The following is a 57671-nucleotide window of genomic DNA, read 5'->3' on the forward strand; positions in this document are numbered from 1 at the left end:
CGACAGAAACAACTTAGTACGGACGCATTCTCAATTCATTATTGACCGCTTCTAAAATTTCTATCGTGACATCTTCGGGAATTCTGGTGTACTCTAACTGCTCGTTTAATTCTTGTCCCTCAGTCAAAATCCATGTCAATAAATTTTTAGTCGCTATCAGTGTATCTTCGTTAACATAGCGTTTATAAATCAGCAGCCAGGTTAAACTGACCAAGGGATAACCCTCTTTTGGGTCCTTGACATCATCGGTGGTAAAGTCATCATTAAACTTGACATTTAATAATGCTTTTTGAGTTTCTTCTAAGGTCGGTTTAACGTAGCGACCTTCCCCATTTTCTAGGTTCGCAATTGAAAGATTCTGCTCCCGAGCCAAACGGGTTGGAACGTAACCAATGGCACCATCAATTCTTCGGACTTCGCCGGCAATTCCGCCGCCTTCAGATTGCGAAGAAAAGAATCTAAATCCCCAATTAGGCTCGCGACTGCCTGGTATCTTTCCGCCGCTAATTTGATTGAGATATTTGGTCAGAATAAAGCTCGTCGCACAACTTCCCGAACAAACGATCACTTCAATTTTTTGATTGGGAAAGTTTGGGTTAATTTGCTTCCAATTGCTGACTTCTCCCGTAAAAATTTGAACCAGTTTTTCTCGGGATAATTTAACATCGGTTGTCAGATCTCGGGTGATATTTTTGAGGTTGTAAACAATGCTTAACGAACCGCCACCAATTGGCACCATGAGCAAACCATCTTCGATTTGATTCCGTTCTATCGGAGTGGGAATTAAGCTCGTACCCGCAAAGTCAACAGTCTGACTCGCCAACAACCGAATGCCACCCCCACTGCCCAGAGTGCTATATTTAAACTGTTGTCCTGTTTGCTGTTCGTATTCTTGGCTATAACGCTGGAGAAGGGGTTCCGCAAAAGAATCACCCCCTCCGCGAAGCAATAAAGCCGCAACGCTCGTCGGAAAAGAAATCGCTGTTAGCGTTAGAAAACTAACAAAAAAAAGCCGGAAATTCTTGAGGGTAAATGTTTTCATGGATTGAGGTAAATGCGTTAGTTTTAAAACGGATTTGATTAGCGTAGTCTTCGATAAATGGTGACTTTACTGGCGTCTTCGGTGACTTCTAGCCAAAAATCTTCGATAACAAATTGATAAACAAATTCTCCCAGACGGGTACTCCGCCACGTACTGATAACCGGCGCGTCTTCTATCCATTTTTCCAGCGCTTTTATAACGGGTTCTGGAACCGCACTGGAATCGATTTGTTCGTCAAGTTGAAGAATATTTCCGGTAGAAGTCACCTGAACTTCTACTTCAAAACCCTGTTGGTTTTCTCCTCGGATTTTATAGATTAGAGAACCATCGGCTCTCAGTTCCGTTCTAGCCAGATTAAACTGGGCGCCCGAAACGGTTTCTGCGGATGTCATCACTGAAATTGGGACTTCTTCTAGGGGGATTTCTCGCTCTATTCCCGCCAGATTTTGGGCAATTAATAGATGGTCTTTTTCAATCGAAACTTGACTCCGAACCTCGCCAGGATAAAGGATAGAGGCAAAACCGACCATTCCTGTAATTGCCAAGATTTTGAGCAAGCTTTTGGAGTTAAGCATCATGTTTTTGAGTTGGATTTTGCTAGGTGAACAATGAATGAACTGGAAAATTAACGGTTTTCAAGAGCAAGCTGTGTTTATAAATTTTCTCGAATTCGCTCGAACACCCAAGAGGGAATGGCGTGTTCTTTGTCGTAAACTGAATTATATTTTTGTTCTATAGTTTGCCAATCAATAGAACGATCTGATAAAATTTCTTCGGAAAACATTTCTAAAGTTTTGCCGGATAACCCTTTTTCTAAACATTTTTTCATTAGCAAACGGCTTTCGTCAATTTCGCCGATACATTCAAAGGGAGTGTGTACCGATAAACCGACCATTTCTCGAAACGTCGGGAGCAAATTTTCATCGTCAAACAAATTGGTTTTAAACACCGCATCGACCAAATTTGAGGAAAAAAAAGCCGTCAATCCCAACCAAACATAGGCGCATTTCGGGCATTTTTTGCACCAAGGTTTTTGAAGATTGCAGGAGTTAATTTTCGGGATAACTTCCGAATATTTGCTCAAGTTATGAAAGATGCGGAAGTCGTAAATGGGTTGTAAAATGCTGAAATATTTAAAATCCGATAGCAAATGTTCGCGAACGAATTGATCTAAAATCTGTTCGGCTTCCAGACTTTTACCCCACTGGTGGTTAACTTCTTTTCCGATTTCCTCCCAAATTAAATTTCCGGTGTTGGCGCTTTTTTCGTGGGCTAAACATAAATAATTATACCCTCCGGCTAACATCAAAAATAAGGATTCAAAAATAGAAACTGGGGTTTCTGGGATGGTGATTCCTGAATTTTCTGGAAAATATAACTGGAGAAAGGGAAAGTCTATAAAATCATCGAAAATTGATATTTTATGCTTTTTAATTGGCTGGACATTTTCTATTACTTGAGCAATTAATTTGTGTTGCAAGTCTGCTTTGCCATAAACACTATGAGAATATTGCATAGAAGCAAAAGGAATATCCGCTTCTTGCAAAATTTTCATGGCTACAATACTATCTTTGCCACCCCCACAACCTGTGAGAATTGTCTGATTATCTCCAAAAATTTGCTCTGGATGACTTTTTCCTAAGTCTGCGGAATAGATAATTTCTGGCTGTTGGTAATCTGTGACATTATTTTCATACCAATGTTGCCCAAATACTCCTTGGTAAATTTTGACAAATAAATCTAAAACTGGTTTTTCCAGATGTGAGGCAATGTTTGAGATATCGTAATATTTGGGAAATAAGGAACATAGTTTCATGCCTTCAAATAAGGCAATATGGGCAGCAATGCGATCGATTAATTGTTGAGAATATTTTTCTATCAGTGCCGAGAATGAGAGATCGTGATAAAAAACTTTCGTGGCAAATTTGAATTTATCTGCACTATAGATGATGTCTAGATGATGTTCATGAATAGCTAAACTTTCTATTTTGATTGCTTCAATTTTCATTTTTGATTGTGTTATTAACCATTGTTTGTTATTTTAAGGGCTAATGGTTTAGTTATTTATTAAAATTTATTTGATTTATAAAATTAGTAATTTTCTTCCATCCCACCAACCAGATCGTGCCAAATTAGAAGTAGGAAAGCTACTTCGATTTGTTAGTTTGATCGAATTCATCTCCCGTTCCAATTACAGCTTGAACGGGAGATAAATTACTCCTTTGCGAATTTAAATAATTAACTGGATTAACTGATCGACAAAATACTTTACTTCCGCAAAATCAGTAGCTCGTGGTTGCAGCTTTTTAACACACTCATTCTTTCCTTGAAAACTTCTTGCCACATCTTTATAGCACAATAGTTTTTGATGGGATTGTAATACAAGTCATTATCTTCGACTCTGAGAACTACAGCAAAAATACCACCTGGTTTAAGAATCCGAATCAGTTCCTCAAAGCTTTCTAAAGGAACTTGATTGCGAGTAAAAACGCCAGTTGATACTAAAGCGTTAAACGTATTATCTGCAAAAGAAAGAGTGTTACCCAACTCTTCTAGATGCAAAGCATTGTATATCCCCTGGTCTTTTAATAGGTCTAAAGACTTTTGGCTAATATCCAGTCCTTGGAGATTTTTAAAGCCGTAAGAATTGAGTTCTCGACCTAATAATCCTGTACCACACCCTATATCTAAAATTAAAGCATCTTTCTTTAAATAGGATCTGAGGGTGTAACCAATATGGTTAAGTAAAACCGTCCAGCCGTTATCGTAATGTTCCTGGTCGTAAAATAATACCCAATTATCATATTTTCCCCTCACTTCTTCGAGGTTTTCAAAGTAATCTGTTAATCCATTTCGATAATCTTGCTCATCATCTTTTTTCAAGATTTTATACAGAACATCTTTGATAATATAGCCGATTAAATTGAGGTCATCGAAATCAAAAGATGATGGCAATCTCAGATCGCAAGCAGAAGAAATAATCGATTCTGTTTTTTCTAGGCTGGGTATTTCGGTAAATGAGTATTGCCAGTTTTTGTAATAACGAGAATTATCGTCTCTGCCAAAAATCTGGATCGCCACACCCCTCTCGCTAGTTTGTTGCACAAATTGATCTACCTGTTCTGAAGTTAATCCCAAAAGATTAAATTGCAAACTGTCAGGCGCACGTTTCACTTTTTCCAAAGGAGAGGGAATATAAATATTTCTGACAGAACTGAGAATTTCTGCTAACCGATCGTACTTTTGTATACCTTGAAATATCTTGTCTTCTAAAAATTTTATTTGAGGTCTTAAGACAGCAGCAGTTAAGTTACTCATTCGCAAACTAAAATTAGGAACATGAGGCTTAAGTTTTTCAAAACCTGCTTGAGGAATTGGATCGGGAGTTTTGAAACTTTTATTAAATTTAATCAATGATTTTTGTTCTTTTTTTGATGCGATCAGGTTAAATTTCATTTTTGATCGTCCCCAGGTCGATAATTTTCCAACGAATTAAAAACAGTATGATGCTATTTCCGCAAAAGGAACATTCCAGAATTCCAACTTTTTCATGTCTGCATAATCGACAAAATAGAGTATATTTGGGGAACTATCGTCGATAATCTGATCATGTATGTCGATCTCTACGATCTGTAAAAGCCAACCTGACTCTGCTCCTGTTGTCGTCATGGGCCAGTTCGACGATATTGATGTTTGCGCCCAAGCTATCAAACACTTGAAGATCACAGCCACCCAGTTAACCTCCGGTCAGTTTGTGGGCAGAGTTAATTTGGCCGACTTGGGGAGCCTGAAGTTTACTGACGTTACCTATAATCAAGCGATGAGAATAAAGGGGGTAAAAAATCCTCATCGCCTGGGATTTACGCTTCCACTTCAAGGCAATCAGACACAAGTGCTGGCTCATGGTTGCTCGATCAAAAAACACGATCTATTTGGGTTCGATCCCACCAGAGAAAACGATATGACGACGGGGAAAGATGCTCACCTAGTCGTCGCCAACCTTGATTTGACCGTTTTCCAGTCCCTCGCCGAGCAAATGGGATACCATGACTTAGGGCAAAAGTTTCTCCAGCAAAATTCAATCCATTTCCATCCCGCTTCATTACGCCATCTAAGAGCTTATTATCAGCAAGTCTCTCAAATGTTGATTAATCAACCATCATTATTAATGGAGTCGCCAGCCCAATCCCACATTGTCGAAAATTTCTTGCCGTTGCTGATGGATACGATCGGAGCAGCTATCCGACAAAAAAAGCCGATAATCAAAACTTTACGCCGTTACCCGATCGTGAAAAAAGCCGAAGAAATTGCCCAATCCTACATTGACAAACCCTTAACTCTTAAACAATTGTGTGACGCATTGGAAACTAGCAGTAGCGCCTTATGTTATGGATTTCAAGACATTTTTGGCATGAGTCCAATGGCCTATATCAAGATTCAACGACTCAATGGAGTACGTCGCGCTTTGAAAAATGCTAACCCTCAGACAGTAATGGTGATGCAGGTAGCTCATAACTGGGGATTTTGGAGTTCAGGGCATTTTGCCAGAGATTACCAACAAATGTTCGGTGAATTGCCATCAGAAACGCTGCGACAACAGTCTCAAATCAGAACAAACTTGAAATTCTAAGTCTGGATTAATTTCTCTGATTGAGAAATTTCGCCAATGCAATCTCTGAGTCGTTGGAGGAAGCTGTACTCACCATCCCTGAATATTCCCCGTTATAGTTGGTAAATTCAGACGCTGCTCTGCGAATATTAGATAGACGAATTTGCCAATCGGAAACCTGCTCGTAGTTAAGGTTATGAGTATTTGAAGTAGTTGTCCATACCCCCCAAAGACAGGGGTCTTCAAACTGTAGCAGTCCTAACTTGCGTAAGTTTTGGGATTGGGGAGTTCCGGGCAAGGGGATAATGCTGTAGCAGGAAGTCTGAAATTCCAGATTGGGATTAATCTCTACCAATTCATCCACGAGATCTGCGATCGCTTCCTCAAGACGTAACAAGTCTTCATGGTCATCATCGGGTAGCCCGATAATGATGCCATAACCAATCACAGGTACACCAGTTCTGACTACAGATTTCATCAACTCACAATGCTCTTGCCAAGGCAGGAGTTTCTTGTAGGCTTCTCGTCCAAAAACGGGACGTTCGGCAGGGATATAAGCCAAAGGACAACCGACTTTGCCATCCCAGCCAAACAGTGCTTCAATCAGTTCTTCGTCAGGTCTGAGGTCGGTGCTTTCGTAGTTACGCCCAGCACCGAGAGTTGTCTTTCTCAGTTCTAAACCATTAGGCCACATGAGAGTTATTCCCATCTCCCGTGCGCCATTGGTAATTTCGATGATCTCTTGTCGCCCTTCGGGAAAGAGTCCACGGGCGAGGAATTGATCGGACCCGATATTGATCGATCGAGCCCCCGCTTCTTTCTGGATCTCCAACCATTTGAGGGCTGTTTGTGGGGACATTCGCCGAAAGCCTGTGCCGTAGGTAGGTGTCATACAAAAGTCACAGGTGCGATCGCAACCAATATCCGCTACTACCGAACCGACTGGCACAAATCCTTGGACATTGGGAAGTGTGCCTAAACAATCTCGTGCCACCTCTACTGAAGGTAGTGCCCACTCATCTGGAGTTTTGGCTTTAGTCTTCCTGGGATATTGTTTACCATCTGGGAGAATCACACCCGTGAGTTCTTCTCTAGGGGTTCTTCCCAACACATAGTCAAAAATAGCCCAATTTGCTGCCCCTGATTTATCCTGAACAACTGCTGCTGCACCAGCCTTCAAGTAGTGGTGCGGTTCAGCGAAAGCATCCGATCCCCCAACAACAACGGGACGACCCCCCTTAGCCAGATGCTCAATCAGCATACAGCTAACTTGACGATCTTGGGAGAAATTAATTGTAACTCCCCAAGCATCGAATGCGTGAGGATCGAGAGCCGAAATGCTACCTCCTACATAAGTTTTCCGTAGAGTCATCCCTTTCCAGAAAACTTGCCCAAATTCTTCACTATAATCACCATCTCTGAGGTTGACCAATTGTGCATCAAATCCCCCTGCTTGCAAGTCAGGTATCAAAACTTGCTTGCTAATTAAAGAACGATTTCTGTACAAAGAAGTCCAATTTTTGCCTTCAGAATCGAATAGTCCTGTTGCTGGAACTTCAACTAATCCAATTGTGGGAGATTTTTTCGTTTCCATAGTTCAGGGTAGGTAATTGTAGATTACAGTTAAAACTTTTTAAGGAGCCACACTCCCAATCTTTGGGGCGGAAAGATAAATCGGATAACCAACTTTCTATAAATTCAAAGGATAGGTGAAGAAATATGTAAGATGAAAAAGTTTCATATTTTTTTAATATTTTCCTTGCAAAATGATAATGCTAAACCAGGGTTAGTTACCCTCTTTATCTGCTTTTCCTTTCTTCGTATGCTAAAACGCTATCGTCCCCTTTTGCTAATTAATCAACTGATATGGCAAATTAATCTTCGCTACTTTCCCTAGAAGCCGGAACTAGAATTCCTTTTTGCAGCAATACTTTTATAAACATCTTTCGCAGAATACGTTGAATCTGAAGATGCTTTCCGGGCTTAACTTTTGTCAAGGTTCGCAGCATCAAGTTCGACTCACCTAAAGTTTCTATGCCATCAACTTGGGTCGGTTCGAGGACATCCAAATAGTTGGCTTTTAAATGTTGTCCGATCTTCTCAATAATTTGATAGACATGACCCAAATTAGCATCGTAAGGTACAACCACTTCTACCAGTGCAAAAATGTACTCTTTGGAGTAATTGGTAATTGATCCCATCTCGCCATTGCGAATAATCTGTAATTGACCATTGGGATGTCGGATGCGGGTGGTTCTCAGTTCGATCGCTTCTACAACACCCTCTACTACTTTCTCTTCAGCTTTTCCTGCTTCAACATAGTCACCCACTAAATAGTAGTTTTCAAACAGAATAAAAAAGCCGCTAACTATATCGTTAATTAGTGCTTGTGCGCCTAAACCCACCGCTATACCAACAATACCGGCACCAGCTAGTATGGGAGCTGGATTAATGTCGAGAGTATAAAGGATGGAAATCCCGACGGTGAAATAAATTAAGTATTGCAATAAACTGCGAAACAACGGAATCAAAGTTAAGCGTCTGCTTCTTTGGATGTCCGTCAAATTTTGTTCTTTAAATACTATTTCTTCAACAACTAAATAAATAACTTCAAAAATAACCTGACTTAAGAATATCATGGCAATGATTTTGATGATTCGCAGACCAAAATCGGACATTTTGGCAATGGACTCAATCTGTTGAGTGACCAATGTTGCCATACAAACGTAGAGAACAAACTCCAGACACCGCTTTAAAAACGGGATCAAATGTTGTAGGCGATCATAAAATCTTAATAAGTTATCAGGACTCGAATATCTAACGCTAAGAGCATCGAGAGTATCAACAATTGCTGCAATGGCTTTCAGGATGAGCAATCCCACCCCAATAATCAAATAAATTCTGAGTCCGATATAGAGATATTCTGAAACAATTACCGGGAGTTTAAGAAACTGACTACAGTTAATAATTACCCAAATCCAAGTCCCGCCTTTGATTCTTTGATAAAGCGCATTAAAAAAAGCATCAATACTTTCATCATCGGCGGTGCTTTTGTCTATATTCTTGGCGCGAGTGCTGGCGATCTTCTGGCAATATTGAATAACTTTCAAGCCCAGTGCTGCTACAATAATGATGCCCACACATTTGGCGATTCCGATTCCCAACGTTACCCAAAATCCTGACGGAATACGGCGAATCAGATCCAGGGTATATTGTTGCAGATCTTCGCCCCGATAGATCAAGAAAACATTGCCAGCCACCAGAAAAATACACAGCAAAAAGCCAACAAGCAACACCAATCCTATCAGGTTACGACGCAAAATCCTGATGCGGTTATTCTCAAAATTCAGGATTGAGAATTTAGCCAGGATCTTTAATAAATTGGCAATCAGCCAAGCGATAAACAAAAAAATTACAATAACTAAGCCGACTTCAGCCAAGATAATTAAGAGGTTGTTCATAGTTTCAGTTAATTATTCAAATCAATCGGATTGATCGATGAACTTCTGCATTTTCCCCATTCCTGTTTTTCGTTGAATGGGGAAACATACCAAAACCTAAGAATTATCTCGATTGACTGGCGGCGGCCATCTTAGTTAATCCCCCGTGATAGTTGATCAATTTAGATTCGGCTTTGCCAATTTTTGTGAGCCGAAATTGCCACTCGGAAATATCTTCATAACTGAGGTGGTGCGTGTCGCAACTCGGAGTCCACAACCCGCCAATAATCGAGGGATCGTCAAAGCGCACCAAACCCGATTTCCGAATCGTTTCCCCCTGGGGCGTTCCCGGTATCGGAGAAATCGAATAGGAAGCCACTTGAAATTCCAGGTTTGGATTAATTTCTCGGAGTTGTTGATGGAGTTCTAAAATTGCTTCTTCAAGACGAAGTAAACTGTCGTGATTATCATCGGGTAAGCCAATAATTAAACCATAAACAATAACCGGAAGACCGACTCGAACGATCGCCCGCATCATCTCACAATGCTGTTGCCAAGGAAGAAGTTTGGCGTAAGATTCTCGACCAAAAACCGGACGTTCGGCGGGAATATAACCCAGAAAACCCCCCGCTTTGCCATCCCATCCCCAAAGCGCCTCGATTAATTCCTCATCGGGCGTCAGGTCAGTATGATCGTAGTTGCGTCCTCGTCCCAAAGTTGCTTTTCTCAGTTCCAAACCATTGGGCCACAAAAGCGGCATTTCCATTTCTCTCGCGCCTTGGGTAATTTCGAGAACTTCTTCTCGTCCCCCCGGAAACAAAACCCGACCGAGAAATTGATCCGAACCCATAACCGTACATTTAGCGCCGGCTTCTTTCTGACGAGCAACCCATTTTAGGGTTGTTTCCGGCGACATTCGACGAAAACCCGTCCCATAGGTTGGGGTTTGGCAAAAGTCACATTTGCGATCGCATCCAATATCAGGAAATACCGAACCAATGGGTACTAATTCTTTAATAAAAGGTTCTTCGGAGTATTCTTGACCCAAACATTGTTTCGCCACTTCCACCGACGGTAGCGCCCATTCATCGGGACTCATCGCTTTAGTGCGGTTGGGATAATAACCACCATCAGCGAAAATCACACCTGTCAAATTTTCTCGGGGCGTTTTTCCTAATACAGAGTCAAAAATAGGCCGATTGGCTGCGCCGGATTTATCCATTACAACTGCTGCTGCACCCGCTTTTAAATAATGGTCCGGCTCGGCGATCCCATCGGAACCGCCCACAACAACGGGTTTTCCTTTGCTGGCTAAATGTGCGATCGCCAAACAAGTAACTTCCCGTTCTTGGGTGTAGTTAACAGTTATTCCCCAAGCATCGTAAGCTTCTGGATCGACATCAAAAATCCGTCGCCCAACATAAGCTTTGGTGAGATTCATGCCTTTCCAAGTTACTTCTCCGAAGGGTTCTCGACAATCGCCATCTTTGAGATTAACCAATTGTGCATCAAAACCCCCCGCTTGCAAATCGGCCATCAAAACTTGCTTGCTGAGTAGGGTGTTTTTTCTGTACAAAGCGGTCCAATTATTGCCCTCTTCGTCATATAATCCAAGGGCAGGAACTTCAACCAATCCAATCGTTGAGACTTTCTCAGATGTGAACGTCATAACAATCCCCCGTAAATTTATACTTTGAACAATCTTAAGTCTTGTTGAGAAAGTTAAGCAGGATCGACATGAATGTTTGAAGTTTGACAGAGAATCAACCCAAACCACCGTTTGGGATCTGTCCAAATTTTTACCGTTTTCAGGCTCTGCTCCTGGAGTTGTTTTTGCAAGCTTTCCAAATCAAACTTGCGAGAAATTTCAGTGAGAATCGATTCTCCCTCGGGAAAGAAAACGTTTAAATCTAGGATTTCTAGGGATACCCAGTGACTCTTTTGACAGCGCAAATACATTTCGATTTCAGCATCCGCTTGATTGTAAATGGCTTGATGGGCGAACAGATTCAAATCAAAATTGCCTTGAAAACGCCAGTTCAAATGAGAAAGGATATTCAAATTAAAAGCTGCCGTGACTCCCCGACTGTCGTTATAAGCCGGCTCTAATATCTCTTTTGGTTTTTGTAAGTCAACTCCCAAAAGAAAGTAATCTCCTGGTTGTAAAGTTCGGGAAATTTGACTTAAGAAAACCTCGCATTCTTCGGGATTAAAGTTGCCGAGAGAACTTCCCAAGAAAAAAATCATGCGCGATGCGACTGGGGTTGATTCCAACTTGGCCAAGGCTTGCTCGTAGGTTCCAATTAATCCCTCAATTGATAAAGTTGGATATTTTTCTTGGAGCTTGACAACGGTAGATTTGAGAATCCCCCCGCTAACATCAATCGGAATATATTTGCAGCGATCTGTAATTTTTTGGTAAGCCTCTAGCAGAAAAAGCGTCTTTGTAGAACTGCCGCTTCCCAATTCTACCAGTTCACAATTCCCCGTAATCTGAGCAATTTCATTTGCATATTGCTGCAAAATCCAGGCTTCTGTTCGAGTAGGATAATATTCTGGTAACTCACAAATCTGTTCAAATAATTCTGAGCCGTGATCGTCGTAAAAATATTTTGCGGGCAAACTCTTAAACTCTTTTGATAATCCTTGGATAACATCTTCACCCTGCCGGATTATCGATGGATTAGAGTCTTCAAGACTGTGCAGATAAGTTGTGAATTTCATGCCCCTTTTTGTTCTTCAAATTTTAGGTACATCCACATTATTTCCTGCTAGAATTTTTGCGTCAATACGGTTTCAAAAAAATTCACATTTCCCCAAAACTAGCGCGGTAATAATCCCAGAAAAATTTAGCAGAAAAATTTTGAAGTTGGACTTCATGGCGATCGCAACTTCTCTGAGATCGGGCCGCGCCGGTTGATTCAGAAAATTAAGACAACTTAATTAATTGTTGGCAGCTTTCTCGCTTTGTTGTTTGAACTTTTCCGGTTCGGTTCGCAAATCCACATAGAGAAAATCGATTCCCTCGTTTTCCAGGATTTCCAGGATAGCTAAGTTCAAGTTTTTCTCCACATCAAAGTAGAGATTTTCATTGTTAACAAAGACGACGATTTTAATCACCCTAGCATTATTTTCAATATTGCTAAACCGAACGATTACTTCTTTTGACAATCCCTCGATTGACTGGGTAGCCTCTTTTATAGTGTCGCAGATTCTTGCGGTTTTCTTCGATGAAATCCCGTCAATTTTTAGCTGTAAATTTATCCCCCATTTCAACTCACTGCCCGGATTTTGTGACCAGTTTTCTACAATTCCCCCAATCATTTTAGAGTTGGGCATTTTCAGGATAGAACCCCACTGATAAACATGAAGCGTCGTCGTTCTAAATCCAATTTTCATAATCTGCACAAAACCGGGAACCCCAACTATCCCTACCCAATCCCCTTCCCGATAAAGGTTATCCGAGTAGACAATAACCGTACAAAACCAGTCATATACAATATCTTTGAGCAGCAAACCCAAAGTAATACCTGCACCTCCGAGTAAACCCACCAACGCCGCCGCCGACTGTCCTAAAAAGATTTCGCTCGCCTTAATTGCAATCACAATAATTGCTGTGGATTGAAAAATCTTCGGCATTAAAGGTCGGAGCAACTCGTCTAGCTCGGTTTCGGTATGTAGGGCAACATTAGCAATAATTTGACCGAAGATAGAAGAGGCTCGGTAGACAACGTAAGCCACAATAAAAACAACAATCAGGTTGAGGGTTCTATTAATGGTTTGGATCAGATTTGGGCCTATTTCCGCCGCCAAAATTTCCTTAACAATCCAAAAGCCAGCAATCAGAATTAACCAACTTAAAGCGGGTTTGATAATCGCAATTAACTCATCATCAAGTGTCGTTTCCGTTTTACTTGTAAAGCGTTCGATCGTTTTAATGACCACTGAAATCAAGAACCGCCTTAAGGTCTGTGTCAGCGTCAAGATAATGATAACTGTAACTATTTTACCGATGGGTATGCCGGAATAGTTGATATTGATATTTGATAGCGAATTCCAAAGAGCTTCCATAGTTGGGTGAATAAAAAAGAATGAAATGTTGATTTGTTATGTCTATGTCTAACTAATAGACTGATTTTGCTGGAGTTCCACTAAGTAGATCTGCTTGGCGACAAATATATTGGATATAGCGCTACTTGAATCGGGAACAGGGAACGGGGAACAGGGAACAGCAGACTATGAAAGGGTTTCAGAATCTAAAAATGTCCTAACCAATTTGCGTAGTGCTATACTGCTCCGGGTGAGGAAGGCTCACGCTGATGTGCCAGTAAGCGAGCAGCCTAGAAAACGGCTCTATGTATTTAACGCTACATAATCATAAGGCAATTTCAGAAAAACGCTGATACCAAAATTCCAAGTTTTTCATCCGCCTTTAGATGGAAAAATCGCTTAAACTTCAGCAAAAATCGACGAAAATCTTATTAAAGCTTGGGTTTACATTGAGTTTTTGTTACTTTTTTCAGTCCCCGAGGCTGATCCACGAAACAGGAAGCCCACACCATAAGCGTGCATCGTTGGTGTTGGGTACTTCACCACCTTCCCGGGATGGAAGCTTACCAATCAACAGTTATCGATCCAGCAAGGGGAGAAAGGTGGTTTTGTACGGAGTCAGAAGCGATCGCATCAGGTTGGCGCAAAGCACCGAGGTAGGCGCAGCAGTCCAACAAGGTTTTGAATCAAGCAAGTATAAAATTCATTAAAGTTAACAAATCCCTGAGATGATGTGATTTTTCTGGGGTTTAGACGCTCAAAACCAGATTTTTCAGGACTTTGACAAACTGCGATCGCCTTCAGTTGCGATTACAGACTCTACTGATTCTGACTATTTTGCCTTTTTTTGTTTATTGTAACTCTTTTTATAAAAAAAATATAGCAAAATAATTAAAAATTAAATATAAAGCGACTACAGTCGATTTGAAGGCATAGAAAGCATTTATAAATTTCAGGAAAGCGATAGCATCGATTTAGACTCCTATTGAGCATTTGAACGGCTTTCTTTTGTGCAAGAGTTAGACAATAATGAGAGCAATCGAGAAAAGAACTTAATCAAACGTCCAGTTCTCAGAAATGCGATATCCGTTTGAACGAATTTGATAAACACTCTTTGAAGGAGAACCCGCGTGAAACTGTCAGTTTACGGTAAAGGTGGAATTGGAAAATCAACAACAAGCTGTAATATTTCTGTTGCGCTTGCCAAACGGGGTAAGAAAGTGTTGCAAATTGGCTGTGATCCCAAACACGACAGCACCTTCACCCTCACAGGTTTTCTGATTCCGACCATTATTGATACCCTGCAAGAAAAGGACTATCATTATGAAGACGTCTGGCCAGAAGATGTGATTTACAAAGGTTATGGGGGTGTGGACTGCGTAGAAGCAGGTGGCCCACCCGCAGGTGCAGGCTGTGGCGGTTATGTTGTTGGTGAAACCGTTAAACTGCTGAAAGAACTCAACGCCTTTGACGAATACGATGTAATTCTGTTTGATGTTCTCGGTGACGTGGTTTGTGGCGGTTTTGCGGCACCCTTGAACTATTCAGATTATTGTATGATTGTTACAGATAACGGCTTTGATGCCTTATTTGCAGCCAACCGGATCGCCGCTTCGGTACGAGAAAAAGCACGGACTCACCCTCTGCGTCTAGCTGGACTGATTGGCAACCGTACCTCCAAACGAGATCTGATTGACAAGTATATTGACTCGGTTCCGATGCCTGTATTAGAAATACTGCCGCTCATTGAAGATATTCGCGTTTCTCGCGTTAAGGGAAAAACCCTATTTGAAATGGCAGAAACCGATCCTTCTCTGAACTATGTTTGCGATTATTACCTGAATATCGCCGATCAAATTCTCTCTCAACCCGAGGGCGTTGTTCCCCAAGATACTCCGGATCGCGAATTATTTTCTTTACTTTCTGATTTTTACCTGAATCCGAGTCAACCCCCTGTGCAAAATAAGGAATTGGAGCTAGACCTTATGATGGTTTAATATGTCTAGCGGCTCAGGATGAGGAATAGAGGTTATGGCTTTCTTCAAAGACTTTACTGCTAATCTCCGAGATAAATGGTTACATTATTACCAAGCCAATCGGGATTGGCTACTGTTGCAAATGCAACTCAGTTCAGTGAAAACTCCAGATGGTGGTCGAAGACCTCCCTCTAGCCTCATCTTAGGAGTAATCAACGCGCTTGATCCAGAAGCATCACAGTTGATGCTCCCCTTTTCAACACTCAACCCTGATCCGGAGAAGTTAGTCGAAGTTTTGGGGTTAAATTTCGATCCCGATATCGCTTTGGGTTCCCCACCCCCAGCCGGACAAACACCCGTACAAGCGGCACCAAGTTATCAACAACCTCCCGTACAATCAGCTCCCGGATATTATCCGCCACCGGAAGTCCAAGTTCCAACTGATTCTCAAACCGCCCCAGAAATTGTTTCTCCCCCTCCGGAAAAGTCCCCATCGAATCTCGGGGGAATGGCTGTCGCAGCCGTAGGTACAGCCGCAGCAATCGGCGCTGGAATGGCGATCGCTGATGCTTGGAATGACACAGAAGCTGTCTCCGACATGGATATGGATACCGAATTCGACTCTGATGAACCTCTCGATTTTGATATGGGAGACGATGAAGAGATCAACCTAGATATGGGGAGTGATGAAGATCTCGGCTTAGATGACGAGATGGATGAAGATCTCGAGTCTGACGAAGATCTCGGTATGGAGATGGACATGGATCTCGACTCCGATACAGATAATGCAACGGATGACGATTTCGGGTTAGACATGGAGACTGATGAAGGACTCGGCTTAGATGACGAGATGGATGTCAGTCTAGAGTCTGATGAAGATCTCGGTATGGAGATGGACATGGATCTCGACTCCGATACCGAATTAGGTTCTGAGGACGATTTTGGGTTGGATTTGGGGACTGATAATGGACTGGGTTTAGAAGAAGAAGTCTCCCTAGACTCGGAGTCGGAGATGGGGGATCTGGGACTCGATGATTTTGGAGAGGAGAATATTCAGATCGATACCTCAGACGATATAGGAGATCTAGATCTCGGGGATTTCGGATCGGATAACGATTTAGACGAGGGTGATTTTTCTTCTGATGACATGGATGATTTGGGACTTGATGATCTCGGAGATGATGAGTTTGGAAGTTTGTCAGACTCCGATGATTTAGATGATCTCAGTCTCGATGAGTTGGGAGAAGTGACTTCGGGTGATGGGGATTTTGATGATCTCGATCTAGAAGGACTCACGGAGTCGGATGAAGATGATGATATTGCTTTATCGGATTTTAAATAATCCCAACGTCTAGATGTAGAGATGCGCTATGATGGCGTGTCTCTAGCAGAAACCCAAAAGAGATTGAAATTAGAATTGGAGATTTTGGATCGAGTTTGTCATTCAAAATCAGGGGAGGGTTTTTGCAAAATTATCCTGAGTTAACCGAGTTAGACAAACGATTAAGTGCTATAGCACTACGCAAATTGGTTAGGACATTTTTAGATTCTGAAACCCTTTCATAGTCTGCTGTTCCCTGTTCCCCGTTCCCTGTTCCCGATTCAAGTAGCGCTATACATGAATCGTTGAATATCTGACTTTTAGACTGACAAAAGATTTCTGCAAAATCGTTAAAAATTAAGAGGATAAATTGATGACTGTTGCTCAAGAACCTGAAGCTTTAACCTTTGAATGTGAAACCGGAAATTATCACACCTTTTGTCCGATTAGTTGTGTGGCGTGGTTGTATCAAAAAATAGAAGATAGTTTCTTCTTAGTTATTGGTACGAAAACCTGCGGTTATTTTCTGCAAAATGCGATGGGAGTAATGATTTTTGCAGAACCTCGTTATGCAATGGCAGAATTAGAAGAAGGGGATATTTCCGCTCAACTGAATGACTATGAAGAATTGAAGCGATTATGCTTACAAATTAAACGCGATCGCAACCCGAGTGTGATTGTTTGGATCGGGACTTGTACCACTGAAATTATTAAAATGGATTTGGAAGGGTTAGCCCCTAAATTAGAAGCAGAAATCGGTATTCCGATTGTTGTGGCTCGCGCAAATGGCTTAGATTATGCCTTTACTCAAGGAGAAGATACGGTACTCGCAGCGATGGCGGCTCGTTGTCCTAATAAAGTGATCGAATCTGAAAAAAATGAACGCAACGCCATTCAAAAACTGCTCAATTTTGGTCAGAAAAAAGAGGAAACTGCTCAAACTGAGTCGGAATATGTTGATCATCCGCCTTTAGTTTTATTTGGTTCTCTCCCTGATCCAGTTGTTACAAACCTAACCCTAGAATTGAAAAAACAAGGAATTAAAGTATCCGGTTGGCTTCCCGCTAAACGTTATACTGAACTTCCCGTTTTAGAAGAAGGATATTATGTTAGTGGTGTTAATCCTTTTCTGTCTCGCACCGCGACAACGTTAATGCGGCGTCGCAAGTGTAAATTAATAGGCGCTCCGTTCCCGATTGGCCCAGATGGAACTCGCGCTTGGATTGAAAAAATTTGCTCTGTATTCGGAATTGAACCTCAAGGTTTAGATGAACGGGAAGCGCAAATTTGGCAAAATCTCGAAGATTATATTCAGCTTATTCGCGGTAAGTCTGTGTTCTTCATGGGAGATAATTTACTCGAAATTTCTCTGGCGCGTTTCCTGATTCGCTGTGGAATGACTTGTCCGGAAATTGGCATTCCTTACATGGATAAACGCTATCAAAAAGCAGAGTTGGATCTGTTAGAAACAACTTGCCATGAAATGGGGGTTGCTGTTCCGAGAATTATTGAAAAACCGGATAATTACAACCAGCTTCAACGCATCCATGAAATTAAACCGGATTTAGTGATTACGGGAATGGCTCATGCGAACCCGTTAGAAGCGCGAGGAATTAATACAAAATGGTCAGTTGAGTTTACCTTTGCTCAAATTCATGGCTTTACCAATGCGCGGGATATTCTAGAGTTAGTTACCCGTCCTCTACGCCGCAATAATAATCTAAAAGATTTGGGTTGGGATAAGTTAGTCAAGGAAGAAGCGCAGATTTAAAGTTTTTAAAAGTTTGTCTCTATGAGTCAAAATTAGGCTTGGTGGGGCGATCAAATGCGATCGCCCTTTCCTTATTAGGGAAGATTAAAAACCCGGTTTCTCAGAGAAACCGGGTTTTTGGGATGTACTTCTGAGATAATTAAACTAAATTTTTAGACGGGGATAAATTTAGGAATTCATAACAATTATTGAGCGTTTTTACTATTAATGTACAGAAACAAGGATAAATTAAACGGGTTGTTAACCGAATTGGAGTTTCCAGTCAACTTAAAGTGCTGTATAATAAATCAGTCTCCTAAATCTCACCTTCTCAATGCGCTCTGTATATTGTAAATTTTAACTGTTTACTGATTTTGCTGCCCATGACTGAGCCACAGGATACTAATACCCCCTCCCCCAATTCTAAAGAGTCCAGCGAATCCACCGAAGGGAAGATGACTGAGGCGGGAAAAAATGTTAGGAAAAATCCCATTGCGGATATTTGGAATAATGCAGCAACAGGAATCGAACAAATTAAAAAGACACTGTTCGGATGGTTGACGGTTCCTGAAGAAGAAATCGCTAAAATTTTAGAACAAGTTCGCGCCGAACTTCCAACAACCGAAGCTTTACTCATTGGGAAACCGCAAGCGGGAAAAAGTTCAATTGTTCGGGGATTAACCGGGGTTTCAGCCGAAATTATCGGACAAGGATTTCGTCCCCATACGCAACATACACAACGTTACGCCTATCCGTCTGAGGATTTACCGTTACTGATTTTTACGGATACGGTTGGTTTAGGGGATGTTAACCAGGAAACTGAGGTTATTATTAAAGAATTAGTCGGTGATTTAAAAGAAGATAATAATCGGGCAAGAGTTTTAATTTGGACTATAAAAATTAATGACTTTGCGACAGATACCCTCAAAACAATTGCGACTCAACTCCGCAAAGAATATCCGAATCTTCCTTGTTTATTAGTGGTGACTTGTCTGCATGAAGTTTATCCATCTGATGTTCAAGATCATCCTGACTATCCCCCAGCGTTTGAGGCTGTAAATCGGGCTTTTGCAGCAATTAAAGACGGGTTTAAAGAGTTGTATGATCGCGCAGTGATGATTGATTTAACCTTAGAAGAAGATGGTTATCATCCGGTATTTTATGGCTTAGAAGCGTTTAGAGATACGTTAGCAGATTTGCTTCCCGAAGCCGAAGCCCGTACTATTAATCAACTCCTCGATGAACAAGCCAGTCAACAACTGGGAAATCTGTATCGAGATGTGGGGCGGCGTTATATTTTGGCGTTTACGGTGATTACAGCGACGGTAGCGGCGGTTCCCCTTCCCTTTGCCACGATGCCTGTTTTAACGACGTTACAAGTGTCGATGGTGGGGTTGTTGGGGCAGCTTTACGGGCAAACCCTTAATCCTTCTCAGGCGGGGGGCGTTGTCAGTGCGATCGCAGGCGGTTTTCTCGCCCAAGCCGTCGGGCGGGAGTTAGTTAAATTTATACCCGGTTTTGGCAGTATTATTTCAGCATCTTGGGCAGCGGCTTATACTTGGGCGTTGGGTGAAGGGGCTTGTGTTTATTTTGGGGATTTAATGGGTGGAAAAAAACCCGATCCGCAGAAAATTCAGTCTGTGATGAATGAGGCGTTTAAGGAAGCAAAAGAACGGTTTAAAGGGATTCAGCGTTAACAGTATTTGTTATGAATTTTAGCCAGTCTCATCTTGAACTTTCACCCGAAGAATGAGGAAGGATCGACAGTCCAATCTTCTAGAGGTAAATTAGGAACTTTACTAAAATCTTTTTGATTGCGTGTAACAACAATTGCTTGATTTGCAATGGCAATAGCAGCAATTTTTAAATCTTGTGTTCCAACTAAAAGCTTCTGTTGACGCAAATTTTGAAGCAAATCTTGATAACAGTCGTATGCAGCCTCGTCAAAATCTAGTAACTGCACATTACAGAAGTAAGCAAGAGTTGAGCGCAAATTTTGATAGGCAATTGCTAACCGCTCAGGTTTTTGATTGACTTTGCTGATAACTGCTAACCTTCCTCGAAGTTGTTCTTCTAATGTAACTATCGTAACGAATAGATTAGAAGTATCTATTTCTCTAACTTTTTGTACAATTTGGGGATGATTGCGTTGGAAAAGAGTAACATGATCGGTATCCAAAATATATCGGCTCACACTAACTATTTTTCCTCCGAATTTCCTTCATCGGTATTAATTTCTGCATCCAGTTCTCGTCTATAGGCAGCCATCTCTTCTACAAACTCATCAAATAAAGGATCATCTTTAAACATACCCGCAAATTTAACCCAAGGGTTAGACTGTTCAACTTTCTGTTGATAGATTATCATCGGCAAGCAACACAGCCTGAGTGTAAGCCACCACAAATAAGACATTAAAGGACTTAAGAAACCATCATCATTAATTAGACCATGAGCCATGCGATTTCGCAAGTTACTACCTGAATGTTCAACCAGTAAACCTTTGAGATCAAATAGAGTATCTTCATCAAAAATAGAAGCAGTCTCAGGGTAGTAAAGAGTTGTATTCAAGTTATGCTCGTTTTGAATTCCTTGATCATCATAACTAGAGGGTAATACGCCTTTTTTCCAAAGTAGATAACGTATAGAATTCTCAATTTGAGGGATGAGAATATGGGTAGAGGTGAAAAAATCTCCAGTTAGTCCAGCGTATAAACCTTTAGCAAACAAATATTGTCGATCAGGTGGTACAAAAGGACTATTAGCAACAATGGGAAGTAAATCTTTGACTTGGATAGGGTGTTCTAAATTGATTTGATCTCTTGCAGGTTCAATCAATACTCGGGCTTGGATACTTTGATAGTAGGCTGCATTGGTATACATTTCAAATTTAGTTTCTTCTTCAGTCTTTCCAGATTGTCTGGCAACAACTTTACCCATTTCATTGTGCTTCACTTTTGAAATCAAGGAAAATAGAGGAGCATCTTTAGCGATTTGATCCGCTTGTTGTCGAAGCTGAGAGACTTTAGGAGGAGTTGCTAATAATGCTAAGGCAAAAAGAGCATCCTGCAATTTCTTGCCTCTAACACTTGCCCGAACTTTCTCTACTTCTTTGCTAAAATCAATCCGCTCTGATTGGATTGTAACTAACTCTTTCATAGATTTCTGTTGATACTGAAGTAGAAGTTTGTGTACTTCATCAACTCTTTTTTTCTCTTGTTCTTTTTCTTCCTTTGTGCCGGGAATTTTTCTAAATGCCTCAATAGCTCTCTCTAGAAAATTTGATGCTGCTAAATAAGGAGTCGGGGAATTTTTAACAGCATTCTCGGCTTCCTTAATATAAATTTCAGCAGCGAGTCTTAAAGCTACACGTTCTTTGTCTTTATCTTTCTCAAGGTGATGCCATTTGGCTTTGATTTCCCAGTAGTCCCTAGCTGTAATCCAATCACCAACTGATTCAGCAACCGTAGCCGCTTTTTCAGCGAGATTTGCATATTTTCTGGAGTCAACGAGTCGGTATTCTTGCAAGAGTTCCATCAGTCTTGCTGACAACCAACGCGGATCTTCTCCGTTGTAGCGTTCAAGAACTGTCTCTATATGTTGAACTACTGTTTCGACTTGATAATTAATTTTTCTGGCTAATCTAAATGCTCTCTCTATTCTTGTAAAGCACCTAACCCACCTCGCAGAATTTTCTAACTCTATAGCTGACTGTATATAAGCAGGAACCGCTAGTTGAGCCATTTGATAGTTGCGTCGTTTACACCAGAGAATATCTGTAACTCGTGCTTGCAGTTCAGGATCGGTAATTTCCGTAGCAATTTCAGCAAGAAAGTCTAAATATTCATCTAGAAGGTTCTCGAAGATTTTAGCAAAATGTTCCTCATTTGACTCTGAATTAATTTCTGCGAAAGTGATACTTCCTAAGATAAAAAATAAAACTTTTTCCCGAATATTTCCTGCTTCTTCTGCTTCTTTTGCTTTTATCAAGAATCCTTGACTGTAAGCAAAACACTCCTTTTTTTCACTAGCATTAATCACTTCCTGCCAGGAAGAATTGATAAAATCATTTTTAGTCAGAGGGGGGTTCACGGATAACATTGAATTTTTCTGAGTGGATTCACCTTTAGTCATTTTCTCTCACCAGTTCAGCTAGAATATTTCTATATATCTAGCAAGTATAGCATTTTTGGCTCGGTTGGGGTTATTACTCCAATAACCAACCAAATACTTCTTCAATAGTAAGCTGTATCTGATTAGCAAATGAAGGAACAGGTAACGCAATCTCTGACTGATCATATACCTCGATTTTTTGCTCAGGTAGATAAACAAATACAGTTTTTTCGTCCGGATCAATTAACCAACCCATTTGAGTTTTATATTTCAAACAATGAAGAATATTTTTTGTGACTTTTGTCTGACTTTGATCCGGTGATAATATTTCTATGACCCAATCTGGTGCATTTTGAAAAGAGTTCGCAATTTCCCCTTTTTGATCACGAGGAATTCGATTCCAAACAAAAACTGAGAGATCAGGAACTATTGAACGTCCGCCAAATGTACAGCGTAATTCAGGAAATGCACGCCCAATTTTTTGAGGTTTAAGAACTGCATTAATTGCTGTTACCAGTTCACCTTGAATAGTGCTGTGTTTTCCTTGTGGCATTGGCTTCTGAATAATTTGACCCTCAATATACTCGTTTGCTGGCTTCGTTTCTGGTAGTTTTAGAAACTCATCCAGTGTAATAACTTTAGAAGGTGATTGTACCATTTTATTAAGTCTCAGTTAATAAGATCTGCTTTCAATACTAATGATAATCTAAGTCATAAAACACTTGCAACAATCCAGAATCATAGGTTTTAACTTGGTTAAACTGGAGTTTTTTTTCAAGTTCTGTATCTTTAACAATCAGAGGAATACCATCACCGAGTATTATCGGATGAATGGCGAGAATGAGTTCATCGAGAAAGTTGTTTTTAATAAAAAATCGAATAAGTTCCCCACCACCAACGAGCCAAATATCATCACCATCAGCTTGACGGAGATTGTGAATAAAGTTCTCTAAATCACTTCCGACAAATTCAACATTTTCGTCTTTTTGACCCTGTAACGTTTGAGAAAAGACAAAACCCTTCTTTTCTTTGTATGGATATTCTCCAAACCCTTGAATTTGTTCATAGGTTTTACGACCCATTAATACGGTATCAATCTCTGAAATAAATTCTGTATAACCGTAATCTGCATCAGTAAATAACCAATCAATATCGCCTGATGTTCTAGCAATATAGCCATCCAAACTCGATGCAATAAATAATCGTATTTTTCGCATATTTAATAGGTAGAATTGAACATAGAAACTGCTAACTTTAAGGGGTTGAAATTATCCAAGTAGGTGTTCAAAAATGAACGAATAGAAAACCGTGAGTTCGTTGTTGCGCTTTAGCGCACTAGATTTCGGGCTGAAGCCCAACAACAGCCCAACAACAGCCCAACAACAAACTTTTTAAAATTTAACGATAATTATACCAACCTACTTAGCTTTTCGTAAAGCCTCAAGATCTGAACCACAAATTGCTTTAACATTACGGGTTATTTTATCAATTTCCCAATCCCACCAGCGAATTTCTAACAATTCTTGAATGATTGACTCCTCAAACCGTTTTCTAATTTCTTTAGCGGGATTTCCGCCAATAACAGTATAGGGTTCAACGTGGCGAGTGACAACAGATAAACTGGCAATAATCGCACCATCACCGACATGAACACCAGGCATAATTGTCGCACCATAACCTATCCAAACATCATTACCAATAATTGTATCGCCTTTATTCGGCCAAGAATCTGGCATTGCAACTTCCCAACCTGATCCAAAAATAGGAAAGGGATAATTGGTAAACCAATCTGTGCGGTGATTTCCTCCGTTCATAATAAATTTGACATCAGAAGCAATCGAACAAAATTTACCGAGAATCAGTTTATCGCCTTCAAAATCAAAGTGATAAAGAACATTGCGTTCAAAGTTTTCAGGGTTCTCAAAGTCATCATAATAAGTATAATCCCCAACAATAATATTGGGATTTTTGATGATATTCTTTAAATAGACCAGTCGAGTTTGATCGGGAAGTGGGTATTTTTTTTCGGGAGAAGGACCGTTACTCATCAGTTGTTCCGTAAAATTTGAAAGGTGAATCGTTCTATTGATCTGACTTTAGATTTAACCTATTTAGATAATAAACCATTGACGTATGACTCGCTATATTTTTAACCGAACTCATCCGGCGAACCCCGGAGAGAACCAAGGAGACAAGCGATCACATCATCCAAGAAATCCCTTTTTTTTGCAGATTAAGTCACTTACGCTCAGAAAGTTTTGACAAATTTTCATTAACTTGCGATCACTCTATCGGAAGAGATTTTACTGATTTTGTTAACTTGACTACCAATAATTAAAATCCGTAAAATTTTAAATCTCCCTCATCCGAAGGATACCAAAGCAAACCGTTAAGACTTAAATTAGAGATGTTAAGAAGCGTAAGTAACAATCATTATGAAAGCATTAAAAATTAAATTACCCAAAGCTTTACTCGCAACTATCGTCAGCTTAGGAGGTTTAGCGACTGTTTCTGCTTTCGGTAATATTAATAGAGCCGTTGCCAATGAATATACTGGTGAGAATAATCAAATAAGCCAGCAGATGAACTCACCCCAACAAAATCCGGGAATGCGTGACAATCAAATGCAACAAAATCCGGGAATGCGTGACAATCAAATGCAACAAAATCCGGGAATGCGTGACAATCAAATGCAGCAAAATCCGGGAATGCGTGACAATCAAATGCAGCAAAATCAACAAGGAAGTTCTTCTGGAAATGAAAGCATTGTTGGTGCAATGTCCGAGACGGGATCTTTTAATACACTCGCCCAAGCTGTTGAAGCAGCCGGTTTAGCAGATACTTGGGAAAATGAAGGTCAATACACTGTATTTGCACCTACTGATCAAGCTTTTGAAGCGTTACCTCCCGGAACTTTAGAAGCATTATTACGTCCAGAAAACCAAGACACATTGCGTCGAATTTTAGAATATCACGTTGTTTTAGGTGAAGCAGACTCCAGCACGATTAGTTCAGGGTTCTTTAAAACAGCCGAAGGAAGTGGAGTAAATATTGATGTCGCAAGCGGTATGGTTCAAGTCGAAGGTGCTAATGTTACACAGCCTGATATTCAAGCAAGTAATGGCGTAGTTCATGCTATCGATCAAGTGATTCTACCGCCTGATATTTCAGCCGAACAGTTGCAACAATTAACGATAGCTCAATAAATATTTTGAGGGTTGACTATATGGGTAGTTCTGATGAGCTACCCCGTTTTTAAACTCTCTAGTTTATAGCAAAAATCTGGGTTAATTAAGAGAGTTGTTTGATTCTTTTAATTCAAAACATACTTGCTCAAAACTGAATAAACTTCATTGATATTCACTGAGCGATTAAACTCTTTTGAAATTGGAATTGATTCACTTCCGACCCAAATTTTTAACTCAGCATCTAGATCAAAATGACCTGCACTTTCTTTAGAAAATTTAGTAATTTTTGAGTAGGGAATGGAGAGAAATTCTATCTTTTTCCCGGTTACACCTTGTTTATCAACCAGAATTAAACGTTTGTTGGTAAAGACAAACAAATCACGAATCAGTTGATAAGCCTTTTCGATTCTTTCTCCCTCGACCAAGACTTCACTAAACAGTTTATCAAGTCTAGCGGCATCTGCTTTGACTTCAGAGGCATTTCCGAGAAGACCACTAATTAATCCCATATTATTATCCTTCTGCTTGTCTAACAAGTGTTGAGGTTATGATGTCTAACAAAAAACGGTTAGTTGCATCTATCTCTATGTTAGCAAATGCTTTTCAAAACGGAGTGAATGTAAGTTTTTATACCCCAAAAATAAGTTTTATTTTTTTGCGGAATTGACCGGATCGGAGTTGAAATAAATTGAAGAGGCGTAAGTTGTATCTTGAATTAAGTTGTCTTTCCCCATCCTCAAGATTAAAAACCCGGTTTCTCAATAGAAACAGGGTTTTTGGGATGTACCTCCGAAGCAACGCCGCTATATATTTTGAATTAAGTTGTCTTTCCCCATCCTCAATAAATTACAGGGTTTTAAATTACTTCGTTTGAAAAATATTCTGCACCATTTTTTTATCAACGCTAGCTGCGGCTTTGTCGAGTTCTTCAACTTCACCGGAGTCGAGTTTCCAACCCAACGCCCCAATATTTTGTTTGGCTTGTTCGGGATTTTTAGCCCCAGGAATGGGAATAGTTCCCTTACAAATACACCAATTAATTGCGACTTGTGACATCGTTTTATTTCGAGATTCGGAAATCTCTTTTAAACAAGATAAAAGGGGTTTAACTCCTGGTAAAATTTGACGAAAAACTAAACTGCGAATTCCTTTGGGGAAAGGGCCGTTTTCTGCATATTTTCCGGTTAATATTCCCAAAGCGAGGGGACTGTAAGCAATGATTTTAATTCCGAGTTCATCACAAACGTCTTTTAAGCCTAATTCTGTTATCGGATAAGTAGAGAGGAGGGAATATTGTACTTGTAAAGTGGTAATGGTAACACCACGTTCTTGAAATTTTTGATACACTTTATTCAGTCGTTTAGAACCATAATTTGATAAACCGACTCCTTTGACTTCTCCTTGTTCATAAAGGTCAGCTAAACCATCTAATAGCGGCCATTCTTGCCAAGGAAAATAGTTCGCCGTTGACCAGTGCATCTGCACTAAATCTACCTTTCTTCCTAACCGTTTGGCTGAGGCTTTACAAGCGGAAATCATTGCATTTCGCGTTAATCGACCGGGGTAAGCGGCTAGTTTTGTGGCGATACAAATTTGATCGGAATTTAAACCGGAATATTGACTTGAAAATTGTCCTAAAAGACTCTCGCTACGTCCGTTTAATTTCCCGGTTCCGTAGGAATCTCCCGTATCAAATAAAGTCACTCCATTGCTAACACATAAGTTAAAAACCTCTTGGAGTTGCTGATCCATACTTTCATCATAACCCCAAAGCAGTCGGTTTCCCCAAGCCCATGTTCCACAACCCATTTCGGGTAGAGAAAGTGTTTGATTCGTTTGCATTTTAACTCGATGTAGATGTCTTTATAACAGTGTATAATTAATTGGTTCATCCGTAAAATTTTACAAGATTAACCACACAGCCAAACCCCAAAACGGAATAAATCTTAACCATCGCTTTTGACTCTCAACAGGTTCAATACTTCCCATCAGTATGATTTGAAAGATATAAAATAAAACCACATCAACACAAAAGGCTATCGTGACGCGATTACTCATAAAATTCTGCACAAAAAATTCACTTCTCGCAGCAATATCTCCAAATTCAGGACGACCGACAACAGCCCAAACCAGAGAAATAGTCCCGACTATTAAGCCGATAAAACCAAATATTTTAGCTAATAAACCCTTGGTTGGTTTGTCTTCGGTTTCCCCATTGGGAACGGTAAACCACCAAGCCATATAAGGAAGTAAGAAAGTATTAGTCAGGAACATTGCCAAACTCCAAATAATAATTTTCGGGAGTTCTCGTCCTTTAGAATCAAGCAGTAATAAAGGCAAAAACATAAAAATCCAAGCTTCCGCAAAGTTAAATAAACTCTCGATCCAAGGATGAATAATTGGGGCTTGCATAGATTCAATGCCCACCGCATTTAAAAAGGGTAAAATAAAGAAGAAATTAATCGATTCGTTGACAATTTCCTTTAAAGTTTCCGGTTGAACCGCCCAAAGAGGTTCGCCGGGAAGGAGTTGTTGGGGCGGAGAAAGGAGTAAAATATAAATGTAGATAACTGATAGTAGCCCAAAGAATGCAGCAATTAAACGTTGAGACTGTAATGAGTTGGAAAACCTTGACTGTGCCATTGAGTCACCTAATTTGACTATAATAAATTTTAAACGATTCGCTCTAAAAATGAACTATTATTCACAACGCCGAGATGTTTTCTCTCCCGCCTATCTTAACTCTCTACGGGGAGAAATCCTAGCTTGTCCCTATCTCGCCATCAACAACCTTAATCGTGATTTTATCGATACAAAAGGCTTTTCTGTGGTGTTTAAACGCTCGAAACAGGCGGAAGTTGAACGGCGTTTTCCTTTTTTTAAAAGCTATCTAGAACAGGCGTTACAACCTTCTTGTAATGCGTTTTATCTTAACCCTCTGGTGTTAAAAGCCGGTTCGCGAGTTGATCCGCATATTGATCGCTCTTTACGCTCTTATTGTAAAACCGTTGAACCTCCTGTCGTTGTCAGTGTTTTGTATGTTCAAGTTCCGGTTAATTTAGAAGGGGGAGAACTGGTTTTACGTTCGGATAAAAAACAAGTGGGACAGGTTAAACCTCAAGTTAATACTTTACTCTTTTTTCAGGGAAATCTTACCCATTCTGTTAATGCAGTTAGAACGACTGGAACCCGTTTAAGTTTGGTTTGTGAGCAGTATAATTTGAGTGAAATTGAATTGCAAGAGATTCCAGATTTTACGATAGAATCAAGAGCAGCAAAGACCAAACGGAAGTAATTTAGAGGTTGAGTTGATTTAGCGATCGCGCTTAAAGATTAACGATTCCGCTCAACCGACGGCGTAAAATTCCTTTTAGGAGTTCTATCTTTGGAGGAGCAACTTTTGGTAAAAGTATATCGGTAAAAGTATTGTTTCCTTCAAAGTTTATACCCGCATCACCTTGTTTATTCATTTTAACTGCTATTCTCTGACTGCCATCCAAATTATTGACAACATAATCCATCACAATTAAGCTAATATTTCGTTGAGGATTATCAGACAGGCTATCTGTTTTAAATCGTGTTGTTAGCTCTATATTCTGCAACAGGGAATCTTGAATAATCCAAATAGATTTTCCACCCCATTGATAAGCCAAAGCAGTTTTTGCGAATAATTGAGTAACCATTCGTCCCCAAACTTGTCGTTTGTTGATTCCCGGACTATTATGGTCAGAAGTAAGAATTGCATTGCGAAAAGCACTTCTGATATCTGTTTGACTGCCTGTATTTGATCCGCTCGTACTTGCTGTCATTATTTCAAAAATAAACAGATTAGACAAGTCTGGAAGGGGAATGGATACATCAGCAAACTTGCGTTGACCTCTTGGATAGTAACCATTATCTTTTGCCAATCTAACAAGGTTTTTTAGATCTCCATCTGTTGAATCTAACAAATCATTACTGCCATCTAAAAATTGTTGCAGAGAAGTTTCAACTAATGGAGCCGCTATATAATCAAAATGGTAATTGATCTGAGCATTATTAACCTGATGATTTAATACAACTTCCGACCATATACCTATATTTACTCGCCGAGGTAAACCCGCACTTACTAACAAATTATGCTCGTGTGATTGCAAGGCAAAATTGATCTGAGGTATTTCTAAACTATCTGATTTTGCAGCAAATAGTCTTCGGGGACATACAACCCAAATCTCTTCTTCGGTTTGGATTGAACAAACACCAGGAATGACTTCAGAAATTCCCGAATTGAAGTAACGAGTCAAAGGTTCTTGTACTGTTAACTTAATTTTAGTTTGGTAGCGATTTCCTCCACCATCGCAGATTGCTTCCATGAACGGACATTTCCTGGAACGACGTATTTCTTCTACCTCATCAGTCCGAATATTGACTGGAAAACCAAAAAGTTCAAAAATTTTAGGCATATAATATTGTTTATTCTATCAAAACTTATGCTAAATGCGAATAAATTCTTTTGCTAAAGACTGAGATTTAAGTTGGGGTTGCGTTAATATTTTGCTAAGTTCTTCTGCGATTATTCGTGCAACAGGTGGCGGTACGGAGTTGGCAATTTGGCGATGTTGATCTAGGTATCGAACTCGCCCGGAACGTCCTCGAACAGGGCCTTTCAATAAATAATTGTCTGGATAACCATGAATTCGCATATACTCTCGTGGAGTAAGATATCTGTCTTCTATGGGATGAAAAAAGATCTCTCCACATCTCAAAGTTAGTGAAGGTTTGGAAAAAGAAAGTCGGCGGAATTTAGTTGTATCTTTTTTGGTCAATCTACACCTCTGTGTTTCCGGAAGATGTAGCTCTTTTGCTAAATACGAGCCTTCAGGAACCCCATGAATACGCTGTCGATCTCCGGGGGGAGTAATATCTACATGACTATCTTTTGGAAAAATTTTAATATTTTTTGAAGGTTGATTTAATCCGTCGATCATTTCTCCCACTGTCCGATAATATTGAAGAGGAAATAAAGACAATTGTTGCGCGGGTTTAGCATGAGTTGTGGGGGGGAAATCAAAATCATTTTCTAATTCTGTGGCAACGATGAAAACTCTTTCTCGCAATTGTGCAACACCGTAGTCTGCCGCATTGATAATAGTCATTTTTGCCTGATAACCCAGTTCTTTTAACTGATTAATTAGTCGTTCATAAACACCGCCCGCTTTTCCCTGCTGGTCTGCGGCTGTCAAAATACCTTTTACCTGTTCAATCATTATAGACCTGGGTTTAAAAACAGCAGCAAATCTTACAAACTCGAATAATAATAAGCCTCTCTCGTCACTCAAGGAACCTCGTTTTCCTGCTTGAGAAAAACTTTGGCAGGGACTACCTCCAAATAAAAGATCGAGTTCACCAGGTTTTAAATTAAGATCTTCGATCAAATGAGACGGTTCAATCTCTCTGATATCCCTTTCTATAACCTGAGAAAGCAACTTTTCTCGCGATACAGCATCTCGCAATGTTTCACAGCAATAGGGATCTATTTCAATACAGGCTAAGATATCAAAACCCGCTTGCCTAATTCCAATATCCATCCCACCCGCGCCCGAAAATAGAGATAAAGCTGATAACATAGGTGCTGAAGTCATCTTGACAGAATTATAGAGTAGATTAACATAAATATAACTGATTATTGCTATCGCAAGCCATAGTAAATTTTACTGTAGCTGCGTAAGTCCTGCAACTCTATACTCATCTAATTAAAGTAAGAAAATAATCTTGAAGTTAAATCACATTCTTTTTAGATACCTGCTTAATTACCTTTTGCTATAGACTGGGTTAACAGTTGCTAACCCAATCTTTTGTTTTAAGCCGAAGTCGTTTCGGGAGAAGCAGGTTTTTGAATATCTTCTTCTATTGCTTCTAACGTTTGAATCACTAACCGTTTGGCTTGCAATTTCCAGCCAATTTGTTGAATTTTTATCGCTGCATAACCCCCGAAAACAGTAGCAATTAAATCCAACGGTTGCATAAAAGAAATCCCAAATAACAAACCTAGTCCAGCAATTCCCCAAAAGGGCAATGCAACAGTTTGGCGCTGTTCTTCAATTAACTTACTCATCCAATCAGTTGGCATTTCTTCTAACAGCGCAGCTTTCACTTTTTGTTGTTCTGCCAGGGAAACAGATATCCCTATTTTGCGGCGCAATCGTTGAATTTTACGGGCATCTGTGCTATACTGAGTTAATTCATCTTCAGCCATTAATACCAGACGTTCTAACTGTCCCATTTTTAAATTCCTATTCTTTTATTGCTCATTTTGTCCAGAAAAAAAGGGGTGAGAATCCACCCACCCCACCGAAAATTTAACCTTTTTTCAACAGAGATGAAACCCGATTTTTCAGGGATGCGATCGCAGTTTGTAAACCATTAGATCGAGATTGAGGCGGAACCGCGACTTGGATGGGTTCATCTTTAAATTCTTTGAGACGATAGCCAAATTCGAGTTGATTTTGGTGTTTCCGCAAACGGGGGAAGAGTCGAAACGCCCCTTGTAGCAAGTCTTCCTGACTCCCAAAAATCGCTTGATTGATCTGAGCTGAACTTTTTACCGCCACTACACCAACCGGATACCAGTTCTTTTGTCCCTGAACCCGGATATAAATCTCATAATCAGGGGTGCCGTCAGACTTCATTTTCTCATATTCCTTCGCCGCTTTGCTGCGTTCAACGGCGCGTTTGGAGGGTTTGGCTGGGGGCTGAGTTTTTGCGAATCCTTGTTTTGTCGTCATGGTTGTTAAACGTTAAATGTTATACTTAATAAAAGTTTACAACCTTTTCAGAAATTTGTCTCCCCTCGCCTCAAGCTTGAAACTGAGACAACAGCCAAGTGCTGACTTTACCGTGATTCATTTGGCGACTGCGGCGTAACGCTTCTTCTAACAGTGCTATTTCTAAACCTGCGAAAACTTGAGACTGTTCAATTCTATAACTTCCTCGGTTCTCAATTTTAAAGGCAAGAATTTGAGCAGCTTTAACATCAATAATCCAATATTCTCCGACTCCCAAAGATTCATAAAGTAAACGTTTTTCTCCTTTATCATCAGATAGGGAAGAATAGGCAACTTCTATCACCAAATCCGGCGCAGGATAGGTATTCAAATCAATAATTGTTGCTTCCCAAGGCACAATTTCTGCTTTTGAACCCATATAAAAAGAAACATCCGGTTGTGCTTCATCATAGCCAACTTTGCGATAAGTGCAGTTATCGTGAACATCCAAGTCTAAACCTCGAAGACTTGCATATAAATAGAGAAAGCCAATAACTGCTGCATGATCGCGAGAATGGGGATTTCCAAGGGGAGACATTTCTAACCTCATACGTCCATTAAAATAATAACCTCTGGCTTGTTCATAAGCCGGATTTTCTATAGCGAAAAGGTATTCTTCCCAAGTGGCTTTAATCCAAGTATCGATCAAAACTTGAGTTTTTAACTGAGTCATAACTGCACCATTGCAAGGCATCAATTCTATTATAACTGATGATTAATAATTTGGTAAAACAAAGTAGAGATGTTCGGGGCATCTCTACTCTTTAAACAGCTCAAATTGCTAAACGCTGTTTTAGAAAATTAGCTTTCTTTTACCCTATAATCTGTTGCTAATTTCTTCTCTTAGCGAGAACGAATATTTTTTTCTTTCACCCATTCATCCTCATCCGAATCATACCCAACATAATGCACAAAATATTGATTCTTCTCTTTTTTGATTCGGATCTCTTTAATGGTGGCTTCATACCATTCGCCTTCGTCTTTATCCCAAACTTCTACAGTTTCACCGACGGAAAAACGACTGGTGATAACCGTTTCTGTGGGAGAAAAACTCGGAGTAAAATTACCCGAAGCTGCGGGAAGTTCGGCTTGAACAGAAGCATAAGCATCGAGAATCAGTTTACGGGTTACGGTTTGAATTCCGGTATGTTCATAATAGTTGGTGGTTTGATCAAGAAAGGCTGCTACAAAGTCTAAGTTATCATCAGCAATTTGGATAAAACTTCCCACCTGATTGAGAACAGACTGAGGCGTTACCCCGGTTTTTTGGACTAAATTATTCATCCAGCCTTGTATGGAGTTAAATCCTTGTTTGATAAACCCAAATTTGTCGGAAGCATTGTTACCGGGAATGGCACCACTCACGGAATTGAAGACTTGATTTTGGGCGATAACGCTACTATCTGCACCATCAATCATCCCGTGAATTTTACCAATAAAATCGGGGCCTAACGGTAAAATAGCATCAATACAAACCAATGAAACCATCCGCATTAACGCCGCATCTTGATAGTTATTGGCTAACGCCGTTGCAAACACTTGGGGGTTCGGTTGGGGAATGCCATTTAACTTACAAAACGCGATAATTTCAACGGTAATTTTGAGCAATAAATCAATGGTTTGTGTTAAATCAGCTTTCGGGGTAAAATTGCTTAAAAAGGAAAGAAAGCTAATTTTTTCACCAATTTTATTCGCCAAAGCTGCCGTCGCCATGATCGTATCGGCTGTATCGATAGTTTGATAAAGTTTAATCGCCGTTTGATAACCTTTTTGTGGATCATGATATAATGCAACAGCGCGATCGCGAATTCTCTGAATTTGCTGAGAATTAGTTTCTCCAGTAATGCTCCGAATACTATTATCAAACCCGACTAAATTATTCCACTCACCCGGCATGATATAATCAAGTGCTTTTAAAACTTTTACCGTAATATTATCGGTGGGAAGTTCGTCAACTAACTGAATAATTGATTTATCCATGAGTTATTCCTCAAAGTAAAAAACTTTTTCTAGACAGTCTTAAACAACAGTTACAATGGTGAGACGATGAATACAAACTTTCATCAGCCGTCAGTCAATGTTGAGCCAAGAAGTGTTGAATCGAGAAAAAATACCGATCAAAAAACCAAACAATCAACTGCACTCCAATAATATTCTATTCTACAATACATCTTAAAGGAACAGTTGTGCTGAATCGTCAATTTTGTTTAAACTATGACAACATCCAATCTATCTTATCATTAAGGACGCCAATCCCTCAAACGATTAACCTTTAATCTGACTGATCTAAAAGCAACAAAAATCCTGTAAAATAATACCCTGTCTGTTGTTCGCACTCGCTTAACTCCATGCACTGCAACTACCTCGAACGCATTCTCACCGCCCGTGTTTATGATGTCGCTCAAGAAACGCCGTTAGAACCCGCTCCCAACCTCTCTAAACGACTGAACAATAAACTCCTCCTCAAACGGGAAGATATGCAGTCCGTTTTCTCCTTTAAATTGCGGGGTGCTTACAACAAAATGGCACAACTTCCCCCGGATTTACTCGCCGTTGGGGTAATCGCTGCATCGGCTGGAAATCACGCTCAAGGTGTTGCTTTGGCGGCGAATTATTTAGGAACAAAAGCGATTATTGTCATGCCTGTCACCACTCCCCAAGTAAAAATTGATGCCGTTAAAACCAGAGGTTGCGAGGTGGTATTACACGGAGAAACCTTTGATGAAGCTTATACATATGCTCGTCAATTAGAAATAGAAAAAGGCTTAACTTTTATTCATCCGTTTAATGACCCGGATGTGATTGCTGGACAGGGTACAATTGGCATGGAAATCTTGCGACAATATCAACAACCGATTCATGCAATTTTTGTTGCAATTGGCGGTGGTGGATTAATTTCAGGAATTGCGGCTTATGTCAAACGCTTGCGTCCAGAAATTAAAATAATCGGCGTTGAACCTGTTGATGCGGATGCCATGTCGCAGTCACTTAAAGCCGGACATCGCGTTAAATTATCGCAAGTCGGACTGTTTGCAGATGGCGTTGCGGTGCGCGAAGTTGGAGATGAAACGTTTCGCCTTTGTCAACAATATGTAGATGAAATTATATTAGTCGGAACCGATGATACTTGTGCAGCAATTAAAGATGTTTTTGAAGATACTCGTTCGATTTTAGAACCGGCTGGAGCCTTAGCAATTGCGGGAGCAAAAGCATATGTTGAACGAGAACAAATTCAAGACAAAACATTAGTTGCTGTGGCTTGTGGTGCGAATATGAATTTTGACCGTTTGCGCTTTGTTGCCGAACGTGCTGAACTCGGAGAACGTCGAGAAGCCATTTTTGCGGTGACAATTCCTGAGAAACCTGGAAGTCTTCGCCAGTTTTGTGACTGTTTAGGAAAACGCAATTTAACCGAATTTAACTATCGAATTGCGGAGGAAAAAGAAGCACATATTTTCGTCGGAGTTCAAATTGTAAACCGTGCTGATGCCATGCAATTAATCGAAACATTTGAAGCACAAGGTTTGAAAACTTTAGACTTAACCGATAACGAACTGGTAAAATTACATCTGCGCCACATGGTCGGTGGACGTTCTCCTTTAGCTCACCATGAATTATTGTATCGCTTTGAATTTCCCGAACGTCCCGGCGCATTAATGAAGTTTGTCGCTTCCATGAGTCCCAACTGGAATATTAGCCTCTTTCACTACCGAAATAATGGTTCAGACTACGGCCGAATTGTAGTCGGAATGCAAGTTCCTCCTCAAGAAATGGAACAATGGCAAGCCTTTCTTGATACTCTAGGTTATCGCTATTGGGATGAAAATCAAAATCCCGCTTATCAACTCTTTTTGGGATAATTCTATTACAAAATTATGAGCGTATTATGACTGATAACACTACTCTAGAAGCCTATATTCCTTATCGTCGCAGCGATATTATCGAACTTTGTATTAAAGATGGCAAGTTAAACTCTGAGGAGACTGAAACCTTTAAAGAGTTTTGCCAAATTATCTCGGCGTTTTATCACTTTCGTTTTCATCAAACCCTAGAAATTATCAAAGATAACTATGCCGTTTTTAACCCCAATGCTGATATTGAACCCTTAGAAGAACCCAGTTTAGATCAATATAGCAAAATGCAGTCCAAAGTGATTGAGGCGTTTAACCATATTTTAGAACGAGCGAATTATGTTCGCTTGTCAAAATCAATCGTTCATCAAGCGTTAGGAAAAAAGTCTTTGATTAACTTGCACACTTCTGTTGATTTTAATGACTTTGAGGAATTTATCTGCTATTATCGGGGTGATACCACGACAACAATTAAAGTGAAAAAGTTCTTCTTTTGGGAGAAAGAAAAAACGATTGAGGTTTTTGAACGAATTGTTTTACTACTTAAATTCAAAGGAAAAGGATATTTTCGCCGCAAAGAGTCCAATTCAAAAGCATTAGATGAACTCAAATTTACACCCGGCAAAATGTATGTCTATTTTTATAAAAATATTCCCAAGTTCGATCTTGACTTATTGTTTCCAAATCTGAAAACCAGTATGACTTGGAAAGATCGGTTATTGTTTGGAATTCCGGCAATTGGAGCGGCAATTCCTCTAATCTTAAAAACTTTACCCAATATTTTATTACTGATTGCTGCAATATTACTGGTTTTAAATGCTAGAGATTTAATTCAGTCTTTAAATGTAGAACAGGATAAACTTCAAGATATCATGCCGATTTTAGTCGCAACGTTATCTTTAGCCATGACGCTCGGCGGGTTTGCTTTCAAACAATATAGCCATTACAAAAATAAGAAAATCCTCTTTCAAAAAGATGTCACCGATACACTATTTTTTAAAAATTTAGCGAATAATGATAGTGTTTTTCAGCGATTCATTGATATTGCCGAAGAAGAAGAATGCAAAGAAATAATTTTAGTCTATTATCATCTGTTAACGAGTCAAAACCCCTTGAACCCTGAACAGTTAGATGCTAAAATAGAGAGTTGGATGCAGGAAAACTTAGGAATTAGAATTAACTTTGATATTCATGGCCCGTTAAACAACTTGCAAGAAATTAGAGGAAAAATAGAAGATAATGTGAATGAACCGGAAGTGCCGTTATTATCCTATGATCAACAAGGATATTGTCACGTTATCCCTTTAAAACAAGCAAGAACTGTTATTGATTGGGTTTGGGATAACGCCTTTCAATATAACGGAAAAGCCTTGTAAAAAAATGCGAAACATTCATCAGAATGGCAAACTGGCATCCTAAACCGTCTCGAAAACGTGACTAATCTGTGAAAAACTTGGGCAGCAAGCGAGTTGGACGGCAACAGATGCCTGACTTGTGAAGAAAAAAAGCCTAAGCCGCAGAATTTAGCAATTAATTGTCAAAACTGTAACCATCCCAAGGTAGAATATACATTGTTTATGAATTGCATTTTGCAGTTTGGCCTAACACACGGAACATTTTGATGCAGCAACAGAGTCAAAGCCCTCTTTCCAAACTGGGCATTCAACAAGCCAGTTTAGGAGAAAATCACAAGCTGAAGGTTCGTCGGCATTCTACCGCTTGGACACTTTTGCAGAGTCAAAATAGCGGCTAACACAGGCTGAATGTGTTAGGTTCAACCCAAAATGTAGATTTTTTTCACTCAAGTAAAATCGGAAATTTCGTGCAATCAAATACTGTTAGTCAGGCGACTATTACCGCCTCATTGTCCTCTACAACAGAGTTACCTTTTACTCTCCAAGATGTAAAGGCGGCAATTCCCGCCCATTGTTTTGAACCCTCAGTCTGGAAGTCTTTGAGTTATTTCTTTCTCGATATTTCCATTATTGCCGGGTTGTATGCGATCGCCTATAGCCTTGATTCTTGGTTCTTTTTCCCGATTTTTTGGCTGATGCAAGGAACCATGTTTTGGGCGTTATTTGTGGTGGGACATGATTGTGGTCACGGTTCTTTTTCTAAGCAAAAATGGCTGAATAATTTAATTGGACATTTGTCTCATATTCCCATCCTTGTACCTTTTCACGCCTGGCGAATTAGTCACAGAACCCATCACGCCAATACCGGAAATATTGATAGAGACGAAAGCTGGTATCCGGTTTCTGAAAGTCAGTATGATCAAATGCCTTGGTATGAAAAGCTATTCCGCTTTTATATCCCTTTATTGGCTTATCCAGTTTACCTCCTTCATCCGGCAGGTTCTCATCTTTCTCCGAATACTCGTCTATTCCGTCCTTCAGAAAAATGGGATATTATTACCAGTTCAACTTGCTGGGTATTAATGGTAGGTTTTCTCGGTTTCCTAACCTATGAATTTGGCTGGTTATTCCTGCTGAAATATTATCTCGTTCCCTATATCATTTTTGTGATGTGGTTAGATTTAGTGACCTATTTACATCACACCGAAGCAGATATTCCTTGGTATCGGAACGAAGATTGGTATTTCCTAAAAGGCGCATTATCTACCATTGATCGCGACTATGGTTTTATCAATTCCATTCATCACGATATTGGTACCCATGTCGCCCATCACATTTTCCTCAATATGCCTCACTACCATTTGAAAACCGCAACAGAGGCAATTAAACCGATTTTGGGTGAATATTATCACAAGTCTGACGAACCCATTTGGAAGAGTTTTATTAACTCTTACATGACTTGTCATTTTGTTCCCAACGCGGGAAGTCCGATTTACTATCAGTCTGCTTGGAAGTCGAAAGATTCCTCAAAAACGAACAAGCCTGACTAACTCTATCATCTGAATTTTTTTTGGGGTGGGTATTAATTGCCCACCCTATTTAATTGTTTTACAGATTTTCAGAAACATTGTAATCAGCAAGTCACAATTGGGTATACTAGATAAAACTACTAAGATCAGGCATAAAACAGATGTTTAGCATTGACCCTATTGCTGGATTGCTAGGAAAGTTGATCGACGAAGTTAGTGCTGAGAAGCGAAGAAAGCACGAAGAACGCATGAAAATAATTGCTATGATTTCTGATTCAAAACTTCGCGATGCTTATGTCCATCAACTTTTACTGAATCAGTTTTTTCTTAATTCCAGTGAGAAGGCACAGTATACACTTCAAAATGCTGCTAAACATTCACAGTGGTTGGCAGAAGCGATCAATTATTATCATCAAGATCATGGAGCGACAAAAGAACAAGGAGAACAGATATCTAGAGAACTGCGACTTTTAGCAGTAAAAATCTCAAAAATTGCTTCACTGGATGAGTTAATAGTGGTCTATGAAGCCGCAACTTTATTTACCGATAAACTGTCCAGATTTCGTCACAGGGAACGTAAATATTCCCTAGAGCGTGCAATTCGTGATGGTATCCTTAATCCCTTAAATGACTGTATTGCTATTGAAAATAATCTGCGACGACGAGTAGCTTTAACCTTGTTAGGTGAAAATATAAATCTCAAATTTTTAGAAGAGGCTTAGGAAAATTATGTAAAATAAAGAGTAACGCGATAGGAGCGATCGCCATGACTCTAACCCTTCCAATAAAGTTAGACAATTTAAAGCTTTTCTGACCAAACTCGCTGAATTTCATAATGATCAAATGCCTGATCGCTGCTAACAATTGCCAAAGAATGATTGATCGCCTGTGCAATTAACATTCGATCAAAGGGATCGCGATGATGAAGTGGCAAACTAGCATAACACTGTAAATCAGCAAAAATTAGAGGTAAAACAGTTATATTAAGCTGTTCTAACAAACTAGGTAGTTCTTGAAATTCAAACTGTAACTCTAACTTTTGAATTGAAAGCTTGATGGCAATTTCCCAGAGAGTAATGATACTAACAACCACAGTATCAGCAGTCTCAATAGTGTCTCTAATCTCTGGGGTTAGCTTGGGATTATCATCAAGAAACCAGAGTAAAGTATGAGTGTCTAGCAACATCTACATATAGTCCTTTAAATCTTCAAGCGGTGCATCAAAGTCATCCGACATCCAAATTTTTCCTTTCAATAATCCCGCTTCACGCTTTTTTTTCGGGGGTTCGGGTTGGGGCGATGTCTGGACATATTTCTCTAACAAAAAATCCATATAGTGAACAACTTCCGTTTTCAGGGAGTCAGGAAGGGCTGCAAATTTATCTAAAATCGTTGGTTCTATCATTGGTGTAACGGTGTCACTGTCGAACAAATTTTAAAGATTATTATAACAAATCCCCGCCAACGATTTAACCCGAACACGCTAAACTTTATACAAACGGTGCAGTTTGACTGAGGATAATATTATGGTGCGATTAAAACCTTGGCAATGGGTGATTCTAGCTTTACCGATCGCTTCTGTTGTCATCTTCATCATGGTGACAGCAGGATATCAAATAAATCAATGGGGAATTAACTGGATCTGGGGAATTGTTACCCTAGTTTTTGTCGGTTGGCGGTGGTTGATAGTACGATGGACAAAACCTGCGATCGCACAAATGGAAGCAGTGATAGCAGAAGTGAATAAAGATATCGAAGCCAGTTTAGACAATGCAGAAACGCCCTTAGCCGGAGATGCAGCGACTCAACAAATAGAAACAAAATTACAAGAAATCATCGAACAAACTCGCAATGATGCACCTGTTTGGCAAGATTGGGTCACATTTTGGCAACGATGTCAGGATGTCGTTGTCACAGTCGCTAATACTTACTATCCTGAAGTCAAATATCCTTTATTAAATATCTACATTCCCCAAGCTTATGGACTGATTCGTGGTACTGTTGATGATATGGATCGGTGGATGCAACAGTTATCCCCTGCCCTGAATCAAGTAACAGTTGGTCAAGCTTACCAAGCCATTGAAGTTTACCAAAAATTAGAACCTTCTGCGCGTAAACTTTGGCAAGTTTGGAATTGGGCAATGTGGGTAATTAACCCGGCTGCTGCTGCTGCGAGAGTTGCTAGTAAACGCTACAATGATCAAGCCAATCAACAATTATTGGTAAATTTGAGTCAAATGTTGCGAGAAGTTGCCCTGAGAAATCTCAGTCGTCAAGCCATTACATTGTATTCAGGAACTCAACTTCCGGCGTCTGTTTTTTCCACAGAAACCCCAACTTTACCAAAAGCCCAAACTCAAACTCTACGAGAGATTCTAGAACAAGCAGAACCCACAGAAGCAGTTGAACAAAAACCTGTTAATATTTTACTCGCTGGACGAACCGGAGCGGGAAAAAGTAGTTTAATTAATACTTTATTTCAAGCCGAAAAAGCAGAAGTTGATGTTTTACCGAGTACCGATAAAATTCAAAGTTATCAATGGCAAACGCCCACAGGCGAAACGTTAATATTGTGGGATACTCCGGGTTATGAACAAATTAATCGGTCTGATTTTCGGGATTTAGTATTAGATTTTATCAGAAAAACAGATTTGTTATTATTAGTAACCCCTGCCCTTGATCCAGCGTTACAAATGGATGTAGACTTTTTACAAGATATAAAAGCAGAAGTTGAAGATTTACGGGCAATTACGATTGTAACGCAAGTGGATCGTTTACGTCCCCTTCGAGAGTGGGAACCGCCCTATAATTGGCAAAGTGGAAATCGCCCCAAAGAAATTGCCATTCGAGAAGCAACCCAATATCGAAGTGAACGATTAGGAGAAGTTTGTCATCAGGTTTTACCTGTAGTAACAGGAGATATAAATAGCAGTCGAAAAGATTGGGGGATGGATGCTTTATCGATTGCTTTAGTAGAATTAATTTCCCCAACCAAACAACTCCGGTTAGCCCGATTTTTACGCAATTTAGATGCTCGTACTGTTGCCTCTGCTAAGATTATAGATCGTTATACTTTCCAAATGACAACGACTCAAGGTTTAGCCGCATTAGTCAAAAGTCCAATTCTAAAATATATTGCTACCCTCTCAACAGGTTCCCCGACTTTAGCCTATTTACTGGCTGAACAAATTCCGATTGAACAGTTACCTGTTGTGATTGGGAAACTACAAATGGGATATGATTTGTTTTCTCTGTTAAATCCCGATGAAGGCAAAAATCGCCGGAATTTTGACTTGCTAATGCTGTGGCCGTTATTATTAGAAAATCCAGGTAAACCGGAGCAAAATGCTTGGGCATTTGGTCATGCCTTGGTGGAATATTGGACAAAAGATTTAACGATTGAACAATTGCGAAAACGGTTTGAGTATTATTTTCAGCAGGTGCAGAGTAAATCTGAGATGAGATAAAATTTGTCTATCTTATCCTGTGACACCTAGCAATAAGGCGGAGTTCCTGACTACTAGGTGATATTATATCCGATTCAAGAAATAGGATTTCTGTAGGGGCGGGTTCATTACAGTTTACAGTTATACAGTTATCAGTTACCAGCTTTTACAGTTTACAGTTTACAGTTATTAGTTATTAGTTCTCAGTTATCACTGTTGACTGTTGACTCTATGCACGAAGTTGCTCTCTTGCAAACTTTGCTCTCTTGCAAAGTTCCTTCTTGACGGAAACCGCCAAGATCGGACTTTGCGCTCTCGCCGGAAACCGCCGGGCCGCAAGTTTGCGCTCTACGCAGGCGTAACCCCAAGCTCGCACTTCGCGCTGTTGACTGTTGACTGTTGACTGGTCACTGTAAACTGTTCACTGGTCACTGTTTAAACCCGCCCCAGCCCTAATATTAGAGTTAATCAACCGGACTTGATCTCATTTAATCATCCATTAACTCGTGACTTCAAAACTCGCTTCAATCACTTCAGAGATTTCCTGTAACTCCGGTTCTTTATTTTCCCAAGAAATTTTAAAGGGAAGAGTTCCAAAACAACAAGATTCCCACTCACTCTGAACCGGGACTTGAAACAATTGACATAAGCCACCACGTCGCCCTTCAGGTTTATAGGAGCGGCAATTTTTACAAGTAGATGGAACATTTTTTTGTCTTTTCATTCAATATCTCCGCAGAGCTTCTGATTCGATTGTTTATCACAACCCAGCTTGTGCTTTGTTGCAGAGTTTACAGTTTTACAATTATTGAGATATTGAGATTTGAGTCAAGAATTAAAGGAAAAATTAATTAAAAACTAGACAAGGATAAAAAAATAATATTTTAACAATTCCTTATCCTTGCCTAACTTATTAGGGGGTAAAAGTTTACGGATTGCCGAAACTTTGTGAGCCAGTATAACCGGATAACTCAGCTAATTTATCTAACCGTTGCACCCCAGAATACTGTTGACCGTTCACTTCCCAGGTGGGATAACCCTTAATATTTGCAGCTTGGCACAACTGGGGTTGAGCGTTTTTCCCCTTTGAATCACACTCAATATAAGTCAGCTTCGTAACAGCTTCTTTTCCGAATAATTGCTTTTGAGTTTTGCAATGATCACACCAAAAAGCCCCATACATTTTCGCTCCCACTTGAGTCAGATGTTCGGCTAGGGCTATGTTAGCCGGATTAGATGCTGTTGTCACGCCGTAAGTTTCTTGAGTTCCTGCTTGAGGGTTGTTTAAGGGAGCATAAACACCTAAAGTCCCAATAATGGTGATCATCCCCACAATTAAGCCTGTAAACATAAGTTGACCGATATCTTCCCAAGAATGACCGACAATCGTTAACAGAAATAAACTCAACGAACAAACACCCGAAGCGATACAATATAAACAGAGAGATTGAATTTTAAACGCCATTAAATACATTAAATAGCTGCTAAAAATCATCATGGCGACTCCCCCCGCAAACATCAGCAACCAAGTCCAATATTCGGCTTTTTGACGTAATTCTTTTTGAGACTCCTGGTTAATCAACCAAGGTGCAACAGCCATTGTTCCCATACCGCTATAGGCTAAAAACCCAAACAAAGCTAACGGTAAACCAAACACGACAGCATAGGGACTTGACAGCACCTTGTCACACCCTGTTACGGGACAAGCGGCACTTCCTCCCGTCAACTTGACAATCGTCAGATAAGCGGTAACAACAGCCCCAAAAGCGGCAATCGTTGCGATAATAAAGCGAGATTTGCGTTGAATCCAAGGTGTAGAACGTTGGCGAAGCATAATTACAGTTTCCTATCCTCTATTTTGATGTGATATACTGGCGATCGCTAGAGTGATTAGACGTGCGATTGGATAGCCGCTTTCCTATGAAAATCATATCCCCGATTTTAACCTGTCTGATTTTAGCGGTTGGAATGAGTGCGATCGCAATTGTTTCAGTCCAAAATGCGACCCCCGTCTCAATTAAGTTTCTTACCTTCGAGTCTATACAAATTCCGGTCGGAGTTATTCTGGCGTTTAGTGTGGCTGTCGGGTTGATTTTCACTGCAATTTTAATCCCCATAGGGCAACGAGTCAGCGTCACATCCGAAGAAGAATAAATCTCTGGTAGGGGCGGGTTCCCCAACAATCTATGTCTCCCATAAATAACTGATATAAACCCGCCCCGACAAAAAATTGATGTAGAATTCTGTAGGGGCGGGTTCCCCAACAATCTATGTCTCCCATAAATAACTGATATAAACCCGCCCCTCAACCCGTTATCATCTCATACCATACACCCGACCCCTAAAACCATGTCCGGTTGATTAATGCGTGTCTGGGGACGGGGCGGGTTTTTAAATTTAGTAATGGGTTTCAGAGATGGTTTAGAACCCGCCCCTACATAATCATAATCGATTAGTCGGACATCTTGTAACACCTGTTAACATCGTTGAAAAACAACCGATAAATTATTAGCAGGCATTGAAATCGTTTCGATGTGTTTTAGAGCATGATTTTGGGCGATATTTGTTACTTCTTCCAAGTCTCGGACTCCCCATTCCTGATTCGATAAACGTAGAGATTCATCGAACATTTTATTACTCTCTGCGGTATGTTTTCCCCCTTGTTTGAAGGGGCCGTATAGATATAAAATACCCCCGTCAGGTAAAATCCGCCCCGCTCCCGCCATCAGTCCCAAACAAGCCGACCAAGGGGCAATATGAATCATATTAATACAAACAATTGCAGTAATTTGATTGTTTTCTAATGGGATTTCATGCAATGTGAGAGGTTGTTCAACTGGCCAAACTGATTCTCGCACATCTAAGGCTAAGGGCGGATAAAGATTGTCCGAGGGAAAATAACTTTGCCAAGCCTGAATACTCGCTCTATGGCTAATATCTGGGTCAGAAGGCAACCATTTATGTGCTTTCAAATGAGGAGCAAAAAAGATCGCGTGTTCTCCGGTTCCGCTTGCAATTTCTAATACGATACCCCTTGCTGGTAAAACTCGCTGCAAAACCTCTAAAATCGGCTCGCGGTTGCGTTCTGTTGCAGGGGCGTATTGTCTGACATCTGGAGATTGAGTCATAAAGTCTGATGTGGCAAGAATGTATTTAATCCAAAAGAGTGACTGACAAATGGATGATGCAGTAGATAGAATAGAAACAAAGTTGACTTGAGTCAAGTCTACCAAAAAGGTGAGGAGTTTCTAGCCCATTGTACTGATTATTTTTTGATTGTGATCATGGTTAATTATTACCTTGCTGGCTACACAATAATCGCTCTAGCGGTGGGATTCACTCTCCTCTGGATGTTTATTCAAGATTCTACAGTTTCAATTACCGATAGAACCTGTTGGATTGTATTAATTGGAGCGGCTCTATTTTGGCCGATTGTGTTGCCGATTTCGGTTCGAGAACGAATGGCACAAAGTGATTGCCATTCTAAACAGCAGCCAAATTTCCGAATCGATAGAATCCCTGAGAAACAGCTTTCTGAGTTAGGAACATATCCAAAAGCTTGAGATTATTGCAATAATCAATAGAGGTTTGAAATCTCACCCCACTGTCAAATCAATTTTGATAGGGGGTGAACCGTAATCTCAAACTTGTGAAAAGATATCGATTAGGGTCATACCTGTCGTCTGATCTAAACAGGGAGAACACACCATGCCACATACCATAGTTACTGATGTCTGCGAAGGCGTTGCAGATTGTGTTGCAGCTTGTCCAGTTGCTTGTATTCACGAAGGCCCGAGCAAAAATGCCAAGGGTACTGACTGGTTCTGGATTGATTTTGATACCTGCATTGACTGTGGAATTTGTCTGCAAGTTTGCCCCGTTGTCGGTGCAATTCTCCCAGAAGAAAGACCTGGGTTGCAGAAAACTCCCAGCTAATTAGCAACATTAGCATCAAGTAGGGACGTAAATTTTACGTCCTTACTCTATCGGGGAAATTGACTACAGGTAAAACAACTTTTGAGGTAAAATCAACCCCACAATATAGAGTTAATGTAATAATTTTAGCATCAATTAAACGAGTTTTACTGGGAGGTTGACCAGTACCGGGGTTAACGGGATAAGCCGGAAAACAAGCCCCACTTAAACTTAACCTGATGGCATTTCCTTTGACCATTTTAATACAAGTCGCTTGCAGTCTAATTATCACAGGATTTTCTGAAGATTCAACTCGAATATAACCTTGAGTGAAATTATAAACACAGCCATCTTTTCGCACTTCAGAAAGCACAGCAGATAAATCAAAACTCGGTGTATCCGCTTCACAATAAACCTCTACAAAAACATCGCCAGCCAGATGTAAATCGGTTTCTAAAGGTGTCGAAGTATAGGTTAAAATATCACTGCGACAATCTAAGGCTGAACGTTCAAAAGAACCCGCCGGAAATGTTGCATGACCCCCCAATCCAGGGACAGGTCGCCAAGGATCATGAACTAAAATATCCGTTGAATTTTGCTCAACAAATTCCTGTAAAATTCCCGCATCTTCCCGAACACTCGCCAGTCCGTTCGTCACCAGAAAATAGGATTTAAACTCGGCTTTTGGCCAGGTTTCAAATTCTCGCCATTGGTTACTTCCCATTTCAAATAAAGTGATGGGTAATTCCTCTAAAATTCCGGTATCTATTCCTTTTAAAAAATCATCAAACCAACGAATTTGTAACTCATCAATGGGGTTATCAGCTTCTATTCCATAATCTATTGCACCCACTTTTCTTCCCCAAGGAAGATGCGCCCAAGGCCCGATAATCAGATATTGAGGATGTTGACTGTGACTGACGCTTTCGTGATAAAAGTTCAATGTTCCTCGTAGATAAGTATCGAACCATCCGCCAATATGTAAGATCGGTAAATCAACATTATCGAGATTTGGAGAGAGATTTTTCCAGTAATCACTCGGTTGATGATGTTCAATCCAATCGTGATAAAATGAATCAGGAGCCAACTGTTTTAAAATCTCTGGAACAGCCGGAATTTGTTCAAATAAAGGTATATTACGTGAGGCTTTATAAAGAGCTTGATAGGGGGTTTCATCTCCTTTAATTCGAGCCGTTTCTGCTGCGAGTTGAATCGCCCAGCCTAAATTTGCCTGTAAACAAAACGCTCCTCCCTCATAAGCCCAGTCTGCATATAAATCATAACCAATCATCGCCGGACAAATCGTTTTTAAGGCAGTTGGACAGGTAGAAGCTGCATACAGTTGAGTCATTCCTTGATAAGAAAACCCATACATTCCGACCTTTCCTGAACTTCCCGGTAAATTTGCCACCCAATTTATACTATCTTCTCCGTCTGCTATTTCATTCAAAAAAAGCTTAAATTCACCCTCGGAAGTTCCCCGTCCACGTACATCTTGAATTACAACAATATAACCCTGTTGAGCGTACCATGTCGGGTGAGCATAAACAACTGTTGACGCGATCGCTCTCCCATAGGGTTGTCGCATTAATAAAACTGGAAATTCTCCTGTTTCTTCGGGACGATAAATATCCGCATCCAAACGGACACCATCCCGAGTTAACATTGATTGAGTTTGCTTAATAATTCTCATTGATAGCAAATTGAACTATACTAGAAAAAATGATGATCTCTAAAAATAAAACACACTGATTATTATGGTACTTACTCCAGGTTTATTAGAGTCTCTTCCCGCTTGGTTCGCCACCAATAATCCTGATAATGATACACTAACCTCCGAACAGGCTTCCTCCTCTACAACAGTATTAGCTTTTCAGGATAATGATACCATTACTGGGTCACAAAATGGGGATGTCATTTATGGGGGTCAAGGCAATGATGAATTATTTGGACAAGCAGGTGCAGATACTTTATTCGGAAATAAAGATACTGATTTATTAGATGGAAGTTTAGGCGATGATTTGTTATGGGGTGGAAGTGGATCGGATTTATTAGTCGGAGGAGAAGGAGTTGATACTTTAATTGGCGATCGCGAAGTTGATGTTTATAAAGGCGGTGAAGCTGGGGATGTTTTTGTGTTGCGAACCGATCAAGCCGGACAAATTCAAGACATTAATTCTTTGCTGTCTTTAATTCCAGGAGTACCGGATGAAATAGAACTTCCTGATGCAATTATTACTGATTTTAATGCGGCTAATGATAAAATCGGACTAACAGAAGGGTTAACCCGACAAGAGATTACCTTTGAAACTTTTAACAGTCTGGAAACTTTTGGAGTAACCACAAACTTCATTCTTCCTATCGTTTTATCTTCAGTACCCAATGCACTTGACTTTTTAGAGAAAGGAGGGATATCCCCCGAAGATCTCGATCCAGATGACGATGGAGTTATCACGGGGACTGCTATTAGAATAACGGAAAATAATCAGTTATTGGGATATGTTTTGAATGTTGAACCGGAAGTTTTAGCCAATTTAGGAAGTGATCGGTTTATGTCTGCGGATGGACTGTTTTAAACAGAGGATAAATGAATCATTGAAGCCGCAGCAAAGCCATCAACCCGAGTCAATACTGTTAAATCTTCTTCGTCTAATTCGACAGGTATTCCCCGACGAATTAATTCTGCAAAATCTTCATTCGGAACCATAATACAGAGGGCGTATAACCGAGTCGAACCTGTATTTTCAATCATATGGGTTCCGGTTGGGGGAACTAAAATACTATCACCTGCTTGAATGTTGACTTGTTTTCCATCACAACTAGCGACTCCTTCCCCTTTGATAATGAAAAACATCTCAACAGCGAGTTGATGTCGGTTGGGTGGGGTTTTTCCACCGATATCGAATATTTCCAAACAAACGGTTATTGAAGCGTTAGCGACATCGGGATCAAACACCAACGCCAAGCGGTTGGTATCGTGAGGACTAATACGGTAAGCTTGGTAATCTTTAGGAGATTTGACAATGGGGATCATACAGCGATCGCTCATCTTTTGTTGTCCTCATCTGTGTCTGTTTCCATTGCTATTGTGACTGATTTTTGGAGAATGCGATCGCTATTTTCTCAAGTTTTGTAAACTTCAATTTGAATTTTGTATCAATGCCAACCTACTTTCTATTAGCAGTTCATCGAAAATTGATTCTAGAATGGGGAAAAATTTAAGATTAATTTCGGATTTTGTAGAATGAGAACTTCTGTAAATTTTAAGTTCATAAAACTTCAAAATGAACTCGAGTAATCTTTCCCCCTTCAAATGTACTAACATCCTGTATTGACAAATCCATAAAAATATGATTTCAAACGTTTTTGAGATCTCAATTTCTGAAGTTCACCCTGTTATGTAAAGCCAGACTTGGATGATCACCAGTTTTTTTAAAGCTTTTGTAAAGTTACTGGATGGAACTCGTTTAAAAAGACGTTAAGAATATGTATTTTTTTTTTGATAAAAAAAACTTATACTGAGTTAAGTTTAACTAATCTTCCATAATTTCCCTCTAATCAACTTAAGACAAGCAAGTGAAAAGTAACTTAGAAATACACAAACAACCACCCATACAATATTACCATGAATTATCAAGATCCGGCTTTGGTCATCAATGATTTTCATCAAAGAAAAGTATTTGGCAATCTTGAATCAAATCTTGATTTTTTGGAGAAAGCAAATCTTCTGAAATCAACTGATACTATTTTAGAAATTGGCAGTGGAAATGGCAATTTACTCAACCACTTCTATCGTCAAGAATATCTGATAACAGGAATAGAAATTAACCCCGTCAGAATTAAAGAAAGTCAAACGCTATATGGTGATTTACCATTATCGCAAGTAGATTCAGAAGCGTTACCCTTTCCCAATAACTCCTTCGATGTTGTGATGAGTTTTGATGTGTTTGAACATATCCCCAACTCTGATTTACATTTACAAGAAGTTCATCGCGTTTTAAAACCAGAAGGCTTGTATATTGTTCAAACCCCAAACAAACTAACCAATAGTGTATTTGAAACGATTCGATGGCGAAGTTTCACCAAATGGCAAGTCGATCATTGTTCTTTACATACTTACTGGGGAATGATTAAAAGATTAAAGAAAAATGGATTTAATTCAATACAATTTTATGATGTTCCGACTGTCACCGATTTTTTCAAAGTCAAGGTCAAGACTTATCTAGGAGGGTTGGGATTAGCAGCTTTAAAAGTTTTTAATCCCGATCACTTACCTCTATCTTTAAGAACGAATTTTTACCTAACAGCAAAGCGTACAGGAGTCTAAGTCTAATCGGAATAAAACAGTTAAAACAGAACAAGAAAAAGAGTTTAGGTTTAGAGGATTTATCCTCATTTTGAACCTAAACTCAATCTGCAAAATTGATTGATTATTTAATTCTTGTTTTTAGAGATTTCTGAATCTTGCTCATTGATTGAATGAGATGAACCATTTTTACCATTCCCATTCTGATAATGACCATTGGTATGATGACCATTCCCATTCCCATTCCAGTCTTGAAAATGTCCGTTGGTTTCTGGGACTGGATGTAAATCTTTTTCAGGCGATGATTTCCCAAAAAATTTGAGTTGTAACGTTTGAGCGATCGCATAAAAAACCGGAATAATATACAAACTCAAAATTGTTGAAATCAGCATTCCGCCTAACACACACAACCCAATAGAAACCCGACTCGCTGCACCCGCACCTGTTGCTAAAGCGAGGGGAAGTACACCAAAAATTGTTGAAAAAGCCGTCATTAAAATCGCTCTAAATCGTACCGTTCCCGCCTCAATTGCTGCTTCAGTAATCGATAATCCTTGTTCTCGGAGTTGGTTGGCAAACTCCACAATCAAAATAGAGTTTTTGGTCGCTAAACCAATCAACATAATTAACCCAATGCGGCTGTAAATATCCAACTCCAACCCCGCGATCCATAACGCAGCAAAAGCACCCAAAAGCGATAACGGAACCGCCAACAACACAATTAACGGATCAACATAACTTTCAAATTGTGCGGCTAAAGTCAGGAAAATAAACGCCATCGCCAAACCAAAAATCAGCAATGTTGCATCACCCGCTTCTCTAAACTCTCGGGACTCACCGGATAAGTCGGTTCGCATTCCGTCCGGTAATGTTTCCCTCGCTAATTCTTCCAAAGCAGTGATCGCATCCCCTAAACTCACACCCGCCGCCGGACTTCCTTCTATTTCTGCGGAACGAAAGCGGTTAAAGTGATTAATTTCGGGAGGCGTTGTAGACGTTTTAACCGTAACTAAACTACTCAAAGGAATCATTTGTCCCTGTTGAGTTCTCACATATAATTCCCGAATATCATCGGGAGTCGAACGATATTCTTTTTCACCCCGAACCACGACTTCATAGCGCTGATTTCCCTCATTATAATTGGTGATATTTTCGCCGCCTAACATAATCTGTAGAGTCCGAGAAATATCCTGAACTGATACGCCTAAATTTCCGGCTAAGGCGCGATCCACTTCTAAAACTAACTCCGGTTTACTAATCTGTAAATTGCTGTCAACATTCACCACTTGGGGTAATTCTTGGGCTTGTTTTGCAAATTCATCAGACACTCTAGCCAGTTCTTGTAAATCGGTTCCTTGAATCACAAATTTAATCGGTTGACCGCTACCTGTTCCGGGTAACGAACTGGGATTAATAGCAAACGCTAAAGCCTCTGTAATCTTAGATAATTTGCCAATTAATTGTTTAACAATTTCTTGTTGAGACTGACCGGGTTCTGTTCGTTCTGACCAGGGAATTAAACGAGTAAAAGCAGCACCTCGGTTTGCTTGAGATGCACCTCGACCAAACCCTGACAAGGTAAAATAAGATTGCATTTCAGGAACATCAGCCAGGATGTCTTCCACTTGTAAAATCACATTATTTGTATATTCTACGCTCGCACCTTCCGGTGAACTAACCCGAACAAAAACTCGTCCTCGATCTTCAGTCGGTAAAAAACCTTGAGGGATTTGTAAAAACAGCCATGCAGTCACCGCTAAAGAAATTAGAAAAACGAGTAATACAATCGGTTTGAGTTGCATGACTAACTTTAAAGAACTGCCATAAGCCGCTTGAATGAGATTGAGTATCCATTCAATCAGATCCAGAGGAAAAGACAAAATTTTCATTAAAGCATTGCGCTTTTTTTCAGTATTACTCGGCTTAAGAATGAGCGCCGAAACCGCAGGGGCAAGCGTTAACGCCACGAAAGTCGAGACCACGACAGAACCTGCTAAGGTAATCGCAAATTCATTAAATAATCTTCCTGTTGTTCCCCCAGAAAATCCCACCGGAACAAACACTGCTACTAACACAACCGTTGTCGCAATCACCGCAAAAACGACTTCTCCCACCGCCTCTAAAGCAGCGGTCAGGGGTTTCATGCCTTTTTCATCAATATAGCGAACGATATTTTCGAGAACAACAATCGTGTCATCAACCACTAAACCTGTAGCCAAAGTGAGGGCAAATAGGGTTAAGGTATTAATCGAAAATCCGAGCGCAAACATCACCCCCAACACCCCAATTAAAGACACCGGAATGGTAATCGTCGGAATCAAAGTCGCTCGCCAGTTTCGCAAGAAAACAAAGATCACAAGGATAACTAAAGCAATCGCTATAAACAAACTCTGCCAAACTTCTGCAATGGCAATTTCTACAAATTCAGAATAGTCAACCACAATGGTATAACTCATTCCTTCGGGGAAGTTTTTGGCAAGTTCTGCCATTTTTGCTTTGATTCCACTTGCCACTTCGAGAAGGTTTGAACCTGAAAGTCTACTAATCCCCACAGACACCGCAGGTAAACCTCGAAAACGGGCAATTGTCCGATCATCTTGAGGGCCGATTTCTGCTCGTCCAATCTCTCTTAAACGGATTTGGGAGCCATCAGCATTGCTTCTAATAATTAGATCTTCATATTCTTCAGGTCGTTGTAAACGTCCGAGTGTTCTGACTGGATATTCAGTCATTTCTCCTTCAATTCGACCACTCGGAATCTCTACGTTTTGTCGTCTTAAAGCTTGTTCAACATCTAACGCCGTAACATTTCGAGCCGCCATTCTTTGCGAATCTAGCCACAATCGCATCGCATAACGACGTTCTCCCCCTATCGTAACGCTCCCAACTCCATCAACGGTTTCGAGTGCATTTTTGATAAACAAATCTACATAGTTACTCAGTTCTAAAGTTGTGAAGTTTTCTCCCGAAATCGCAATCCGCATAATCGCTTCATCGTCGCTACTTTCTTTGGTAACAACCGGGGGATCAATATCGTCTGGAAGTCTGCGAATGGCTTGGGAAACTCGGTTTCTCACGTCTTGCGCGGCGACTTCTAAATCTTGTTCTAAATTAAACTGAACTTGGATGGTACTCACCCCTTCCCGAGTAGATGAAGTTAAAGTATTAATACCCTGAGCGCCATTGACTGCGGCTTCGATAATTTCTGTTACTTCTGTTTCTACAACTTCTGGGTTTGCACCGGGATATGTTGTCCGAATCGTGACTAGCGGTGGGTCAATACTGGGAAATTCTTGCACCGGAAGCCGACTATAACTGATGAATCCAATCAATATAATCATCAGGGAACAAACAGACGCAAAGACTGGTCTTTTGATAAAGAAGTGGGTGAACATAATGAGTGAGATCCATTAAAAAAATGAGCGTTAATCTTTTTTTGAAAAAGACGTTTAAAGGGGATAATTTTGAGTATTCATCCCGAATGATTATGAGATTTTACTCACTAAATTCAATAGCATTTTTTTGCTTCAATTGCTCGGTTTGCTCACTTGAATCGCTGCACCATCTGATAATCTTTGAGTCCCGGAAACAATTAATCTTTGTCCGGGTTTTAATCCTGAAACGACTTCCGCATTATCACCTTGAACTAAACCCAGTTCGACTTGTATTTGTTTTGCAGTTAATGTATCTTCATCATCGCCTTCCGCAACAAAAACAAACCGTTGATCGCCTCGGAACGTAATCACATTAACAGGTACCATCACTGTACCCGAACGTTCATTCCAAATCACCGTCGAACGCACAAATTGATTATCTCGGAACAGTCCTTGCTGATTATTAAAGGTTGCTTTTGCCAGAATGCTTTGAGAGTTTTGATCAACAGTGGGCGAGATAAAGCTAACTTCTCCAGTCCCCATCAATTTCCCTTGGGGATCGCTAATTTGTACAGGTAATCCTATTTTTAAATCGGCTTTTCGTTCAATTGGAATCGGTAAACGTAAATCTAAACGTTGATTTTCGGTTAAGGTTGTAATCGCATCACCTTGACTAATAAAATCACCAACTTTACCGGAAACATCACCAATAATTCCAGTAAACGGAGCGACAACGGAGGTTTCTTGCAGTTGCACTTCTAAAGCACTTACTTGCGCGATCGCTTGTGCGACTTCAGCTTCGGCTTGATCAATTTCTTCGGGACGAGTTCCATTTAATAATTCATTCAGTTCACTTTGGGCTTCGGCGACTTCCGCTTCAACTTGAGCAATTTCTTCGGGACGCGCTCCATTTTCCAATTGTCGCAACGCTTGACGTTCCATGTCAACAGTAGATTGGAGTTGCTCAATTTGAGTTCTTTGACTTTGTTGGAGTTGTTGTAAACGTCTTTGAGATTCTTCTACAATCGCACTCAATCGCCGTTCATTTTGTCGATATTCTTCGAGTTCATCTTGAGAAACCGCACCCTGTTCTCGCAACTGATTATAACGATTCGTTCGTTCCCTTGCCAGTTCTAAATCAGCTTGATTGGCTTCAATTCTTGATCGAGCTTGAGCAATTTCATCATCAAGACTTCCCGAACGAGCATCAGTTAAACGGGCTTCAGCTTGGTTTAATCTGGCTTGAGCTTGAGCAATTTCTTCGGCTCGAGTTCCCGCTTCTAATTCAGCTAAACGAGCTTGAGTTTGATTTAACCTCGCTTCGGCGGCGGCAATTTCTTCGGGACGACTTCCCGCTTTCAGTTGCGCCAGTCTGGCTTGAGCGCGGCTGACATTGGCTTGGGCGCTTCGCAATTGGGCTTCGACATTTTCACTTTTGAGACGGGCGATCGCTTCTCCCTGTCTGACGGTATCCCCAGACTCCACAAAAATCTGCGTAATTCGCCCTTCCGTTTCCGAGCGAATATCTACCGAACGTTTGGCTTCTAAAGTGCCAACAAACTCAGATTTTTCTTCTAAGGTGGTGGCTTCGACGGTTGCGAGTTTCACGGAAACTTTTCGGGGGGCTGAGGCGTTTTCCGTCGGGGCTTGGGGTTTGTTCGCTTGCTGATTTTCCCACCACTTCCCCCCAACAAAACCTGCTCCGAGAGCCATCAAGATGACAATTCCCACTTGTAACCATCCGATACCCCGTTCAACGGGTTGAGGTTGGGGCGGTGCCGGGGAGACTTGAAGTTCTGAGGCTGCGTCCACCATTGGGTTCAACGCAGCAGGGGATTGACGTTCTTCTTGTTCCGTAGATTTGGACAATGGAGCGTTTGACATAGTTTTACCCAATCGGTCTTCCTGTGTTTAGACGAGTTCTGTCTTCACAAAGTTTAATAATATTTAAACAAATTACTCATCTTCCCAAAGCTTGAGATGAGAATGTCCTGATGTGCAGCTGCTATCGAAAACTGATATAACACGGTTTAAACCGTATTAATGTTTCGTTCCTGCATCACCCCGGACTGTCGGCAGTACCCGGTCAGACAGGCTTAAACCGAATAGCCTTCGGCAAAACGTTCTAAATTTAGGCTGGCATTCAAATCACGGTCAATGCTTACACCGCAAGCCTGACAGTTGAAAACTCGTTCTTTCAGTGCTATTTCTTGAACGTGACCGCAGTTTGAACAGGTTTTAGTTGACGGGTAGAATCTATCAGCAAAGACTACAACTGAGCCGTACCACTCGGACTTATACTCAACTTGGCGGCGAATTTCATAAAAAGCAGAATCGGCAATAGCACCCGCTAACTTGTGATTCTTTAACATCCCAGAAACATTCAAGTCTTCTAACCCGATGACTGCGTGGTTTTTGCATAGCCATGAGGTGAATTTGTGAATTCCATCTTTTCGGATGTTTGTGACTCGCTGATAAGCTTTCGCTAATTTGAGTTTGGCTTTATTCCTGTTATTGGAACCCTTCTGTTTTCTAGAAAGTTCGCTCTGAAGTTTGGCCAGATTTTTCTGTGCTTTTTTGTAGGCTCTGGGATTGGCAAAAACAGTACCATCTGAACAGGTCGCCAATGCCTTAACTCCAACATCAACACCCAGATAAACTCTTGATTTAACAGTCTGTTCTGGTTCAAATTCGTAAGCGACAGACAAGTACCAAGAATCAGCGACTCGACTAATTGTGACTCGTTTAGTCTGAATTTCCGGGAGGGGTTCATAAGTGAATACCCATCCAATAAAAGGAAGCTTCAATCTCCTCCCTGAAAACCTCATGACTTGGCCACAATTATCGAGAGTAAAGCTATCATTTCTGCCTTTTTTCTTGAACTTAGGATGTTTGGCAATGCCTTGAAAAAATCGGCTAAATGCTTCTCCCAAGTGCATGAAGGCAAATTGATAAACTCTAGAACTTAGCGTTGACTGCCAGGGATATTGAGGTTTGACGTGATTGGTGTAGAACTTTTTTAGCTTATTCGTTGAAGGTTTTAACCCTTGTTTGTAAGCTTCATTCCACATCGCTAGCGCCCAGTTCCAAACCCACCTAGAATATCCGGCGTGGGTCGCCATTAAAGTCTTCTGTTTGTTGTTCAGTTTTAACTTGGTATGATAGGCTCGTTGCATAGATCTATTATCTGATCTTACAGATAGTACCGTGTTGTACCATAAATCGTCTACTAAGTTACTGCTCTAACATCCCAGGGGTCAGTCTGAGAGTCGGCGGTTTCTTCTCGAAGAATTGACGCGATCGGTAACTTCGCCCAAACTGTTCGAGTCTGCCTCACTCCAATCTCTCTGACACCAAGTTTATTCTATATTAATATGATACGCTATTAAACGCTCAAAACTTTCACCTATTTTTTCAGTCAACCCCTAACCGTCTTTTCACTCCTTAAAACCTGAACTCTCTCTAATTCTAACATTTTAAATTATGTTTCTTAGTGTTATTATTCCAACCTACAATCGTTTACCCATCCTCAAAAAATGTTTAACTGCACTGGAACACCAAAATTATACCGCATCTGTGCAGAACTATGAAGTCATTTTAGTCGAT

General features: G+C 40.3%; 52 protein-coding genes (1 of these 52 only partly in view). 19 read left to right on the forward strand and 33 right to left on the reverse strand.

What is annotated here, in order from left to right:
• Positions 1-13 precede the first annotated feature (13 nt).
• The 4 genes from VB836_RS05940 to VB836_RS05955 all read right to left on the reverse strand — a co-directional run bounded on the left by VB836_RS05940 (position 14) and on the right by VB836_RS05955 (position 4498).
• Positions 14-1042 carry a substrate-binding domain-containing protein gene (locus VB836_RS05940; RefSeq protein ID WP_323218462.1) on the reverse strand — a complete coding sequence of 343 codons (1029 nt, stop codon included), beginning with the start codon at positions 1040-1042 and terminating at the stop codon, positions 14-16.
• 38 nt (positions 1043-1080) lie between these two features.
• Positions 1081-1620 carry a hypothetical protein gene (locus tag VB836_RS05945; protein ID WP_323218463.1) on the reverse strand — a complete coding sequence of 180 codons (540 nt, stop codon included), beginning with the start codon at positions 1618-1620 and terminating at the stop codon, positions 1081-1083.
• A 74-nt stretch (positions 1621-1694) separates the two neighbouring features.
• Positions 1695-3050, reverse strand: a complete 1356-nt coding sequence (locus VB836_RS05950) for a hypothetical protein (protein WP_323218464.1) — start codon at positions 3048-3050, stop codon at positions 1695-1697.
• Between the two features lie 260 nt (positions 3051-3310).
• A complete protein-coding gene (locus VB836_RS05955; protein WP_323218465.1) occupies positions 3311-4498 on the reverse strand; it encodes a methyltransferase domain-containing protein in 1188 nt (395 codons plus the stop codon).
• Positions 4499-4709: 211 nt separating this feature from the next.
• Between VB836_RS05955 and VB836_RS05960 the strand changes: the two genes are divergently transcribed.
• A complete protein-coding gene (locus VB836_RS05960; RefSeq protein WP_323218466.1) occupies positions 4710-5672 on the forward strand; it encodes a helix-turn-helix domain-containing protein in 963 nt (320 codons plus the stop codon).
• A gap of 7 nt (positions 5673-5679) precedes the next feature.
• Here the strand turns inward: VB836_RS05960 and VB836_RS05965 are convergent, their stop codons facing one another.
• The 5 genes from VB836_RS05965 to VB836_RS05985 form a co-directional block, all read right to left on the reverse strand.
• The gene (locus VB836_RS05965; RefSeq protein WP_323218467.1) at positions 5680-7245 is read right to left on the reverse strand and encodes a radical SAM protein; all 1566 of its coding nucleotides are present in this window, start codon (positions 7243-7245) and stop codon (positions 5680-5682) included.
• 280 nt (positions 7246-7525) lie between these two features.
• Positions 7526-9112 (reverse strand): mechanosensitive ion channel family protein, encoded by a 1587-nt coding sequence (locus VB836_RS05970; RefSeq protein WP_323218468.1) that lies wholly within the window; start codon positions 9110-9112, stop codon positions 7526-7528.
• A gap of 103 nt (positions 9113-9215) precedes the next feature.
• Entirely contained in the window at positions 9216-10760 is a 1545-nt protein-coding gene (locus tag VB836_RS05975; RefSeq protein WP_323218469.1) for a radical SAM protein, read from the reverse strand.
• Positions 10761-10813: 53 nt separating this feature from the next.
• Complete coding sequence (gene egtD / locus VB836_RS05980; RefSeq protein ID WP_323218470.1) at positions 10814-11815, reverse strand: L-histidine N(alpha)-methyltransferase; 1002 nt, start codon at positions 11813-11815, stop codon at positions 10814-10816.
• A 219-nt stretch (positions 11816-12034) separates the two neighbouring features.
• Positions 12035-13036, reverse strand: coding sequence for a mechanosensitive ion channel family protein (locus VB836_RS05985; protein ID WP_323218471.1), 1002 nt, complete (start codon positions 13034-13036; stop codon positions 12035-12037).
• A 1235-nt stretch (positions 13037-14271) separates the two neighbouring features.
• Between VB836_RS05985 and bchL the strand changes: the two genes are divergently transcribed.
• The 4 genes from bchL to VB836_RS06005 all read left to right on the forward strand — a co-directional run bounded on the left by bchL (position 14272) and on the right by VB836_RS06005 (position 19885).
• A complete protein-coding gene (gene bchL / locus VB836_RS05990; protein ID WP_046279630.1) occupies positions 14272-15138 on the forward strand; it encodes a ferredoxin:protochlorophyllide reductase (ATP-dependent) iron-sulfur ATP-binding protein in 867 nt (288 codons plus the stop codon).
• A gap of 34 nt (positions 15139-15172) precedes the next feature.
• The gene (locus VB836_RS05995) at positions 15173-16459 is read left to right on the forward strand and encodes a DUF5331 domain-containing protein (protein WP_323218472.1); all 1287 of its coding nucleotides are present in this window, start codon (positions 15173-15175) and stop codon (positions 16457-16459) included.
• 352 nt (positions 16460-16811) lie between these two features.
• Positions 16812-18209 (forward strand): ferredoxin:protochlorophyllide reductase (ATP-dependent) subunit N, encoded by a 1398-nt coding sequence (locus VB836_RS06000; protein WP_046279632.1) that lies wholly within the window; start codon positions 16812-16814, stop codon positions 18207-18209.
• A 362-nt stretch (positions 18210-18571) separates the two neighbouring features.
• Positions 18572-19885 (forward strand): YcjF family protein, encoded by a 1314-nt coding sequence (locus VB836_RS06005; protein ID WP_323218474.1) that lies wholly within the window; start codon positions 18572-18574, stop codon positions 19883-19885.
• A 41-nt stretch (positions 19886-19926) separates the two neighbouring features.
• Here VB836_RS06005 and VB836_RS06010 read toward each other — a convergent pair whose 3' ends face one another.
• The 5 genes from VB836_RS06010 to VB836_RS06030 all read right to left on the reverse strand — a co-directional run bounded on the left by VB836_RS06010 (position 19927) and on the right by VB836_RS06030 (position 24346).
• Complete coding sequence (locus VB836_RS06010) at positions 19927-20382, reverse strand: type II toxin-antitoxin system VapC family toxin (protein ID WP_323218475.1); 456 nt, start codon at positions 20380-20382, stop codon at positions 19927-19929.
• Between the two features lie 5 nt (positions 20383-20387).
• Positions 20388-22319 carry a DUF4209 domain-containing protein gene (locus VB836_RS06015; protein ID WP_323218476.1) on the reverse strand — a complete coding sequence of 644 codons (1932 nt, stop codon included), beginning with the start codon at positions 22317-22319 and terminating at the stop codon, positions 20388-20390.
• Positions 22320-22392: 73 nt separating this feature from the next.
• Positions 22393-22956 carry a Uma2 family endonuclease gene (locus VB836_RS06020; RefSeq protein ID WP_323218477.1) on the reverse strand — a complete coding sequence of 188 codons (564 nt, stop codon included), beginning with the start codon at positions 22954-22956 and terminating at the stop codon, positions 22393-22395.
• A gap of 37 nt (positions 22957-22993) precedes the next feature.
• Positions 22994-23515 (reverse strand): dihydrofolate reductase family protein, encoded by a 522-nt coding sequence (locus VB836_RS06025; protein ID WP_323218478.1) that lies wholly within the window; start codon positions 23513-23515, stop codon positions 22994-22996.
• 201 nt (positions 23516-23716) lie between these two features.
• The gene (locus VB836_RS06030) at positions 23717-24346 is read right to left on the reverse strand and encodes a CatB-related O-acetyltransferase (protein WP_323218479.1); all 630 of its coding nucleotides are present in this window, start codon (positions 24344-24346) and stop codon (positions 23717-23719) included.
• A 387-nt stretch (positions 24347-24733) separates the two neighbouring features.
• Between VB836_RS06030 and VB836_RS06035 the strand changes: the two genes are divergently transcribed.
• The gene (locus tag VB836_RS06035) at positions 24734-25504 is read left to right on the forward strand and encodes a fasciclin domain-containing protein (protein ID WP_046279637.1); all 771 of its coding nucleotides are present in this window, start codon (positions 24734-24736) and stop codon (positions 25502-25504) included.
• Positions 25505-25611: 107 nt separating this feature from the next.
• Here VB836_RS06035 and VB836_RS06040 read toward each other — a convergent pair whose 3' ends face one another.
• The 3 genes from VB836_RS06040 to VB836_RS06050 all read right to left on the reverse strand — a co-directional run bounded on the left by VB836_RS06040 (position 25612) and on the right by VB836_RS06050 (position 28129).
• On the reverse strand, positions 25612-25995 hold the full coding sequence (locus VB836_RS06040; protein WP_046279638.1) for a PH domain-containing protein: 384 nt from the start codon (positions 25993-25995) through the stop codon (positions 25612-25614).
• 352 nt (positions 25996-26347) lie between these two features.
• The gene (locus tag VB836_RS06045; protein WP_046279639.1) at positions 26348-27328 is read right to left on the reverse strand and encodes an aldo/keto reductase; all 981 of its coding nucleotides are present in this window, start codon (positions 27326-27328) and stop codon (positions 26348-26350) included.
• 60 nt (positions 27329-27388) lie between these two features.
• Positions 27389-28129 carry a hypothetical protein gene (locus VB836_RS06050; protein WP_046279640.1) on the reverse strand — a complete coding sequence of 247 codons (741 nt, stop codon included), beginning with the start codon at positions 28127-28129 and terminating at the stop codon, positions 27389-27391.
• Positions 28130-28178: 49 nt separating this feature from the next.
• Between VB836_RS06050 and VB836_RS06055 the strand changes: the two genes are divergently transcribed.
• Positions 28179-28781 (forward strand): 2OG-Fe(II) oxygenase family protein, encoded by a 603-nt coding sequence (locus VB836_RS06055; protein WP_323218480.1) that lies wholly within the window; start codon positions 28179-28181, stop codon positions 28779-28781.
• Between the two features lie 31 nt (positions 28782-28812).
• Here the strand turns inward: VB836_RS06055 and VB836_RS06060 are convergent, their stop codons facing one another.
• The 6 genes from VB836_RS06060 to VB836_RS06085 form a co-directional block, all read right to left on the reverse strand.
• Positions 28813-29928, reverse strand: a complete 1116-nt coding sequence (locus VB836_RS06060; RefSeq protein WP_323218481.1) for a hypothetical protein — start codon at positions 29926-29928, stop codon at positions 28813-28815.
• A gap of 30 nt (positions 29929-29958) precedes the next feature.
• The gene (locus VB836_RS06065; RefSeq protein WP_323218482.1) at positions 29959-31107 is read right to left on the reverse strand and encodes a DNA cytosine methyltransferase; all 1149 of its coding nucleotides are present in this window, start codon (positions 31105-31107) and stop codon (positions 29959-29961) included.
• A gap of 218 nt (positions 31108-31325) precedes the next feature.
• Positions 31326-31748, reverse strand: coding sequence for a hypothetical protein (locus tag VB836_RS06070; protein WP_323218483.1), 423 nt, complete (start codon positions 31746-31748; stop codon positions 31326-31328).
• A gap of 76 nt (positions 31749-31824) precedes the next feature.
• Positions 31825-32250: an HHL1-like protein gene (locus VB836_RS06075; protein ID WP_323218484.1), complete on the reverse strand. Its 426-nt coding sequence runs from the start codon at positions 32248-32250 to the stop codon at positions 31825-31827.
• Positions 32251-32320: 70 nt separating this feature from the next.
• On the reverse strand, positions 32321-32962 hold the full coding sequence (locus VB836_RS06080) for a Uma2 family endonuclease (protein WP_323218485.1): 642 nt from the start codon (positions 32960-32962) through the stop codon (positions 32321-32323).
• A gap of 170 nt (positions 32963-33132) precedes the next feature.
• A complete protein-coding gene (locus VB836_RS06085) occupies positions 33133-34269 on the reverse strand; it encodes a Tudor-knot domain-containing protein (RefSeq protein WP_323218486.1) in 1137 nt (378 codons plus the stop codon).
• Between the two features lie 368 nt (positions 34270-34637).
• Here VB836_RS06085 and ilvA point away from each other — a divergent pair, with 368 nt between their 5' ends.
• The 5 genes from ilvA to VB836_RS06110 all read left to right on the forward strand — a co-directional run bounded on the left by ilvA (position 34638) and on the right by VB836_RS06110 (position 39746).
• Positions 34638-36149 carry a threonine ammonia-lyase, biosynthetic gene (gene ilvA / locus VB836_RS06090; RefSeq protein ID WP_323218487.1) on the forward strand — a complete coding sequence of 504 codons (1512 nt, stop codon included), beginning with the start codon at positions 34638-34640 and terminating at the stop codon, positions 36147-36149.
• 26 nt (positions 36150-36175) lie between these two features.
• Positions 36176-37516 (forward strand): TMEM143 family protein, encoded by a 1341-nt coding sequence (locus VB836_RS06095; protein ID WP_323218488.1) that lies wholly within the window; start codon positions 36176-36178, stop codon positions 37514-37516.
• 245 nt (positions 37517-37761) lie between these two features.
• Positions 37762-37893 (forward strand): hypothetical protein, encoded by a 132-nt coding sequence (locus VB836_RS06100; protein WP_281062867.1) that lies wholly within the window; start codon positions 37762-37764, stop codon positions 37891-37893.
• A gap of 69 nt (positions 37894-37962) precedes the next feature.
• Positions 37963-39045: a DUF3474 domain-containing protein gene (locus VB836_RS06105; protein ID WP_323218489.1), complete on the forward strand. Its 1083-nt coding sequence runs from the start codon at positions 37963-37965 to the stop codon at positions 39043-39045.
• 140 nt (positions 39046-39185) lie between these two features.
• Entirely contained in the window at positions 39186-39746 is a 561-nt protein-coding gene (locus tag VB836_RS06110) for a hypothetical protein (protein WP_323218490.1), read from the forward strand.
• Positions 39747-39823: 77 nt separating this feature from the next.
• Here VB836_RS06110 and VB836_RS06115 read toward each other — a convergent pair whose 3' ends face one another.
• A complete protein-coding gene (locus VB836_RS06115; protein WP_323218491.1) occupies positions 39824-40210 on the reverse strand; it encodes a type II toxin-antitoxin system VapC family toxin in 387 nt (128 codons plus the stop codon).
• Positions 40211-40429 carry a type II toxin-antitoxin system VapB family antitoxin gene (gene vapB / locus VB836_RS06120; protein WP_323218492.1) on the reverse strand — a complete coding sequence of 73 codons (219 nt, stop codon included), beginning with the start codon at positions 40427-40429 and terminating at the stop codon, positions 40211-40213.
• Positions 40430-40550: 121 nt separating this feature from the next.
• Between vapB and VB836_RS06125 the strand changes: the two genes are divergently transcribed.
• Complete coding sequence (locus tag VB836_RS06125; protein WP_323218493.1) at positions 40551-42491, forward strand: GTPase family protein; 1941 nt, start codon at positions 40551-40553, stop codon at positions 42489-42491.
• 478 nt (positions 42492-42969) lie between these two features.
• On the opposite strand, the gene VB836_RS06130 is transcribed toward VB836_RS06125, so the two are convergent.
• Together VB836_RS06130 and VB836_RS06135 are read right to left on the reverse strand one after the other, a co-directional pair.
• Positions 42970-43194, reverse strand: coding sequence for a hypothetical protein (locus tag VB836_RS06130; RefSeq protein WP_323218494.1), 225 nt, complete (start codon positions 43192-43194; stop codon positions 42970-42972).
• 204 nt (positions 43195-43398) lie between these two features.
• Entirely contained in the window at positions 43399-44304 is a 906-nt protein-coding gene (locus VB836_RS06135; RefSeq protein WP_323218496.1) for a vitamin K epoxide reductase family protein, read from the reverse strand.
• A gap of 86 nt (positions 44305-44390) precedes the next feature.
• Between VB836_RS06135 and VB836_RS06140 the strand changes: the two genes are divergently transcribed.
• On the forward strand, positions 44391-44624 hold the full coding sequence (locus VB836_RS06140; RefSeq protein WP_046279658.1) for a LapA family protein: 234 nt from the start codon (positions 44391-44393) through the stop codon (positions 44622-44624).
• A gap of 323 nt (positions 44625-44947) precedes the next feature.
• On the opposite strand, the gene VB836_RS06145 is transcribed toward VB836_RS06140, so the two are convergent.
• On the reverse strand, positions 44948-45598 hold the full coding sequence (locus VB836_RS06145) for a DUF938 domain-containing protein (protein ID WP_046276489.1): 651 nt from the start codon (positions 45596-45598) through the stop codon (positions 44948-44950).
• A gap of 156 nt (positions 45599-45754) precedes the next feature.
• On the opposite strand from VB836_RS06145, the gene VB836_RS06150 reads away from it, so the two are divergent.
• Both VB836_RS06150 and VB836_RS06155 read left to right on the forward strand, forming a co-directional pair.
• Positions 45755-46033, forward strand: coding sequence for a hypothetical protein (locus VB836_RS06150; RefSeq protein ID WP_323218497.1), 279 nt, complete (start codon positions 45755-45757; stop codon positions 46031-46033).
• Positions 46034-46178: 145 nt separating this feature from the next.
• On the forward strand, positions 46179-46406 hold the full coding sequence (locus VB836_RS06155; protein ID WP_323218498.1) for an indolepyruvate ferredoxin oxidoreductase subunit alpha: 228 nt from the start codon (positions 46179-46181) through the stop codon (positions 46404-46406).
• A 34-nt stretch (positions 46407-46440) separates the two neighbouring features.
• Here the strand turns inward: VB836_RS06155 and VB836_RS06160 are convergent, their stop codons facing one another.
• On the reverse strand, positions 46441-48078 hold the full coding sequence (locus VB836_RS06160; RefSeq protein WP_323218499.1) for a CocE/NonD family hydrolase: 1638 nt from the start codon (positions 48076-48078) through the stop codon (positions 46441-46443).
• A 64-nt stretch (positions 48079-48142) separates the two neighbouring features.
• On the opposite strand from VB836_RS06160, the gene VB836_RS06165 reads away from it, so the two are divergent.
• Positions 48143-48961, forward strand: coding sequence for a calcium-binding protein (locus tag VB836_RS06165; protein WP_323218500.1), 819 nt, complete (start codon positions 48143-48145; stop codon positions 48959-48961).
• On the opposite strand, the gene VB836_RS06170 is transcribed toward VB836_RS06165, so the two are convergent.
• Positions 48958-49434, reverse strand: coding sequence for a cupin domain-containing protein (locus VB836_RS06170; RefSeq protein ID WP_323218501.1), 477 nt, complete (start codon positions 49432-49434; stop codon positions 48958-48960). The two genes, VB836_RS06165 and VB836_RS06170, sit on opposite strands and share 4 nt — an antisense overlap.
• Before the next feature lie 576 nt (positions 49435-50010).
• On the opposite strand from VB836_RS06170, the gene VB836_RS06175 reads away from it, so the two are divergent.
• Positions 50011-50712 carry a class I SAM-dependent methyltransferase gene (locus tag VB836_RS06175; protein ID WP_323218502.1) on the forward strand — a complete coding sequence of 234 codons (702 nt, stop codon included), beginning with the start codon at positions 50011-50013 and terminating at the stop codon, positions 50710-50712.
• 107 nt (positions 50713-50819) lie between these two features.
• Here the strand turns inward: VB836_RS06175 and VB836_RS06180 are convergent, their stop codons facing one another.
• The 3 genes from VB836_RS06180 to VB836_RS06190 all read right to left on the reverse strand — a co-directional run bounded on the left by VB836_RS06180 (position 50820) and on the right by VB836_RS06190 (position 57241).
• Positions 50820-54086, reverse strand: coding sequence for an efflux RND transporter permease subunit (locus VB836_RS06180; RefSeq protein ID WP_323218503.1), 3267 nt, complete (start codon positions 54084-54086; stop codon positions 50820-50822).
• Positions 54087-54218: 132 nt separating this feature from the next.
• Complete coding sequence (locus VB836_RS06185) at positions 54219-55949, reverse strand: efflux RND transporter periplasmic adaptor subunit (protein ID WP_323218504.1); 1731 nt, start codon at positions 55947-55949, stop codon at positions 54219-54221.
• A gap of 212 nt (positions 55950-56161) precedes the next feature.
• Positions 56162-57241 carry an RNA-guided endonuclease InsQ/TnpB family protein gene (locus tag VB836_RS06190; protein WP_323218505.1) on the reverse strand — a complete coding sequence of 360 codons (1080 nt, stop codon included), beginning with the start codon at positions 57239-57241 and terminating at the stop codon, positions 56162-56164.
• 307 nt (positions 57242-57548) lie between these two features.
• Between VB836_RS06190 and VB836_RS06195 the strand changes: the two genes are divergently transcribed.
• Positions 57549-57671, forward strand: partial view of a glycosyltransferase family 2 protein gene (locus VB836_RS06195; RefSeq protein ID WP_323218506.1) — the start only. 801 nt of this gene lie beyond the right edge of the window; only the first 123 of its 924 coding nucleotides appear in the window; its start codon is at positions 57549-57551; the stop codon falls past the right edge of the window.

Source organism: Limnoraphis robusta BA-68 BA1, assembly GCF_034932365.1.
In the GTDB taxonomy this organism is placed as follows: Bacteria; Cyanobacteriota; Cyanobacteriia; order Cyanobacteriales; family Microcoleaceae; genus Capilliphycus; species Capilliphycus robustus.

Excerpts from the sequence above, each read along its gene's own strand:
- VB836_RS06030 (WP_323218479.1), bottom strand. The coding sequence starts at position 24,346 with ATGAGTAACGGTCCTTCTCCCGAAAAAAAATACCCACTTCCCGATCAA.
- VB836_RS05960 (WP_323218466.1), top strand. The coding sequence starts at position 4,710 with ATGGGCCAGTTCGACGATATTGATGTTTGCGCCCAAGCTATCAAACAC.
- VB836_RS06000 (WP_046279632.1), top strand. The coding sequence starts at position 16,812 with ATGACTGTTGCTCAAGAACCTGAAGCTTTAACCTTTGAATGTGAAACC.
- VB836_RS06125 (WP_323218493.1), top strand. The coding sequence starts at position 40,551 with ATGGTGCGATTAAAACCTTGGCAATGGGTGATTCTAGCTTTACCGATC.
- VB836_RS05975 (WP_323218469.1), bottom strand. The coding sequence starts at position 10,760 with ATGACGTTCACATCTGAGAAAGTCTCAACGATTGGATTGGTTGAAGTT.
- VB836_RS05965 (WP_323218467.1), bottom strand. The coding sequence starts at position 7,245 with ATGGAAACGAAAAAATCTCCCACAATTGGATTAGTTGAAGTTCCAGCA.
- VB836_RS06175 (WP_323218502.1), top strand. The coding sequence starts at position 50,011 with ATGAATTATCAAGATCCGGCTTTGGTCATCAATGATTTTCATCAAAGA.
- VB836_RS06045 (WP_046279639.1), bottom strand. The coding sequence starts at position 27,328 with ATGCAAACGAATCAAACACTTTCTCTACCCGAAATGGGTTGTGGAACA.
- VB836_RS06160 (WP_323218499.1), bottom strand. The coding sequence starts at position 48,078 with ATGAGAATTATTAAGCAAACTCAATCAATGTTAACTCGGGATGGTGTC.
- VB836_RS06025 (WP_323218478.1), bottom strand. The coding sequence starts at position 23,515 with ATGCGAAAAATACGATTATTTATTGCATCGAGTTTGGATGGCTATATT.
- VB836_RS06190 (WP_323218505.1), bottom strand. The coding sequence starts at position 57,241 with ATGCAACGAGCCTATCATACCAAGTTAAAACTGAACAACAAACAGAAG.
- VB836_RS06170 (WP_323218501.1), bottom strand. The coding sequence starts at position 49,434 with ATGAGCGATCGCTGTATGATCCCCATTGTCAAATCTCCTAAAGATTAC.
- VB836_RS06075 (WP_323218484.1), bottom strand. The coding sequence starts at position 32,250 with ATGACGACAAAACAAGGATTCGCAAAAACTCAGCCCCCAGCCAAACCC.
- VB836_RS06015 (WP_323218476.1), bottom strand. The coding sequence starts at position 22,319 with ATGACTAAAGGTGAATCCACTCAGAAAAATTCAATGTTATCCGTGAAC.
- VB836_RS06040 (WP_046279638.1), bottom strand. The coding sequence starts at position 25,995 with ATGGGATTAATTAGTGGTCTTCTCGGAAATGCCTCTGAAGTCAAAGCA.
- VB836_RS06055 (WP_323218480.1), top strand. The coding sequence starts at position 28,179 with ATGAACTATTATTCACAACGCCGAGATGTTTTCTCTCCCGCCTATCTT.
- VB836_RS06070 (WP_323218483.1), bottom strand. The coding sequence starts at position 31,748 with ATGGGACAGTTAGAACGTCTGGTATTAATGGCTGAAGATGAATTAACT.
- vapB (WP_323218492.1), bottom strand. The coding sequence starts at position 40,429 with ATGATAGAACCAACGATTTTAGATAAATTTGCAGCCCTTCCTGACTCC.
- VB836_RS06005 (WP_323218474.1), top strand. The coding sequence starts at position 18,572 with ATGACTGAGCCACAGGATACTAATACCCCCTCCCCCAATTCTAAAGAG.
- VB836_RS06165 (WP_323218500.1), top strand. The coding sequence starts at position 48,143 with ATGGTACTTACTCCAGGTTTATTAGAGTCTCTTCCCGCTTGGTTCGCC.
- VB836_RS06145 (WP_046276489.1), bottom strand. The coding sequence starts at position 45,598 with ATGACTCAATCTCCAGATGTCAGACAATACGCCCCTGCAACAGAACGC.
- VB836_RS06155 (WP_323218498.1), top strand. The coding sequence starts at position 46,179 with ATGCCACATACCATAGTTACTGATGTCTGCGAAGGCGTTGCAGATTGT.
- VB836_RS06085 (WP_323218486.1), bottom strand. The coding sequence starts at position 34,269 with ATGGATAAATCAATTATTCAGTTAGTTGACGAACTTCCCACCGATAAT.
- VB836_RS05945 (WP_323218463.1), bottom strand. The coding sequence starts at position 1,620 with ATGATGCTTAACTCCAAAAGCTTGCTCAAAATCTTGGCAATTACAGGA.
- ilvA (WP_323218487.1), top strand. The coding sequence starts at position 34,638 with ATGCACTGCAACTACCTCGAACGCATTCTCACCGCCCGTGTTTATGAT.
- VB836_RS06065 (WP_323218482.1), bottom strand. The coding sequence starts at position 31,107 with ATGACTTCAGCACCTATGTTATCAGCTTTATCTCTATTTTCGGGCGCG.
- VB836_RS06180 (WP_323218503.1), bottom strand. The coding sequence starts at position 54,086 with ATGTTCACCCACTTCTTTATCAAAAGACCAGTCTTTGCGTCTGTTTGT.
- VB836_RS06130 (WP_323218494.1), bottom strand. The coding sequence starts at position 43,194 with ATGAAAAGACAAAAAAATGTTCCATCTACTTGTAAAAATTGCCGCTCC.
- VB836_RS06140 (WP_046279658.1), top strand. The coding sequence starts at position 44,391 with ATGAAAATCATATCCCCGATTTTAACCTGTCTGATTTTAGCGGTTGGA.
- VB836_RS06100 (WP_281062867.1), top strand. The coding sequence starts at position 37,762 with ATGCAGCAACAGAGTCAAAGCCCTCTTTCCAAACTGGGCATTCAACAA.
- egtD (WP_323218470.1), bottom strand. The coding sequence starts at position 11,815 with ATGAAATTCACAACTTATCTGCACAGTCTTGAAGACTCTAATCCATCG.
- VB836_RS05940 (WP_323218462.1), bottom strand. The coding sequence starts at position 1,042 with ATGAAAACATTTACCCTCAAGAATTTCCGGCTTTTTTTTGTTAGTTTT.
- VB836_RS06050 (WP_046279640.1), bottom strand. The coding sequence starts at position 28,129 with ATGGCACAGTCAAGGTTTTCCAACTCATTACAGTCTCAACGTTTAATT.
- VB836_RS06060 (WP_323218481.1), bottom strand. The coding sequence starts at position 29,928 with ATGCCTAAAATTTTTGAACTTTTTGGTTTTCCAGTCAATATTCGGACT.
- VB836_RS05970 (WP_323218468.1), bottom strand. The coding sequence starts at position 9,112 with ATGAACAACCTCTTAATTATCTTGGCTGAAGTCGGCTTAGTTATTGTA.
- VB836_RS06095 (WP_323218488.1), top strand. The coding sequence starts at position 36,176 with ATGACTGATAACACTACTCTAGAAGCCTATATTCCTTATCGTCGCAGC.
- VB836_RS06110 (WP_323218490.1), top strand. The coding sequence starts at position 39,186 with ATGTTTAGCATTGACCCTATTGCTGGATTGCTAGGAAAGTTGATCGAC.
- VB836_RS06115 (WP_323218491.1), bottom strand. The coding sequence starts at position 40,210 with ATGTTGCTAGACACTCATACTTTACTCTGGTTTCTTGATGATAATCCC.
- VB836_RS06035 (WP_046279637.1), top strand. The coding sequence starts at position 24,734 with ATGAAAGCATTAAAAATTAAATTACCCAAAGCTTTACTCGCAACTATC.
- VB836_RS05950 (WP_323218464.1), bottom strand. The coding sequence starts at position 3,050 with ATGAAAATTGAAGCAATCAAAATAGAAAGTTTAGCTATTCATGAACAT.
- VB836_RS06020 (WP_323218477.1), bottom strand. The coding sequence starts at position 22,956 with ATGGTACAATCACCTTCTAAAGTTATTACACTGGATGAGTTTCTAAAA.
- VB836_RS06150 (WP_323218497.1), top strand. The coding sequence starts at position 45,755 with ATGGTTAATTATTACCTTGCTGGCTACACAATAATCGCTCTAGCGGTG.
- VB836_RS06185 (WP_323218504.1), bottom strand. The coding sequence starts at position 55,949 with ATGTCAAACGCTCCATTGTCCAAATCTACGGAACAAGAAGAACGTCAA.
- VB836_RS05955 (WP_323218465.1), bottom strand. The coding sequence starts at position 4,498 with ATGAAATTTAACCTGATCGCATCAAAAAAAGAACAAAAATCATTGATT.
- VB836_RS06080 (WP_323218485.1), bottom strand. The coding sequence starts at position 32,962 with ATGACTCAGTTAAAAACTCAAGTTTTGATCGATACTTGGATTAAAGCC.
- VB836_RS06135 (WP_323218496.1), bottom strand. The coding sequence starts at position 44,304 with ATGCTTCGCCAACGTTCTACACCTTGGATTCAACGCAAATCTCGCTTT.
- VB836_RS05995 (WP_323218472.1), top strand. The coding sequence starts at position 15,173 with ATGGCTTTCTTCAAAGACTTTACTGCTAATCTCCGAGATAAATGGTTA.